We start from the raw sequence: 57,671 nt of genomic DNA, 5'->3' as shown, positions 1-57,671 counted from the left end.
GAGCGCCGAGGACTTCGAGCAGATCCAGCAGCATGTGGCGGACGACGTTCCGCTGATCCCGCTGTGGCAGCGCAAGGAGTACGTGGTCAGCAGCGAGGACGTCGGCGGAGGCCAGTACCTGTCGGACGGTACCGGCGTCTTCCGGCTCTGGCGGCTGACCTGGATCTGACGGACGCCGGGCGGGCGCTCACCGGTGGTCCCGGTCGTGCGCCCGCTCCGGCAGCGTGACCGTCACCGCCAGCCCCTCGCCCGGCGCCGTCCGCACCGCCACATCGCCGCCGTGCGCTGCCACCACCCCGTGCACGATCGCCATGCCGAGCCCGCTGCCCGCACCCTGACCCGCGCGGAAGAAGCGGTCGAAGACACGTGCCGCGTCCTCCTCCGCGAGGCCCGGACCCTCGTCCGCGACGCACAGCCGTACGACCTCGCCCTCGCGTTCGAGGCCGAGCAGCACCGGGGTGCCGGCGGGCGTGTGGACCCGGACGTTCGTCACGAGGTTGCCGAGTACCTGACGCAGACCCGACTCGTCGGCCCGTACGAGCAGCGCTCCGTCCGCGCGCACCGTCACGGGCCGTCCCGGCTGCTGGGCCCGCAGGTCCTCCGCCGCGTCCCGCACCAGCCGGCTCAGGTCCACGTTCCGGAAACGGAGTTCGGGCCGCTGGTCCAGGCGGGCGAGGACGAGGAGTTCGTCCACCAGGCGTCCCATCCGGTCCGCCTCGGCCATCATCCGCTCCCAGGACCGCTTGCGCTCGTCCGGATCGGTGAGCATCCCCTTGTCGTACAGCTGGAGGTAGCCGCGTATCGCCGACAGCGGCGTGCGCAGCTCGTGCGAGGCGTCCGCGACGAAGTGGCGGAGCTGGGCGGCGCTGCGCTCGCGTGTGCGATACGCGGACTCCACCTGGTGGAGCATCGAGTTGAGCGCGGTGCGCAGCTGCTCCACCTCCAGGGAGGTCTCCTTGCTGGAGGGCATCCGTCGGGTCAGATCGCCCTCGGCGATGGCCGACGACGTCTCCACCATGTCCTCCAGTGGCCGCATCCGCCGGCCCACACTGATCATCGTCAGCGCCGCGAGCAGGGCCAGCAGCAGGGTTCCGATGGTGAGATCGAGTCTGAGTGCCTTGGCCATGCCGGTGTGCAGCACCCTGGTCGAGCGGGCGAGCAGCACATAGGTGCCGTCCGCGAGTCGCGCCCCGGTCACGCGGTAGGGGTCGCCGCGCAGGTGGATGTCGCGCGGCTGGGGGGCCACGACGAGTGTGGCGGGGTCGTGGACGGCGGAGGCGAGCGCCTGCTGGGCGTCGGTCGGCTTCAGGCCGGCGACGGTGAGCACGGTGCCGTCCCGGTCGACGGCCGCGAACACGGAGTCCGGGTTCGGCGAGTCGCCGCCGCTGTGCGGCAGCAGCCGGTCGCGGACGACCGCAAGCGCGCTCAGCGAGTCGATCTCCCGCAGGGTCAGCTGTGAACGCACGAGCGAGTCACGGGATTTGGTCAGCTCGGTGTCGATCTGCCCGAGTACGTAGTGCCGCATGCCCATCAGGCTGATGGCGGTCGCCGCCACGATACCGAGCGCCAGCAGCCCCACGTTCGCCAGCGTCAACTTGCCGCGCAGGGAGTGGATGCCCCGTGGCCGCGGGAGCGGGGGGAGTCGCAGAAGCATCATGCCAGGCCGTATCCGACACCCCGCCGGGTGGTGATCACCGGCGGTCCGAGCGTGTCGAGCTTGCGGCGCAGATAACTGACGTACGTCTCGACGACCGTCGACTCGGGCGGTGTGTGCTCGTACTGCCACACATGGCGCAGCAGCTGCTCCTTGGGCACGATCCGGCCTCCGTTGCGCACCAGGAAGCGCAGCAGCGCGTACTCCGTGGGGGTCAGCTCGACCGTGCGGCCCGCACGGTGCACCGAGTAGGTCGTCTCGTCCAGCTCCAGATCGCCGTAGCGCAGCGGTGGACGCTGGGGCAGGACGTCCGCCGTTCGTGTGCGCCGCAGGACGGCCCGCAGCCGCGCGACCACCTCGTCTATGTTGAACGGCTTGGTGATGTAGTCGTCGCCGAAGCCGAGCGCCCCGACGATCTCGGCGGGCGCGTCGCGTGCGGTGACGAAGACCAGCGCCAGGTCCGGCCGGCGGGCGCGAAGTTCCCGGCCGAGCGCACGTCCGTCGCCGTCCGGCAGCATCACGTCCAGCAGCGCCGCGTCCGGCCGCGTACGTTCCGCGAGGGTGAGCGCCTCGCGCACGGTGCCCGCGATCATCACCTGGAAGCGGTGATAGCGCAGGGCGATGGCGAGGACGTCCGCGATGCTCTCCTCGTCCTCGACCACGAGAACCGTGGCCCCTTCGTGCGCTGCCTCGTTGGCCGTCATGTCCCCCAGTATCCGCGGCGGCACCGGCGGCCGGGGCGGTGGGCGCTTTGGAGTTCCTTGAGAGTCGGGCCGTGGCGAGCCCGTCCGGGCCCGCCGCCGCCGATCCTGGTGCTCCGGGACCTGGGGGACGCCGATGAAGGAGGGTGGAGAGTGACGACACTGGCGCGGTGGTGCTATCGGCACCGGTTGCTGGTCCTGTTGTTGTGGGTGGGAGCGCTGGTCGGGATGGGCGCGACGGCGTCCGCCAAGGGGGCCGACTACGCGAATGTCTTCTCCCTGCCGAACACGGACTCCAAGACCGCGTACGACCTGATGACGAAGGCCTTCCCGAAGGCCTCGGGCGACACCGACACGGTGGTCTGGAAGGTCGAGCGCGGATCGGTGCGCGACGCGGCGGTGCGGGCGCGGATCCAGCCCGCACTGGCGAAGATCGCGCGGATGCCGGGGATCGGCGCGGTCGGCAGCCCCTACACGGGCCCCCAGGGCGCGGCGCAGATCAGCCGGGACGGGACGATCGCGTACGCGCAGCTGACGTTCACCGAGCGGGCCAACGAGGTGCCCCAGGAACTGGTCCAGGACGTCGTCGACACGGCGCAGGACGCCGAGCGCGGCGGTCTCGAGGTCGAGTTGGGCGGTCAGGCGATCACCCGGATCCAGCAGCCGCCCACCGGACTGTCCGAGATGGTCGGCATCGTGGCGGCGGCGGTCGTGCTGTTCCTGGCCTTCGGCTCGCTCTTCGCGATGCTGCTGCCGATCGCCGTCGCGGTGTTCGGTGTCGGCATCGGGCTTTTCTCCACGCAGCTGATCAGCCATGTCACGGACGTGCCCGACATCGCGCCCCTGCTGGCCTCGTTGATCGGCCTCGGGGTCGGCATCGACTACGCCCTGTTCATCGTCACCCGGCACCGGCGCGGCATCCTGCGCGGCATGGAGCCGGAGGAGGCGGCGGTCACCGCCCTCAACACCTCCGGCCGGGCGGTGCTGTTCGCGGGCGGCACGGTGTGCATCGCGCTCGCCGGGATGCTGGTGACCAATCTGCGCTTCCTGGACGGTGTGGTCATCGGCACCTCGCTCACCGTCGTGCTGAGCGTGCTCGCGGCCGTCACCCTGCTGCCGGCGCTGCTCGGTCTGCTCGGCCCGCGGGTGCTCAGCCGCCGGCAGCGGCGGCGGCTCGCGGCCCACGGACCAGAGGCGGAGGGCGCGAGCGGCCTCGCTGCGAAGTGGTCGGCCACGGTGCAGAAGCGCCCCCGGACGATCGCCGTGCTCGCGGTGGTGGTCATGACCGTGCTCGCCCTTCCCGTGCTCTCCCTTCGCCTCGGGGCCGCCGACCAGGGCAACGACGACGCGTCGACGACGACCCGCAAGGCGTACGACCTGCTCGCCGAGGGCTTCGGACCCGGCTTCAACGGACCGCTGCAGGTGGTCTCGGTCAGCGGTGACACGGATGCGCTGGTCCAGGGCATCCGGGAGACCGACGGCGTGGCCCGGGCGGCCGCGCTGCCGCCCGCACAGGGCGTCACGGTCATCCAGGTCGTCCCGACCACCTCGCCGCAGTCCGAGCGGACGGACAGGCTCATCGACACCCTGCGCGACGAGGTGATCCCGAAGGCGGGCGCGCAGGCCCATGTCGGCGGCGTCACTGCGGTCTCCAAGGACTTCGCGTCCGTCACGGGCGACCGGCTGCCGTACTTCATCGGGACCATCATCGGGCTCGGCTTCCTGCTCCTGCTGATCGCGTTCCGCTCGCTCGTGGTGCCGCTGACGGCCGCCGTGATGAACCTGATCGCCGCGGCGTCGTCCTTCGGCGTCCTGGTGGCGGTCTTCCAGTGGGGCTGGGGCCTGGACCTGCTGGGCCTCGGCAAGGAGGGGCCGATCCAGGCCTTCCTGCCGATCATCATGCTGTCCCTGCTGTTCGGTCTGTCGATGGACTACCAGGTCTTCCTGGTGAGCCGGATGCACGAGGAGTGGGTGCACACCAGGGACAACGCCCGCGCCGTCCGGGTCGGCCTCGCGGAGACCAGCCGGGTCATCAACTCCGCGGCCCTGATCATGGTCTGCGTGTTCCTGGCGTTCGTGCTCAGCGGCAACTCGGGCGCCGCGATGGCGGGCGTCGGGCTCGCCGCGGCCGTGGCGCTGGACGCGTTCGTCCTGCGTACGGCGCTGGTGCCGGCGGTGATGCATCTGCTCGGTGGGGCGAACTGGTGGCTGCCCGGCTGGCTGGAGAAGCGCCTGCCGCATCTGGCGGTGGAGCCGGGCGAGGAGCCGCAGCAGGAGAGGACGCCGGCGGCCGGGGGTGCGACGGTGGTGTACGGGTTCGTACGGGACGCGGAGGGCGAGCCGGTCCAGGGAGCGGCCGCGACGCTGCTCTCGAAGGGCGGCCGTCAGCTGGACCGCGTCACATCACTGGCGGACGGCTCCTACATCCTCGCGGTCCCCTCGCCGGGCACCTACCTCGTGGCGATCACGGCCGCCGCGTACGGATCGAAGGCCCGGCACGTGGTCGTCGGCGAGGAACCGCTGGTGCACGACGTGGAGTTGACGGGCGACGAGGTGAACGCCGTCAACCGGTCCTCCACTGCCAGGCCTTGAGGCTCGCGCCCGCATCGAGGCCGATCCCGGCACCGATCGTGGGGGGCGGCGTGACGATCCCGCCGAGGGCATGGACGCGGTGGTTCCCGCACATGTCCCCGGCCGGATCGCTCCGTAGGTGAAGGCGCCGGTGCCCGCGGCCCGGACGTCGCACACCGGTATCCGTGCCTCGGCGCAGGGGGCGACCACGGTCTTCGGGTCCGGTGGTGTTCAGGCGGTGGTCGTCACTCGGCCCGCTGCCTGCTCCCGGGGTCCGGCAGCATCTTCGTCATGCCCGGCAGGAAGTCCGTGAACAGTTCGTGCACCTCGAGGACAAGGGGCCGCAGCACTCGGAAGCGGGCCAGGGCGACACCCCGTGCGGTGAGGCGGGCGCCGCGTTCGGCCAGCCGGTAGCTGCGCTCGCGGCCCTCGGTCCTGTCGAAGATCCAGTACAGCACGAGCCCCATCTGGGAGAGCCACATCAACTCGGGCAGGACGTCCCGCAGATCGGCGGAGACCTTGGTCTTCGCGCCGGCCAGCACCTCCTTGTGGACGGCGATGGCCTCCTGGCGCGCGTGCTCCGACTCGGGGGAGAAGGGGCTGAGCGGACTGTCCGGGTCGGCGGCGTTCTTGAAGAACTGCACCGCGAACTCGTGGTAGGGCGTGGCGATGTCCAGCCACGCCTCCAGGACCCCCGCCAGCCGTGCCTCGAGACCGGTCTCCCGCTCCAGGACCTCCCGGACCGCCAGCCGGTGCTCGGCGGCGATCCGGTCGTAGAAGCCCTGGATCAGATGTTCCTTGCCCTCGAAGTAGTAGTAGGCGTTCCCCACGGAGACGCCGGCCTCCTTGGCGATCGCCCGCATCGTCGTCTTGTCGTAGCCGCGCTCCTGGAACAGGCGCATCGCCGTCTCCAGGATGAGCGCACGGGTCTGCTCCGACTTGGTGGGCGTACCGGCCTCGTCGGCTCGGTCGTTCTTCGAGGGCACGAACAGAGAGCCTAACGAGTGGCGCAGGCGCCGCCGCCGCACCCGGGCCCCGTGTAGGTCCACCCCCGTGCCGGGTCGTAGCTCCAGCCGTCCCCCTGCCGGTAGGCGCGCCCGCCCCACTGCGCCCCGCGCCACTTGGCGGCCGCCAGCACCGCGCCCCTGGCGAGCCTGGCCCCCGTCGGCGTGCTGAGCCGGTGGGCGAGGGCACGGTGGCCGCGCAGCGCCCACAGCGTCACGACCCAGGCGCCGGGTCCGCGGTAGAGCTGGCCTGCGTCGCCGACGACGGTGATCTCGTCGAGGGTGGCGCGGTGGTCGAGTCCGGGAAAGCGCAGGCGCGCCTCCTGCGAGCCGGCCGGAACCAGGTCAAGCGGTACGAGCTGGGGCTGCCGTACCAGCCAGTCGCGCAGGAAGGTGCACAGGGAGCACTCGGCGTCGTACAGGACGGTGAGCCCGTGGACCGGGACGCGCGCGGCGTCCCGGACCTCCGGGGCCGGCACGGCTCAGGCCCCCGTCGAAGGCGTGACCCAGCCCTGCGGCCCGACGGGCGGGACCTGCTCCCGCTCCATCGCACCGCGCCGCCGGATCCTGTTGAGCACGTACACGTTGCCCAGGTGCATCGCACCGAGCACCAGCAGCACCACGCCGAGCTTGGTCGACAGTGCCTCGAAGATGCCGCGCGCGTCCTCGACGGTGCCGTGGCCGTTCAGATACAGCGCCACGAAGCCGAGGTTGACGAGGTAGAAGCCGACCACGAGGAGGTGGTTGACGGCGTCGGCGAGCTTCTCGTTCCCGTGCAGCACGTCCTCGAGGAAGACCCGCCCGTTGCGGCTGAGGGTGCGCGCCACCCAGACCGTCAGGGCGACGCTGATCAGCAGATAGATGACGTAGGCGATGACCGTGAGGTCCATGTCCCCACCCTTCTTGAACGCGTTCAAAAACGCTGACGGTGTTGACTGTAGACCTGTTTTTGAACGTGTTCAACTCAATCGGGGGAGGTGTGCCCCACGGTCCCTCCGCCACGTGAAGTGACGTCACGTCTCCGCCGCGATGGGTCCCTCCCACGCCCTGCCCATGGGCCGTGATCCCCGAGCGCCGATGCTGAGGGGCGCCGAGGGGCGTATGGGGAGGGCGGGGCTTCGTGCGACGGGTGCTGTCGGTGCACTTCGCGCCGTGTGCGCTGTTCGTCGCCGGGGTGCTCGCGCTCGTACGGGCAGGGAGTTTCTCGGGACGCAGCGACTGGAGTGCCGTATGGCCGCAGCGGCCGACGGCGCTGCTCGGAGCGATCGCGACGGTCGCCGTCTGCGCAGCAGTTCTCACCCTGTTGCTGCAACCGTTCCAGGTCCGTGCGGTACGCGTGCTCGAGGGCTACTGGGACCGCTGGCCGCTCACGGCCGCACTGGCCGGGATGCTGGCCCGGGTTCAGCGCAAACGGTGGCAGGCGCTGCGGCGACGGGCCGAGGCGGCGACGGGCGGGGACCGGGCGCGGCGTGTGCGGGCCGATGCGCGCCGTCGCCTCGCCGCCCACCCGCCGGCCGATCTTCTGCTGCCCACGGCACTGGGCAACGCCCTGCGGGCCGGGGAGTTGAGCGCCGGAGAACGCTACGGACTGACGACGCTGACCTCGTGGCCGCGGATCTACCTCCAGGTGTCCGACCGTATGGCCGAGGTGCTCCGTTCCACTCGTGACGCACTCGACACCGCGGTGAACCTCTGCTGGTCCTTCCTGCTGCTCACCGGCGCCGGATGCGCGGCCCTCCACGACGAGCCGTCAGCCTGGTGGCTGTGCGGTGCCGGCCTGGTGCTCGCGGCGTTGGCCTACAAGGGTGCGGTGACGGCGGCGCAGGCCTACTCGGGCCTGATGCACGTGGTGTACGACCTGCACCGCTTCGATCTCCTCGACGCGCTGCACCACCCACTGCCTTCGGACCGTACGAGCGAAGAGGCGATGTTTTCGGAACTCTCGGACCAGTTGGCCGGCATTCGGCGTCAGGGCACGCCGTATGACCACGCGGCGGCGCGTGGCCGCACCCGACGACATGGTCCATCGGCCGACGACCGCGACGGCCCGCCGCGGCCCTAGCAGTCCCCGAGTACGGCTCGGCCCTTGTGGTACTGGGCGCGGAGTTCGCTCTCCGGGCAGAGCGCGAGAACCGCCGGTGGCAGACACCTCAACGGGCACGTGGCCGTATGCAGCACCTCAAAGGCGCCGGACTGCTCGAGGTGGGCCCGGGCGAGGGATTCCCCCTGCTCGAGTGCCCTCTCCCAGTCGTCCACCTGATCGCGTGTGTAGTGGCCCCGGAACGGCCGGACGCATGAGGGGCACTGGTGCAGGTCCACCCCGTTGCCCGGCAGTGTCACGTCGTACAGCATCAGCCGTCTCCTCCGTTCAGCGACTTGGGTTTCTGCGGAGGTCCCCCCGGGTCTTCGTGGAAGAGGTGGTGGATCCACCAGGCCTCGACGAGAGCGCCGGCCAGAGCCAGGCCCGCAGCTGCCCAGCGCCATGCGGCCTGCTCGTCGTGAGGTGGAACAAGTGCCGTGGCCACGGAGAAGATCAGCAGCATCGTGCCGGTGTTGAAGGTGATGACGGCACGGCGGTTGCGCACCTGCCACTGGATGAAGTGGGCGCTCCGCCGCTCCAGGAGTTCGCTGTTGCGCTCCAGGTCCTCCGGTGCGTACCAGGCTTCGACCGTCTGCCGGTTGTACAGGTACTTGCGGGCATCGGCGCCGATTTGCATGGTCGCGATCAATGCAATGGCCGACGTGACGACAAGAAGCAGCGTCACGCCGGGCCACCGGAAATCGCCGCCGTCAACGATGATCACGCCGATCAGAGACAGGGACGCGCCCGCGAGCAGGGGCGCGGCCACCGTCTGCGCTGTTGCGGACGCTTCCGGATAGCCGAGGAAGTGCGGGGCCCTCGGCCCTATGTACGGTTCCTTGCTCTGCTCCACGAACCGTCCCCCTACCTACTGGGCATCGGGGTCGGAGTGTGACAGACGGAGCTGCTTATTCAGTAGAGGTGCAAACAGGCCAGAAACACACGAGAGCCCTGTTTCCGAAGTTGCGGAAACAGGGCCCTCGTACGGGATCCGGAGGATCAGAAGCGGCGCGTGATCAGCGCTCGCTTCACCTCCTGGATCGCCTTCGTCACCTCGATGCCGCGCGGGCAGGCGTCCGTGCAGTTGAACGTCGTGCGGCAGCGCCACACGCCGTCCTTGTCGTTCAGGATCTCCAGGCGCTGCTCGCCGGCCTCGTCACGCGAGTCGAAGATGAAGCGGTGCGCGTTGACGATGGCGGCCGGGCCGAAGTACTGGCCGTCGTTCCAGAACACCGGGCACGACGAGGTGCAGGCGGCGCACAGGATGCACTTCGTCGTGTCGTCGAAGCGTGCACGGTCCTCGGCGGACTGCAGGCGCTCGCGCGTCGGCTCGTTCGTGTCCTTCGTGACGAGGAAGGGCATCACGTCACGGTAGGCCTGGAAGAACGGCTCCATGTCGACGACCAGGTCCTTCAGGACCGTCAGGCCCTTGATGGGCTCGACCGTGATCGGCTTCTCGGGGTTGATGTCCTTGATCAGCGTCTTGCAGGCAAGGCGGTTCTTGCCGTTGATCCGCATGGCGTCCGAGCCGCAGATGCCGTGGGCGCAGGAGCGGCGGAAGGTGAGGGTGCCGTCGATGTCCCACTTGATCTTGTGGAGGCCGTCGAGCACGCGCTCCTTCGGGTCGATCTCCAGCTGGAAGTCTTCCCAGGTCGCCTCGGCCGAGACCTCCGGGTTGAAGCGGCGGACCCGGAAGGTGACGGTGATGTAGGGGGAGGCGGCGGACTCCGCCTCCACCTTGTCCAGAACGGGGGTTGCCATCAGTACTTACGCTCCATGGGCTGGTAGCGGGTCTGGACGACCGGCTTGTAGTCGAGACGGATGGACTCGGTGCCGTCGTCGCCCACCTCGCGGTACGCCATGGTGTGGCGCATGAAGTTGACGTCGTCGCGGTTCGGGTAGTCCTCGCGGTAGTGGCCGCCGCGGGACTCCTTGCGGGCGAGGGCGGACACCGCCATGACCTCGGCCAGGTCCAGCAGGTTGCCCAGCTCGATGGCCTCCAGCAGGTCCGTGTTGAACCGCTTGCCCTTGTCCTGGATCGCCACGTTCTTGTAGCGCTCCCGGAGTTCGGCGATCTTCTCGACGGCCGTCTTGATCGTCTGCTCGGTGCGGAACACCATGACGTTCGCGTCCATGGTCTCCTGCAGCTCGCGGCGCAGGTCGGCCACGCGCTCGCTGCCCGTGGAGGAGCGCAGGTTCTCGATCCGGGAGACCACCAGTTCGGCGGGGTTCTCCGGCAGTTCGACGAAGTCCGCCTTCTGCGAGTAGTCCGCCGCGGCGATACCCGCCCGGCGCCCGAAGACGTTGATGTCCAGCAGCGAGTTGGTGCCGAGGCGGTTCGCGCCGTGGACGGACACACAGGCGACCTCGCCGGCCGCGTACAGGCCCGGGACCACCGTGGTGTTGTCCGTGAGGACCTCACCCTCGACGTTCGTCGGGATGCCGCCCATGGCGTAGTGCGCGGTCGGCTGGATCGGGATCGGGTCCGTGTACGGCTCGATGCCGAGGTAGGTGCGGGCGAACTCGGTGATGTCCGGCAGCTTGGCGTCCAGCTGCTCCGGCGGCAGGTGGGTGAGGTCCAGATAGACGTGGTCGCCCTCGGGACCGCAGCCCCGCCCCTCGCGGATCTCCGTGTAGATGGAGCGGGACACGACGTCACGGGACGCCAGGTCCTTCATCACCGGCGCGTACTTCTCCATGAAGCGCTCGCCGTCCTTGTTGCGAAGGATGCCGCCCTCGCCGCGCGCACCCTCGGTGAGGAGGATGCCCATGCGCCAGATGCCGGTCGGGTGGAACTGGAAGAACTCCATGTCCTCCAGCGGCAGACCCCGGCGGTAGACCGCGGCCTGGCCGTCACCGGTCAGCGTGTGCGCGTTCGAGGTCACCTTGAAGAACTTGCCGCAGCCGCCGGAGGCGTAGATCACGGCCTTCGCCTGGAAGATGTGGATCTCGCCGGTCGCCAGTTCGTAGGCCACCACACCGGCCGACTTCTTGACGCCGTCGACCTCGGTGATCAGCTGGTCGAGGACGTAGAACTCGTTGAAGAACTCCACGCCCTCCTTCACGCAGTTCTGGTAGAGCGTCTGGAGGATCATGTGGCCGGTGCGGTCGGCCGCGTAGCAGGAGCGGCGGACCGGGGCCTCGCCGTGGTTGCGCGAGTGACCGCCGAACCGGCGCTGGTCGATCCTCCCCTCGGGCGTCCGGTTGAACGGCAGGCCCATCTTCTCCAGGTCGAGGACCGAGTCGATGGCCTCCTTCGCCAGGATCTCGGCGGCGTCCTGGTCGACCAGGTAGTCACCGCCCTTGACCGTGTCGAAGGTGTGCCACTCCCAGTTGTCCTCCTCCACGTTGGCCAGCGCGGCGGCCATGCCGCCCTGCGCGGCGCCCGTGTGGGAGCGGGTCGGGTAGAGCTTCGTCAGCACGGCGGTGCGGCTGCGCTTGGTGGCCTCGATGGCGGCGCGCATGCCGGCGCCGCCGGCGCCGACGATGACGGTGTCGTACTTGTGGATCTTCATATTTCTCGCAGCCCCGTGCCTAGCGGATGTTCGGGTCGAAGGTGAAGATCACCAGCGTGCCCAGCAGGATGGTGAACACCGTGGCGGTGTACAGCAGGCCCTTAAGCCACAGCCGCGTGTTCGCCCGCTCCGCGTAGTCGTTGATGACGGTACGCAGACCGTTGGCGCCGTGCAGCATGGCGAGCCAGAGCATGGCGAGGTCCCAGACCTGCCACCACGGGGAGGCCCAGCGGCCGGCCACGAAGGCGAAGCCGATCTTGGAGACGCCGCCGTCGAGGACCAGCTGGATCAGCAGGTGCCCGAGGACCAGGACGACCAGGACGATGCCGGACAGGCGCATGAACACCCAGCCGTACATCTCGAAGTTGCCGCGGGTCGACTTCGGGGTCTTCTTCGTCCGCTTGCGCGGCGGCTCGATGACCGGCGCCGGGTTGTCGACGTCGTACAGCGAGGCACCCTCGACGGGGCCGATGCCGGAGGCGGTGGTTTCAGTCGTGGACATGCGCGTCAGCTCCCGAACACTTCACGAGCGGCGTGGCCGAGGACGGGGTAGATGGCCCCGAGCATCAGCACGACCCAGACGCCGACGACGGTCCAGAGCATCTGCTTCTGGTAGCGCGGGCCCCGCGACCAGAAGTCGACGGCGATGACCCGAAGGCCGTTCAGCGCGTGGAAGAGGATGGCGGCGACCAGGCCGTACTCCAGCACGGCGACGATCGGCGTCTTGTACGTGGCCACGACCTTGTCGTAGGCCTCGGGGGAGACACGGACGAGTGCGGTGTCCAGCACGTGTACGAACAGGAAGAAGAAGATGAGGACGCCGGTGACTCGATGAGCCACCCAGGACCACATTCCTTCCCGGCCGCGGTACAGCGTTCCAGCCGGCACGGAAGAACCCTCCGGGAGCGGGGACTAGGGCCGCGCCGGCTTCTGTGTCGGTCGGGCCCGGCCGGGTACGGTCCACCGGCCCCCAGCATCGTAGCGACGTGCGGTCGGAACGCTTACGGCGGCCCTACCGATGTGATCAAACTGGCAATCAAACGAGCACGGACGGGCTATTGGCGGCCCCAGCGAGACAGAAGGGGGCGGTGGCTGCGGGCACGCGGCTTCCGCTCCTCTACCCGGCGCGTTGCGCGACGGGCGTGTCGGAGAAGTGCCGGACCAGGCGGATCAGCCTGCCTCTTGTCAGACGCCGCAGCTCCTCCGCGGCGAGGGGGCGCTCCTCCTCCGGATCGTGCGTCAATCGTGACCGGATGGCGGCCAGGACACGGTCGGCCGCCTCGCCGGGGGCCACGTCGTCCAGGCAGATGACGAACACGTGCCCGAACCGGCTCTCGTAGGCGGCGTGGGCCGCACTGAGGGCGGTGTGGGCGGCGGAGTACGCGCCGGCCGGGAGCAGGGTGAGCGATTCCCCGGCCAGCGCCTCGGCCAGGTCGGCGGGCGTCAGGTCGTAGGCGGCCTCGTCGGCGGCGGCGAGCAGGGAGTCCAGGTCCGGATAGGGGCGGTGGTCTGCGACGCGGTCGGCCCAGCGCGGGCTCCGGCAGCAGGTGAGAAGCGCGCGCCGGGCGTTCGCGGCGGGCGTGGAGTTGAACCGCTCGATACCCGTGGGGGCCTCGATGCGGTGCTGCGCCGGGAGGGCGGTGGGGCCGGGGAGGTCGGGGAGACGGTGCGCAGGCAGCGTGGGTCCTCGGCGAGTGGCGGGCGTGACGTCGTGGGCGTCACAGGGGGTCGGCAGGGGAGGGTGCGGGAAATGCGCCGTCACGTTATCCACGGTGATCGGGGGGTCGTCCATCGGCTGACCGAATTTCACCCGAATGGGAGAGTTCTATGGCGTCCGGTGGACGGGTGGGGCGGGCAGGGGTCATAGGTTCGGAAGGGGCAGGCGCAGGGAGAGGTGAGGGGCATGCGATCGGACGGCGGTCGGATACGTGCGGGTGCGGCGCCTTCGGTGCCGCGAGGGCGTACGGGCCTGGCGTGGCCGTACACGGGAGTGGAGCGGGGTGCGGAGCGGTGACCGACCGGATGCGGCAGGGTCCCGAGAACAAGACGCACCAAAGGCGCAACGGGTTGCTGCTGGGCGGGGGAATCGTCGTGGCGGGCGCGATCGCTGCGGCGCTGGTGTTGTGGCCGTCCGGCGGCGGCGAGCCGCCGCGGAGTTCCGTGAGCCCGTCGACTCCTCTCTCGTCGCCGACCGCCACCTATGCCCTGTCCCAGGCGCCCCGCACCATCCCCGCCGTCCGGGAGCACGTTCCCGCACGCGGTCCGGGCTGGCGGCCGGCGTCCGGTGCACGTGTGGTCGTCGACAATCCCTCCCTGGACGACGAAGGCCGGCTGCTGGCCGGAGAGCTGGGGATGGAGTACGGCGGGCGGACCGCCGCCCGCGACGGCGACGTCGAACTGGGCCTGGCAGGAAGCGGCGACCAGGAGTCGTACACGATGACCGTGCAGAACAGACGGGTGCGGATCACCGGCCCGGCCGACGCGGGGGTCTTCTACGGCACCCGCACCCTCAAACAGGAGGTGCACGGCGGCGGTACGGCTCCCGAGGGGGTCGTGCGGGACGCGCCCGCCAAGCCGCGGCGCGGTTTCATGCTCGACATGGCCCGTAAGTTCTACTCGGCCGGCTGGATCGAGGACCGTGTCCGGGAACTCGGCGACCTGAAGTACAACGAGCTCGGTCTGCACTTCTCCGACGACCAGGGCTTCCGCATCGAGTCCGGCTCGCACCCGGAGATCGTGTCCCCGCAGCACCTCAGCAAGGCGGAGGTCAGGCGGATCGTCGACCTCGCCGCGAGCCGCCACATCACGATCGTCCCCGAGATCGACTCGCCCGGGCACCTGGGCGCGGTCATCGCCGCGCATCCCGACCTGCAACTGCGCAGCGTCTCAGGTGCCGCACCGCGCGGCACGCTCGACATCTCGAAGCCGGAGGCCGCGAAGATCGTGGACGACCTCCTCAACGAGTTCGCGGGGGTGTTCCCCGGCGGCTACTGGCATTTGGGCGGCGACGAGTACCAGGCACTGACGGTGCCGGACCCCGCCGCGTCCTTTCCGCAACTGGCCGCCGCGGCGCGGGCGAAGTACGGGGCGAGCGCGAGCGTCGCCGACCTCGCGACCGGCTGGCTGAACGACCGCGCCGACGTGATGCGCGGGCACGGCCGGACGATGCGCGCGTGGAACGACGGTTTCTACCGCACCGGCGTGGTGCAGCCGGCCAAGGACCTCGAGGTCGCGTACTGGACGGGCAAGGAGCGCAGCGCCAGGCAGCCGGCGGAGTACCTGGCCGCGGGCCGCAAGGTGATCAACTACAACGACGAGTTCCTCTACTACGTGCTGGGGCAGCCGCACACCTTCGTCTACCCCACCGGTCAGCGGATCTACGAGCAGTGGAATCCGCGCATGCTGCGTGGGACGGCGGAGGTGCCGGCCGGGTACGACGGGCAGATCCTCGGCGGCGTGTTCGCGGTCTGGAGCGATCGCGCCGCCGCGCAGACGCAGGACCAGGTGGCGGCCGGGATCCGGATGCCCCTGCGGGCGACGGTCCAGAAGCTGTGGGACCCGGGGGCGCCCCCGCTGTCCTGGACGGAGTTCCGGCAACTGGCCGATCGGCTCGGCTGACACGGGTGCCGCACCGGGGCCCGATCGTGGGGCAGTTGGCCGAAAACAACTTCCACCAACTCCTTCACCGACGGGCGTGGTGCCGTTGTGACACTCCCGGTAGGTTGCACGCAGTAGGGGGAAGTGCGGGCTCCGTAGACATGTGGCGCCCAACGAGGCATGTCTAGGAGGCGTGATGAGCCTGGTGGACCAGATCGCACAGGCCGACGAACGTGCGCTCGCGGCGAGCGGGTTGGCTTGTTTGGATCGCTGTATACCGCTCCTCGGAGGCGACGACGACATCCTGCGCCCGTTGTGGGCGAGCCTTGTCGAGGGCCACGAGTGGGAGGAGCGGCTCGCCAAGGTGCGGGCCGAACTCGGTGCCGGGGTGCGGGCCGATGCAGACGCGGACGGCACCTTCGAGTCGGAGGCCGCAGGGCTCGTGCGCCGCATGCTGGAGGCGGTTCCCGCGCGGGCCTCGGCGGTTGCGCTGCGCCAGTGGGCCGACGCCTGCTCGGTCGCGGCGCTGCAGATACACCGGCTGCTCGATCCCGCCGACGACGAGACCTCGGTGGCGGCCCGCCGCGAGGGCCGCACGGACGGCATGCCGCCGCTCGTCGCCGCCGAACTGCGGCGCCAGATCACCATCCTGGAGCTGGTGACGGGCCACGGCGCGGCGGGACTGCGACAGGCCCGCGATGTGTCGACCGAGGGACGCCGGGTGCTGCAGGCCGTCGTGTCGAGGCGGGCCCGCGGCAGGGCGTGAGCGGGGGCCGGGCGCGGCGGCGGCCCGAGGGCTCGCGCGTGCCCGTTCCCGCCGTGGACGCAGCGGGCCCGGGCCGGCCGGTGGCCCGGGCACCTCAGTCCATGAACCACTTCACCACGGCGTCGCCGCACTCGGCCGTGCGCACGTAGAACGCCGTGAGGTCGCGGTGCGCCGCCGCGAAGGCGCCCCGCGTCCGGGGCTCCGCCGCGATCCCGCCGTGGCGCGCAAGCAGACGGCTCCGGGCGGGACGCCACAGTGCCTCGAAGTCGGCCGAGGTCAGAAACAGCGCGACCCGCGTGGCCTGGGCCGCCGTCAGCAGCAGGAACGGCGGCTTGTCCCGGTCCGGGAGGAACACCGGCCGGCCGCCGAGCACCACCTCGGTCCGCGGCGGGTCCTCCGTGCGCAGCGGGGGAGCGCCGGCGTAGAGGAGTTCCTGCTCCCGGTAGTCCTCGTCCAGCACCTCCTCGCGGTGACGGCAGACCCGCGCCCGGTCGCCGCTCCGGTCGTCCTCGAACAGTCGTTGCAGCCAATTCACGCTGTTGCGCAGCGCCGGCGGCGGTACCGCGCGCAGATGCAGATGGGTGCTCATCAAAGGAAGGAGCGCACCGGGGCACGGAAGCATCACCGTCCGGCCCGGCTCCCTCGTCACGGGAAGATCCTGTGGCCGTCGTGCGGGCGAGCTGGGGCGGTCCTGCGCCGGTTGCGGGAATCCCGCGGAATCGAGTGACGTATCGCACGCTGACCTCGCTCTTCCGTATGTGACGACTCAGCAGGAGACCAGACCCCAAGCGGCAGCGAAGCCCCTGCGATGGGCGGCGGACGCCGTGGCGACGATGCGGGAGGGGGCGCGGCTGCGCCTCGACTACTCGGCGCAGAGCCTGTGGCGCATCGACCGGATGATCGACGACCTGCGCCGCGAAGGGGCACCCCTCGCCGCCGTGCAGAGCGTTCTGCGCGGTTTCGGCGCCTATGCCGGCGAGGTGATCGTGCGGCAGACGGGTGCCGAGTGGTGGTCGACCGGCGGCGACCACTGGATCCGCACCCCGGACGGCGGTCTGTGGGACCCCATCGACGAGGCCCGCCGCTGCTTCGCCGGGCACGGATCGCTGCGGCTGCTGTGCCGGGACGCCACGGCGAGGGCGTCCGCCCACCGGGCCGGTTGACCCCGGCCCCGGTGCTCCACGAGTCCCCGACCGTTCCCGTGCCGCTGTGCGGGCACGGCTCGGCCGGGGACTCCGGCCGTGGGCGGGTCCCTGGCCGACCGGTCCCTCCCCGCGCCGCTCCCGGGGTGAGTGGGAGCGGGCGGGGGCCCGGGGAGGGGGAAATGCCGCCGGCGTCCGGTGTGCGCGGGTGGGAATCCGGCCGCAGTCGTGAAGGGCGCCCGCCCCGTTGTGACACTTCCGCGACGTCCGACGCAGTTTGTGAGGGGGGCGCCCGGCACCGGATCGTGCCGGACGCCGTGGAGCTGCTACGAACCCGGTACGAACGAGGACGGTTTTGGGCCAGGGACGGCACCCCCGACGCGTACAGGCGTACGACGGGGAATTGGGCGCGGCGGTCGCGCGGGCCCAGGACGGCGACGAGGCGGCCTTCGCGGTCGCCTACCGGCTGGTGCAGCCCGGGCTGCACGGCTATCTGCGCGGCCTCGTGGGGGACGACGCCGAGGACGTGGCGTCCGATGCCTGGCTGGAGATAGCCCGGGACCTCGGGCGGTTCAAGGGGGACGGAGCGGGCTTCCGCGGCTGGACGGCGACCATCGCCCGGCACCGGGCGCTCGACCATCTGCGCCGGCAGCGGACGCGGCCCCGGCCGACGGCGCTCGAACAGGACGTACTGGACCTGCCCGGTCCGAGCAGCACGCACGAGCAGGCCCTTGAGTCCCTCTCGACCGAGCGCGCCCTGCAACTGGTCGGCGAGCTGCCGCGGGACCAGGCCGAGGCCGTGCTGCTGCGTGTCGTCGTCGGTCTGGACGGCCCCTCCGCCGCGCGGGTGCTCGGCAAACGCCCCGGTGCGGTGCGCACCGCGGCACACCGGGGCCTGAAGCGCCTGGGCCGCCGGCTGGGTGTCGAGGACGCGGCGGACGAGGGTGTGACGGATGAGGCTTCCCGGACGCTGGGGGAGTCGAAGTGAACGACGACGGCGCTGCGTTCGTACGGACGACCGTGCGGGCCCGGCGGGCCGGTTGGATGTGACAGGTCGGACGGACCGGACAGGAACGGAAGCGGACATGGGTGAACAGCTGGGCGGCGACGGGTTTCCCGGTCGTCGGCGTGTGCACCCTGACGGCACCGTGGCCGGCCTCGGGGGAGCGCCGGACGACGCCGGTCTCGAGACGGCCCTGGCCGCGGCCGTGCGCGGCGGTGATGTCGACGCCGGGGCGGAGCAGCGTGCTGTCGCCGCGTTCCGGGCGGCCCGGGACGCGGGTGTCCACAGGGCCAGGACCCGGCGCCGGGACGACTGGCGGGTCCACGAGGAGCGCCGGGTCGGACGCCCGCTCAGGACGACGTTCGCCGTGATCCTCGCGAGCCTCACCCTGGGCGGTGTGGCGGTCGCCGCGATCGGCTCGGCCGGGTCGTCCTCGCACGGCGCCGGTCCGGGCCCGGGAGACACGCCGTCCACGGGTGCGTCCGCCCTGCCGGGCAAGGAGCCCTCGGCCGTGTCCCCCGCCCGCCCCGGGCGGGCGGACCGGCCGGACACCGCCAAGGACACCGCGGCCCACTGCCGCGCCTATGTGCAGGTGAAGGACCGCGGCAAGGCGCTGGACTCGACCGCCTGGCAGCGGCTCGTGACGGCGGCGGGCGGCGAGGAGAAGGTCACCGCCTACTGCGCCCGCGAACTGGCGGGGTCCAAGGCGGCCGACGGCCGGAGCAGCGGCAAGTCCGGCGCCGGGGCGGGCCAGGGGAACAAGGGCTCCGGCAACGGGACGGGCGGCTCCGGCAACGCGTCCGGCAACGGACGGGCGCACACCGACCAGGGCAACGGGAAGAACGAGTAGCGTCGTCCGGGGAGTCGCGGCCCCGAGCACCCGGTAACCCCTTTCGCCCCGCGGGACGTACGAGCATCCGAGTGTTCCCAGTGGTGTGCGGTCGACCCCCCCGGCCCCGCGAGTGCACCGCCTGGGCAACGGCCGGGGCCGCCACCCCCCACAGGAGAGGCCCCGGCCGTCGCGCGGCACGGGCCGCGCGGCGGCCCGTACTCCCTACAGCGTCGTGGATGCGTTTTCTGTCACACCCCACCGCGTCACGGGTTGGTTGCACGTTGTACGGACGTGGACGTAGAACGGTTTCAAGCCGTAACGTGCCCATCGCGCCGACCGCGGACGATCAGCAAAACGGGTGATGCAACCGCCGCAGACCACGAGCGGCCTCAAACCGCTTTCAACGACGGAATCACGACGGTGAGACCCGGCCCGCGGATGCGGCGTCGGCGCAGGCGGACAGAGGGGCAGTTCGAGGTGCTGGGGGACGACGCGGAGCTGACGGCCGCGGTGCTTGCGGCACAGTCGGGGGACGAGACCGCGTTCCGGACCGTGTACCGCGCCGTCCATCCGCGTCTGTTCGGATACGTGCGGACACTGGTCGGCGACCCGGACGCCGAGGACGTCACCTCGGAGGCATGGCTCCAGATCGCACGCGACCTCGAGCGGTTCAGCGGGGACGCCGACCGGTTCCGCGGCTGGACGGCCCGGATAGCCCGCAACCGCGCGCTCGATCACATACGCATGCGCGGTCGCCGGCCCGCGATCGGCGGCGACGAGACGGAACTGACCGGGAAGCCCTCGGAGTCGGACACGGCCGGTGAGGCCATGGAGGCGCTGGCCACCGGACACACCCTCTCCCTCATAGCCCAGCTCCCGCAGGACCAGGCGGAGGCCGTCGTACTGCGGGTGGTCGTGGGCCTCGACGCCAAGAGCGCCGCCGAGACGCTCGGAAAGCGTCCCGGGGCGGTCCGTACGGCAGCCCACCGCGGTCTCAAACGCCTTGCGGAACTGCTTGGTCAGGGTGCGGAGGCGGATCCGGAATCGGCGGGCGGACTCGGCGCCCTGCCTCCCCCACGAGAGGCGCACCGGCGCACGGTGGCGTCCGGCGGTGTGACGCATATGCGTTCGCGGACGCAGAAGGACATGTGATGGCCGACGAGCAGTACAGGTGGCTGGACAGTGACGCGGCGGAGCGTCTGCTGCGCGGAGAGCCGCTGGACGCCGTCGACGACGTTGCGCGTGCACACGCCGCGAGGATTGCCGAGACCCTCTCCGAACTCGCCGCCCCACCCCTGCCGACCAGCGACGAACTGCCCGGGGAGGCCTCGGCCGTGGCCGCTTTCAGAGCGGCTTGCACGGCCCGCCACGGTGAGCGCACGGGCGTCGGGGGGCCGGCTTCCGGGCGCTCCGCGGCCCCCTCCGGCGACGCCGGACTGGTGCGTCTCGGGCGGCCGGTCGCGGACGGGCGGCAGGCCCGGCGATGGCGCCCCGTGCGCTTCGCGCTGGCCGGGGTGGTGGCCGCCGGGATGATCGGCGGGGCCGCGGTGGCGGCCGGAACCGGAGCGCTGCCCACGCCGTTCCACGAACCGCGTCCCGCCGCGTCCGTGTCGGCGGCCGCGACCCCGCCGATGCCGCTGCTCACCCCCACGCCCGAGGGGACGCAGACCCGCGGTTCCACATCACCGACGCCCACGGAGACGAACGGCGCGCCCGCGCAGGGCACTTCGTCGCAGGACGAGGTGGACGCCGGTGCCGCCGCGACCGGGCGGCCGCGCTCTTCCGGCAACGGCGCCGCGGGGCGGGGCGGTGAGTGGTGGATCGGCGTGCGCTCCTCCTGCCGCGCCGTGGCCGACGGCAGGGAACTGGGCACCCGGCGGATGCGCAGTCTCGAGGACGCGGCCGGTGGCAGCGGCCGGGTGAAGACGTTCTGCAAGGGTGTGCTCGGCGCCGGGAGCGGCCGGGACGGCGACATCCGCGGCCCCGGCAGGGACGGCGACGGCCACGGCCACCACGGCGAAGGCGGTGGTGACCAGGGCGACGACCACGACGGTGACGGCGAGGGACACATAGGCCCGGACATCGGTCTGGCACCCTTCCCGCCGGCGACACCCCGCGTCCCGGCTCCTTCGGACGGGACGCCGTCGCCGAGCCCGACGCACAGCGCGCCGGCCACCGAAGCGTCACACTGACCCGTCGCACGGCGTCAGGGGGTGGTGCGGCCCCGCGCCCTCCTCGGCCCGCGGCGGGGCGGGCTCTCGAACCTCTCCCACGGCGGGTGTGACACTTTCGGCCGACCCGGCGCAGTACTGAGTGAGCCGACTGGTCATCGGCCGTCGCACAGAGCCGGGGTTCCCCCCGTACCCACGGCTCGGTGCACATCGGCGCGGGCGGGACACGTTCCCCCGGTCCCGCCCGCGCCCCGCACCCGCCTCGAGGCCGCTCTCACCAGTAGACGACGACCTTGTCCCCGGTCCTCGCCCCGGCGAACAGCGCCGAGATCGCCGCCTCGTCCCGTACGTTCACACAGCCGTGCGAACCTCCCGCGTATCCGCGCGCCGCGAAGTCGGCCGAGTAGTGCACCGCCTGGCCACCGCTGAAGAACATCGCGTACGGCATGGGCGAGTGGTAGAGCGTGGACACGTGGTACCGCGACTTCCAGTAGATGTGGAACACGCCCTCCCTGGTCGGCGTGTACTGCGCGCCGAACCGTACCGCCATGGTCGAGACCGTGCGTCCGTCGACCATCCAGCGCAACGTCCGGCTCGTCTTGCTGATGCACAGCACCCTGCCCGTCATGCAGCGCGCGTCCGGCGCGGCGGCCGGCTGTCCGCCCATCAGGTACAGCTCCCACTTGCCGGGCTCGTGCGTCATCTTCAGCAGCCGCTGCCAGGTGACCGAGTCCACGCGTCCGGTGCGCGGCAGTCCGCGCTTGCCCTGGAAGCCCCTGACGGCGTTCTCGGTGAGGTCGTCGTAGGTCCCCGTCGGACCGTCGAACAGCCAGGCGACCTGGCGCAGCCGTGCCTGGAGTTCACGCACACCCGGGCCGGTGGCGCCGGGTGCCCACAGGACCGCGGGGGAGGGCTTCGGGGTGGGCGCGGCGCTCGTCGCGCCCGTGCCCGAGGGGGTGTGCGAGATCTCGATGTGCACCGGAGAGCGGTGCCTGCCGCCGCCGTTCTTCGCGTCCACGGGCTGCGCGACGCACCCGGTGAGAGCGGCGAGCGCCACGCCCGTGGCGACTGCGATCAGCGTTCGGCCCATGCCCTTGGTACGCATCTGAACCCCCGTCGTCTCACCGGTCCTCATGGGCCGGTCGTGTCCCTTGAGATGTTCCCCGCGCGTGACCGCCGTCGAACTACGGGGCATGGTTGTGAGCAAGGTCCCAGCGTGCGGTACTCCACCGGTCGCACGCCCGCCGCTACAGTCCGTCGCGAGGTCGGCCGTACTGGCGAGTAACGAGGCCGGGCCATCACGCCGGGACAAGTAGCAACGCGGAGGCACACACCATGGCGCGCGAGTCGGAGTCGGGACTGCCCATCGAGCCGGTGTACGGGCCGGATGCCCTCGAGGACTGGGATCCCGCCGGGAAGCTGGGCGAGCCGGGGGCGTACCCGTTCACGCGCGGCGTGTACCCGAGCATGTACACGGGCCGTCCGTGGACGATGCGCCAGTACGCCGGCTTCGGTACGGCGACGGAGTCCAACGCGCGCTACAAGCAGCTGATCGCGAACGGCACGATGGGTCTGTCGGTCGCCTTCGACCTGCCCACCCAGATGGGTCATGACTCCGACGCGCCGATCGCGCACGGCGAGGTCGGCAAGGTGGGCGTCGCCATCGACTCGGTCGACGACATGCGGGTGCTGTTCGGCGGGATCCCGCTGGACAAGGTGTCCACATCGATGACGATCAACGCGCCCGCCGCCCTGCTGCTGCTTCTGTACCAACTGGTGGCGGAGGAGCAGGGCGTGCCGGCCGACAGGCTGACCGGCACGATCCAGAACGACGTCCTGAAGGAGTACATCGCGCGGGGGACGTACATCTTCCCGCCGAAGCCGTCCCTGCGCCTGATCGCGGACATCTTCAAGTACTGCAGGGCCGAGATCCCCAAGTGGAACACGATTTCGATCTCCGGATACCACATGGCCGAGGCCGGCGCCTCTCCTGCGCAGGAGATCGCGTTCACGCTGGCCGACGGCATCGAGTACGTGCGCACGGCCGTAGCGGCGGGCATGGACGTGGACGACTTCGCTCCCCGGCTGTCGTTCTTCTTCGTGGCCCGGACCACGATCTTGGAGGAGGTCGCCAAGTTCCGTGCGGCCCGCCGGATCTGGGCGCGGGTGATGAAGGACGAGTTCGGGGCGCAGAACCCCAAGTCGATGATGCTGCGCTTCCACACCCAGACGGCGGGTGTCCAACTGACGGCGCAGCAGCCGGAGGTGAACCTGGTCCGGGTCGCGGTCCAGGGGCTGGCCGCGGTGCTCGGCGGCACCCAGTCGCTGCACACGAACTCCTTCGACGAGGCGATCGCGCTGCCGACCGACAAGAGCGCGCGTCTGGCCCTGCGCACGCAGCAGGTGCTGGCCTACGAGACGGACGTGACGGCGACGGTCGACCCCTTCGCGGGCAGCTATGTCATCGAGAGGATGACGGACGAGGTCGAGGCCGCGACGCTGGAGCTGATGGAGAAGGTCCAGGACCTCGGCGGTGCGGTGTCGGCCATCGAACACGGCTTCCAGAAGAACGAGATCGAGCGCAGCGCCTACCGCATCGCCCAGGAGACGGACGCGGGCGAGCGGGTCGTGGTCGGCGTCAACCGCTTCAAGCTCGACGAGGAGGAGCCGTACGAGCCGCTCCGCGTCGACCCCGCGATCGAGGCGCAGCAGGCCGAACGCCTCGCCCGGCTCCGGGCGGAACGCGACCAGCCGGCGGTGGACACGGCCCTGGCGGACCTGAAGAAGGCGGCGGAGGGCACGGACAACGTCCTGTACCCGATGAAGGAGGCCCTCAAGGCCCGCGCCACGGTGGGCGAGGTGTGCAACGCGCTGCGGGAGGTGTGGGGGACGTACGTGCCCTCGGACGCCTTCTGAGCCGGGCGACCGGTCCGCAGCGCCGGCCGGGGGGACGGACGGCCCGAGCACGTCCGTCCCCCCGGCCGCAGGCGTCCTGCCGGGCGGCGACGACCGACCCGTCCGTCTCGTCCTGCGAAATCCGAAAGCCGAGTGTCGTACCCCCGTGCGACACTCCTTCCATGTTCGGCGTCATCGATCTCCCCACCTACCTGGCGGGACTCGTCCTCATCGTCCTGCTCCCCGGGCCCAACTCCCTGTACGTGCTCTCCGTCGCCGCCCGGCGCGGTGTGCGGGCCGGGTACACCGCGGCGGCCGGCGTCTGGTGCGGGGACACCGTGCTGATGACGCTGTCCGCGGCCGGAGTCGCCTCGCTGCTCCAGGCGAACGCCGTGCTGTTCGGGATCGTGAAGTACGCGGGCGCCGGCTATCTGACATGGCTCGCCTTCGGAATGCTCCGTACCGCCTGGGGGATGTGGCGGACGCGACGCGAGAGGGACGTGCCGGAACAGGCCGTGACGGCCACCGCCGCCGAGGAGCGGCCTTACCGCCGGGCGTTCGTCGTCAGCCTGTTCAACCCCAAGGCGATCCTGTTCTTCGTCGCCTTCTTCGTGCAGTTCGTCGATCCCGGGTACGCCTATCCGGCGCTCTCCTTCGTGGTGCTCGGCGCCTTTGCCCAGCTCGCCAGCTGCCTCTACCTCAGCGCCCTGATCTTCAGCGGCACACGACTCGCGGATGCCTTCCGTCGCCGCAAGCGGCTGTCGGCGGGGGCCACTTCCGCCGCGGGCGCCCTCTTCCTCGGCTTCGCGGTGAAGCTGTCGCTCGCGAGCGCGTAGCCGCCGGCTACCGCAGGCCGAACCGCGTGAGGTAGTCCGCGAGTCCGTCCGCCGAGTCGCCGCCCCAGCCGACGTGACCGTCGGGCCGGACCAGGAACAGGCCGGTCCCGTAGGACCCGTGGGCCGGGCCGTGGACCACCCGCACCCGTTCCGGGGTCGCCGGCGCCGGCGTACCGAGGGCCAGCAGCGTCCAGTGCGGGCCGCGGAAGGCGTCGAAGAGCCGCACGCCGTCCACCGTCGCGTCCGGTGCGCGGTCGCCCGCCCGGACCCGGCCCGGGGCCCTCCGGGTCTCCGCCGTGAGCGGCGAATCCCGGTACCCGATCCCGAGCTGCCGGGTCGCCTCGCCCCGCCTTGTCTCGCCGCGGTGCACGCGCGTGGACAGACCGAGGACGTCCGCCGCGACGGGCCGCCGTTCCTCCTCGTAGCTGTCCAGAAGCGACTGCGCCGCACCGTCCCGCAGCACGGCTCCCAGCTTCCAGCCCAGGTTGTAGGCGTCCTGGACGCTGGTGTTCAGACCCTGGCCGCCCGCCGGCGAGTGGATGTGGGCCGCGTCACCGGCGAGGAAGACCCGCCCCTCGCGGAACCGGTCCGCGAGGGCCGCCCGCGGCCGGAAGTCCGAGGCCCAGCGCACCTCGGTCACGTCCTCGGGGGCGAGATGGGATCGGGCGGCCACGACCTTGCGGATGCCGTCGAGGGACAGGTCGGGCGTCGTGGCCTCCGGGAACCGCGCGACGAGTTGGAAGTCCTCGGTGCGTGCCAGCGGACAGAGGGCGAGGAACCCCTCGCCGTCGGCACCGGGCGGGAAGATGTGCCAGTTGTCGCGGTCCAGGCCGCTTACGCGCACGTCCGCCACAAGGGTCGGGTTCGGGTCGACGGCCTCGCCGGTCATGCCGATGCCGAGCGCCCGGCGCACGGCCGACCGCCCGCCGTCGGCCGCGACGACGTATCGGGCGCGCACCGGGGCTCCGGAGGCGAGATGCGCGCTCACCCCGGCCGGGTGCTGTTCGAGGCCGACGACCTCCCGGCCGAAGGCGACCCGTCCGCCCAGCTCCTCCAGGCGGGCGTGCAGGATCTCCTGGGTCCGCCACTGCGGCACCATCCACGGCTCGTTGTACGGCGCGTCCTCGCTCGCCTCGGCCGGCTCGAACATCCGGTGCTCGCCCGTCCGGTGGCCGTCCTGCCAGATCATCCCGACCGGATAGGGGCCGCCCGCCGCACGGATCGCGTCGAGCACGCCGAGGTCGTCGAGGACCTCCATCGTGCGCGGCTGGATGCCCTTGCCCCGGGAACCGGGGAAGAGGGCTTCTGCGCGCTCGAGGACCACGGCGTCCACGCCACGCCGGGCGAGGTCGACCGCGAGCGCGAGCCCGGTGGGCCCGGCGCCGACGACGGCGACCTCGGTGCTCTCGGTGTCCATGGCTGCCTCCTTAACGTTGTTAAGTTGCGTTGTCCGCAAGCGTGTCCTTAACGGCGTTAAACTGTCAAGCGTGGCTGCGCAGAGAGGTCCGAAACTGGACAGAAGGCAGGTGGCGGAGGCGGCCCTGGGGCTGCTCAACGAGGTGGGGCTCGAGGGCCTGACGCTCCGCGCCATCGCCAAGGAGCTGAACGTGCAGGCGCCCGCCCTGTACTGGCACTTCAAGAACAAGCAGGCGCTGCTGGACGAGATGGCGACGGAGATGCTGCGGCGCATGTCCGACGGTTTCGCCGCGCAGCCGGACGCGCCGGACCTGGCGTGGCGGGATGTGTTCTTCCAGCGGATGAGCGCTCTGCGCGAGCATCTGCTGCGCTATCGGGACGGTGCCAAGGTCTACGCGGGCACGCGGTTCACGGACATGTCCTACGCCGAGCCGATGGAGGCGAATCTGCGCCTGCTCACCGGGGCCGGATTCACCCCGGGCGGCGCGGCGCGCGCCTGGTTCACGGCGTACAGCTACACGATCGGCTACGTCATCGAGGAGCAGGCCATGGGGCCCGACCCGGCCTCCGGTGCGGAGGGCTACGACCTCGACGCCCGCGCCGAGCGCCTGGCGGCCTACCCGCTGGCGGCGGAGGCGGGCCGCGAGATGTTCCAGGAGCACGGCCAGGGCTTCGAGGCCGGACTCAGGGCGGTGATCGAGGGCATCGGGCTCACCCTTCGGGGCGAGGCGGACGGCACCGGTCGCTGAACGACGTGAGGGGCACCCCGTGGCGGGGTGCCCCTCACGTCGGGCGGGGCGGGCGGCTACGCCAGCGGCTTCGACAACGCGGCGCGCAGCTTCGGCGTCAGCCAGTTCTCGATGTAGCGGTTCAGCAGCCACGCCAGCAGCAGCATCGAGGCGATCGTCAGCAGGAAGGTGGCGTACGACGGGATGTGCAGGCTCCGGTGCAGCGTCCTGACGACGACCCAGCCGAGGTGCTCGTGGACCAGGTAGAAGGGGTAGGTCAGTGCGCCGGCGACCGTCAGCCAGCGCCAGTTCGCCCAGTCCAGCCAGCCCAGCGCGATCGCCGCGACCGCCACGAAGCCGAAGGCGACGATCAGCGTGATGCCGAGGGAGGTGCGGTGGGCGAAGGCGTTCGGGTCCGAGGCGTTCCACAGGTCCCGCACCGCGTAGTGCTGCCCGATCAGGAAGTTCACGGCCACGATGCCCCAGGCGTAGGCGTCCTTGCGGTTGCGGTGCACCAGGTACAGGCCGACACCGCCGATGAAGAAGGGCGCGTACTCGGGCATCAGGATCACGTTCAGCAGTGCGTCCTTGGACGACTGGGTGATCGCGGCCGCCAGGGTCCAGCCGGCGCAGAAGAGGATCACGCGCCGGCGGCTGGCGCCCGGCAGCACGATGCACAGCGCGAACAGGGCGTAGAAGCGGACCTCCGCCCACAGCGTCCAGCACACACCGAGGACCCGGTCGACGCCGAGCGGCATCTGGAGCATCGTCAGGTTCACCAGCACGTCACTGGGCGACAGCGCCTTGTAGGCGACCGTCGGCAGGGCAAACGCGAACGTCACGAGGAGGACCGCCGCCCAGTAGGCGGGCAGCAGGCGTGACGCCCGGGAGGCGAAGAACGAGCGGAGGGGGCGTCCCCAGCCGCTCATGCATATGACGAAGCCGCTGATCACGAAAAAGACCTGGACGCCGAGGCAGCCATAGGAAAACCACGAGTGCAGCACGGGGAACTGCGTCTTCGGTGACGTGCCCCACGCGGCGGTGATCTCGCCGCCGCGTCCCCCGTAGTGATACAGAGCAACCATCAGCGCGGCCACCAGCCGCAGCCCGTCGAGGGCGCGCAGGCGGCCACCGGACCTCTTCGCCTTCGGCTGTGCGGGCGTGACGCGCCGCTCTTCGGGACGGGCGGCCACGGCGGATTGCTGTTTCGCTGTGCTGACGACCGTTTCGGTCACTGATACCCCTTGAAGATCCGCCGCGGGCTCCGTTCTGCTCACTTCTGACCGAATGCGCCCGGGTCAAATGAAAGTCGTCTATCGAGACTCTATGACCTCACCCTGAGCGAATCTGTTCGACGGGATCAGCATTTGCCCGCAAGACCCGAGGGGTTCATCTTCACGTCGTATTGGTTTCTTACTGTTCCCCAACCTTCCCCCCAGGGCTTGGCGATTTCGTACCTTTTTCACACCTTGCAGGAGAACCATGACGAGGGTTGGCAGTAGATGGACACGTCCCCGGCCCGGGGGGCCCGTGTCGGAGCCAGCGGGCTTCGGGGCGCCGACCGCTCAGCCCAAGCCGACCGAGCTGGACGACTGCCTGCGTGCCTGTGCCGTGCACAGCGGCAAACTGGTCGGCAGCCTGGACACCCGCCGAACAGCCCTCGCCGAAGCGCTGCGCCAGCTGCTCGCCCTGGTCGCCGCCGGTGAGGACCAGCCCTCGCCCGCGCCCTCGGGCGCGGGCAGCCTGCTGCGCCGTGGTGCCAAGGTCGTCGGCGGGGGCATGAGCAACAAGATGCTCGACGCGCTCCTCGCCGTCGGCAACAAGGCGCTCGACTGCGGCTACGACGACGAGCTGAACCTCACACTGCTGATCAGCGACACGGTTCTGACCCAGCGCAAGAACTCCCGCGCCGGCTGGCGGCTGCGCGGCCGTCTGCTGGAGGCCATCGGGCGTCCGGCCGCCGCGGCCGATGCCTTCGAGCGCTACCTGGAGCTGACCACCGAGGACGGTTACGGCGTCCGGGCGCGGCTCGCCGGCATCAAGGCGGCGAACACGGCCCGCGCCGAACTGCTGACCGTCCTCGCGGGCGCCGTCCCCGACTCCGCCCGGTTCGCCGGCGGCCCCGCCACCGACATGTGGGCCGAAGGTCTCGCCGCGCACGCCCTCGGCGACTGGGCCGGCGCCCAGGCACGCCTCGTCGGCGCACTGCTCGCCATGGACAGCGCCGAGGTCCCCGAGCAGGAGATCCAGGAAGCCATCGGGCAGTACCTGGACCTCAGCACCGAGCTGCACACCCGGCCCACCCCCGAACTCATCCAGGCCATCGCGCTGTACGCCGCCGCGCGCCGCAACCGTATGCGCGGCCCCGTCCCGGACCCCATGTTCGGGGGCGTGCAGTGGCTCAGCCTCGGCGAGTTCCGCAACCGGATCGCCGGCAAGTCCATCTGCCTCATCGCCAACTCCGGCAAGGTGGGCGAGTCCTCGATGGGCTCGCAGATCGACGACTACGACCTGGTCGTGCGCTTCAACTCGTACAGGATCGACCCGGCCCACACGGGCAAGCGGACCGACATCCACGTGACGATCCACAAGCACGCCTTCAACTGGGACAAGCCCGTCGACATCCGGCTCGTCTTCGGCGGCAACTCGCCCGACTGGAAGTACTCCGTGCGCAACAAGCTCGTCCCGGGCGCGCAGACGTACGTCGGTGACGAGTCGCTGCGCTGGCCCGTCCGCAACATCGGCGCCCTGACCACCGAGCAGTTCGCCGCGATCCCGACCTCCGGCTTCAACATGCTCTGGCTGCTCGACTACCTCGATGTCAGCCCCACGCTCGACCTGATCGGCTTCGACTTCTACGAGAGCGGCGCGTACCGCATCCCGGAGGCGATGAAGCTGGCCATCACCAACGTGCACGAATACGGCAGCGAGAAGGCGTGGGTCATGGAACGGGCCCAGAGCGTCTCCGGCATGAGGATTTCCCTGCGATGACCACGACACCGATATCCGCGGCGGCCGACTCCCGCCCCACCGCCGGCGACGACTCCGCCCGCGCGCTGACCGGCAAGCGCCGTGTCGCCTTCGCGAGCTTCGTCGACGAGAACTACCTGCCCGGCTTCCTTGTGCTGCTGCGCTCGCTCGCGCTGTCCAACCCGGACGTGTGCGAGGACTTCATCGTCCTGCACGACGATCTGCGCCCGGCATCCGTCGCCGCCATCCGCGCCCTGCACCCGCGGGTGCAGTTCCGCCGTGTCGACGCCGACCACTACGACAGCTACGTCAAGGGCGACCAGGACAACTACCTGGTCCGCAAGGCGTACTTCATCCTCGACGTCTTCCGCATCCGCGACTACGACACCGTGATCACCCTGGACACCGACATGGTGATCCTCAACCCGATCACCGAACTGCTCGCGCTGCGCGAGGGCCTGGCCGCCGTCCCGCAGTTCTTCTACGGCGACAAGACCCGCATGCTCAACAGCGGACTCCTCGTCATCCAGAAGGAGTACCTGAGCGACGAGTTCTGCGCGAAGCTCGACGAGATCGGCCGCAGCGGCCGCTACGAGCTCGACAAGCACGACCAGGGCATTCTCAACGCCCTGCTCGACGGCGACTTCGTCGACCTCGACCCCAAGTACAACTACGTCAAGCGGCGCCTGTCCGGCGACCTCCCGGTCCCCGACGAGACCGCGATCCTGCACTTCACCGGCCGCCACAAGCCCTGGCAGGGCGGCGAGTACGGGTACAGCCAGGCGCAGGCACGCTGGGCCGAGTTCGACATCACCGACGCCGAGCTGCACGCCGCCTTCATCGAGAAGGGCGACCCGGCCCACCCCGACCTGCTGATCCACTACGGCACCGCGCACGTCGGGCGCACCGGTGACGTCGACACCGCCCGCCGCGTCGGCCTCGCCCACATCGGCGCCGGCGACTACCAGGCCGCCGTCGACATCCTGGAGCAGGTCCACCTCCCCGTCGACGAGGCGTGGCCGCACGAGGTGTACGGCAACGCCCTGATGAGCGTCTCCCGCTACGAGGAGGCCCGCGCCCATCTGCTGCTGGCGACGGCCGCCCCCAACCGGGCCGCCACCGCCTTCTCCCGGCTGGCCCAGATCTCCTGGGTGCACGGCGACGACACCGGCGCGCAGAAGTACGCCCTCGCCGGGCTCGGTGTCGACCCCACGCACCGGGCGAGCCGCATCTGGCACCAGCGCACCGTCGGTGTCCCGGCCCAGTCCGCCGGCAGCCCCGAGGACCAGCTCGCGCACGTCGCGTTCTACATGGACCGCCAGGGCAACGCCGGGGACAAGCTGCTCCCGGAGAGCGTCCGCCTCGCCTTCGACCCGGACACCGGCGCCCGCCGCTGGCACTCCGTCCACGCGCACCGCCTGTTCGACGAGGCGGCTCTGGAGCGCGTGAACGCCCGCAGGGGCATGGTCATCGGCGGCGGTGGCCTGTTCATCCCGGACACCATGCCGAACGGCAACAGCGCCTGGCAGTGGAACGTCCCGGACGAGCTGCTCGACCGCATCGACGTGCCCATCGCGGTCTACGCCGTCGGCTTCAACGCCTTCGACGGCCAGTCCTACCGGGCGGAGCGGTTCCGCAGTTCGCTGCGGCTGCTGGTGGAGCGCTCGTCCTTCTTCGGCCTGCGCAACCACGGCTCCATCGCCAAGGTCCGTTCGATGCTGCCGGAGCACCTGCACGACAAGGTGCGCTTCCAGCCCTGCCCGACCACGGTCACCCGCCAACTCGTCGCGAACTGGCAGGACCCGGCGAGCCGTGAGGACACCATCCTCATCAACGCCGCCTACGACCGCGCGGGCCTGCGCTTCGGCCACGACTACGGCTACTTCCTCGCCCAGATGGCCAAGGCCGTCAAGGACCTGGGGAAGCTCGCCGAGGTCAAGTGCGTGGCGCACTCGCTCGACGACGAGAAGCTCGCCTTCGACCTGCGCCGCGAGCACGGCGTGTCGATGCCCGTCATCCCGATGTACGACTTCGAGAACGACGAGATCCGCGACCTGTACGCCCGCACCAAGCTGGTCATCGGCATGCGGGGCCACGCCGGCATGATCCCGTTCGGCTGCGGCACGCCCATCATCAGTCTGATCTCGCACCCGAAGATGACGTACTTCCTCCGCGACATCGACCGGCCCGAGTGGGGCGTCTCGGTGCACGACCGCCATCTCGCCGACCGGCTGGTGGAGCGCTCCCGCGACCTGCTCACGGACCACGCCAAGACCGTGGCCGACGTGCACGGACGCCAGCAGGAGCTGTGGAAGGTCACCGAGGCCAACGCCGCCGACCTGCGCACGATCCTGGGCGGCTGACCCATGGCGACCGTCCTCAGTGACGCGTCCGCCGCATCGGCACCCCGCGTCCGCCGCTCACCCCTGTGGTGGCCGGTGGTCGCGGTGCCGGCGGCGGCCGCCGTTGTGTACACGGTGCTGACCCGGCGCCCCACCGGTGACATCCGGTACGTTCTCGCCGCCCTGCGTACCGGTGGCGAGGCGGGCTACTCCCCGTCCGAGGTCTTCACCCACCGGCCGTTCTTCTACCGGTGGTTCATCGCGCTTCTCGACGACATCACGTTCGGTGGAGTCGTCGTCCGGGAGACCGTGATGTACGCGGCGGGCACCCTGCTCGCCGCTGCGGCGGCCTACGCCCTCTACCAGGCGCTGCTGCGCCGGCTGACGGGCCGCGAGGCCGCCCTGACCGCGGGTGCCACCGGCCTGCTGATGATCCTGACCCCGCGCACGGACTTCCTCCAGCCGGAGTGGGCCGCGGTCGTTCTCGCCGTGTTCGGTGTGGCGGCGGCGCTCGGCGTGGCCCGCCCCTGGCCGGCGGCACTGATCTCCGCGCTGCCGTTCGGGCTCGCGGTGATGATGAAGTACTCCACCGCCTCGACCGCCGCGTTCGGCATTCTCCTCGTCTACGTCGTCGACCGCGGCCGTGCGATCCGGGTCACGCTCGTCTCCGTGGTCGGTGCGCTGGTCCTGTTCGCTCTCAGTGTGCTCGCCGGGTCCCACGAGTGGCAGTGGACCCATGACATGCCGCTGATCAACCAGTCGGCGCTCAGCCGCACCGGTATCCACCCCGCACACCTCTTCGCACAGTCGGTGGACTTCCTCGCCGACCGGTCCGTGCTCAGCCCCGTGTTGCTGCTCCTGCCGGGTGCCCTGCTCCTCCTCCTCGCCCGGGTGAGCGGACGTGGACGCCGTGTCGAACTGCTCGTCGTCGCTCTGGCCATCGGGTGCGGCTCGCTGGCGGTCGTCATCGTGCAGGGCAACTGGTTCATGTACCACGCCTTCCAGCTGACCGTGGTCGCCGCCGCGATGTGGGGGCTTGCGGTGGGCGGCGCCCGCCGCTCGATCCCGCGCTGCTTCGGTGTCGTGTCGCTGCTGTTCGGGCTGCTGCCCGTGCTGTACGCGCAGGCCCCCAAGGGGGTGCAGCGCCCTGCCACGATCTGGGCACTGGGCCTGGTCGCACTCCTGGCGGCGGCTGTCGACGCGTGGCGCGAATCCCGCGGCGCGGACAGGGTTTCCCGGGGTGTGCTGCCCGCCGCGATCGCCGCTCTGGCGGGGGTGGTGTGCCTGTCCGGCAGTGTGTGGCCGGGTTCGCCGCACCTGGTGGCGCACGGCAAGGTGGGTTCGACCAACGCCTCGTTCCTGCGTGGGGTCGAGCGCAAGCAGGACCATGACCGCGAGCTGCGTGCGCAGATCCCCGACGGCGCGCGGGTGCTCTACCTGGCTTTCGGCGACGACGTGTACTTCATCGACCATCCGGCCCAGTGCCGGTATCCGATCTCCACGTTCCTGCAGCGCTCCCGCTTCCTGCCGGATGTCGCCGATCTCAAGTCCTTCAAGGAGAACGCCGACTGCGTCGACCACAACCCGGCGCCCTACGCGGTGCTCGACCGGGTCTGGTTCAAGCCCGGAAAGGTCGACCCGGAGCTCCGGAGGCGCATCAGCGCCACCTACGACTGCCCGCCGGCGAACGGCGATCTGAAGATCGTGGTGTGCAAGCGCAGGTCCGGCACCAGCTGACCCGCGCACAACGACTGCGGGGCCCCGGCCGGCACACCGAGGCCCCGTAGCACAAAGAAGACGGGGCCCCGCCAGGCACACGGGGCCCCGTTCTCGTGTCCGCGCGGTCAGCGCAGTCCGAGCGAGGCGGTCACCTTTCGCGACATCGCCACCGAGTAGCTCTGCCCGCGGTCCTGCGGGTAGATCTGCGCCATCGTCGCCAGCGTGACCTTGCTCATCGGCGTCTCGTGGCCGGGGATCAGTGCCCGGTACTCGGGCGTCACCACCGGCTGGGCGAACCCTGCCTTGGAGAAGTGCCACTTCTGGATCCAGGAGCGGTCGAACTCCGGGTTGATCCGCTGCAGGTACGGCACGAACCTGTCCAGCAGCTCGCCGGGCTCGGTGGTGAACCGCCAGTCCTCGCGCTCGACGTAGTTGCCGACGTAGAGGACGTGACGGCCGCCGTAGACGGACGGGTCGATCATCCGGGTGTGCTCGACGACCGCGAGGAAGGGGAAGTCCGGCTCGTTGATGTTGAGCCAGTAGTACGGGATCACGCTGCGGTCCAGCTCCAGCACGAAGCAGGTCGCTCCCAGGTACTGGTTCTTCCACACCGCGTCGTCGGCGGGCAGCCCGGCCGCCTTGGCGAAGGCCGGCTGCGGCGTGGTGACGATCAGGCGGTCGAAGGAGTAGCTGGAGCCGTCGGCGCAGTGCACCACCGCGGGGCCGTCGGCGCCCTCCTGCCGGATGCTCTCGACCGCCTTGCCGAACTCCACCTTGCCGCCGCGCTCGTCGATCCCGTCACGCAGGGCCGCGTAGACACGCTCGAAACCGCCGTCGACATAGCCGAGCTCGAAGGTACGGCAGTGGATGCGCGCCCACAGCCAGGCCATCGAGACCTGCTCGGCGCGATCGCCGAACTTGCCGCGCAGCAGCGGCTCCCAGACGGCCGCGGTCGCCTTCTTGCCGGCCCACTTGCGCAGCCAGGCCAGCGCCGTGAGGTCGTTGTAGCGCTCGCCGTTGCGGACGGCCTTCAGCACCGCGGACGAGCCCGCGAAGCGGACCGCGTCCACCGGGGAGAACTCCGGGAAACGCACCATGTCGAACGGCGACGTGAAGTCGATCAGCTTGCCGCCGCGGTAGATGCCGGTGGTCGGCTTGTGGAAGCGGAGCGCGTCGCCGAGCCCCAGCTCCTCGATGAGGCCGATCATGTCCCGGTCGCTGCGGAAGATGTGGTGGTAGTAGCGCTCCAGGGGGACGCCGCCCACGTCCAACGACGCGGCGAGACCGCCGAGTTCGCGGGCCGCCTCCAGGATGGTGACCTGGTGGCCGGCGCGTATGGCGTCCCAGCCGGCGGTGAGGCCGGTGGCACCCGCGCCGATGATGCCGAGGTTCATGCGAAGCTCCACTTTCTGTTGAGCACGAACTGGAGCGCCAGGACCAGCGGCAGCGAGCCCGCCTTGACGTAGTTGGCGTCGATACCCAGCGCGTCGGTGAAGACGAGGAAGAGCAGGTCCGTGAGGACGATCCCGGTCAGACCGACGGCGTAGAAGCGCAGGAAGCGCACCACGAGCCGGTCGCGCCGTTCGAAGGTGAACAGTGCGTTCAGGATGAAGTTGTTGGTGATGGCGAGCGTGGTGCTGAGCACGTTGGCGATCTGCTCGTTCATTCCCGCCCAGTTGTGCAGAAGCAGGAAGACGACCATGTCCAGCGCGACGCCGCTGCCACCGATCACCGTGTAACGGACCAGCTGGCGAAGCATCTGCGACCGGCTCTCGGTGACCGCGTCACCCGAGCCGGTCGCAGATGCTTCCTCGGCCGCGGTCTCAGACGCCACGACGACCGTCCCGCCCGTCCTCGTCGGCGCCGATGACCTCGCGCACCAGGTACAGCGGGCGCCTCTGGGCCTCGCTGTAGATGCGCCCGATGTAACTGCCGAGCACGCCCAGCGACAGCATCTGCGTGCCGCCCAGGAACAGCACCACGACCATCAGCATCGTCCAGCCGGAGACGGTGATGTCGGGCCGGAAGAACTTCATCCCGAGCGCGTACACGATGCCGGCCAGCGACAGCAGCAGCACCACGAAACCGAGCCGGGTGATCAGCTTCAGCGGAGTGGTGGAGAAGCTGGTCACGCCGTCGATCGCGAGGCGGGCCATCTTGCGCAGCGGGTATTTCGTCTCGCCCGCGAACCGCTCGTCGCGGTCGAAGGAGATCTCCTTCTGCCGGTAGCCCATCGAGGCGACGATGCCGCGCACGAACCGGCTGCGCTCGCGGTACCTGCGCAGCTCGTCGGCGACCCGGCGGTCCAGCAGCCGGAAGTCGCCGGTGTCCACCGGGATGTCCACATCGGTCCAGGACCGCAGAAGCCGGTAGAACATGTGCGCGGTGGTCCGCTTGAACGCGGTGTCCTGCCGGGAACGGCGGCGCGCGTGCACGATCTCGGCGCCGTCGCGCCAGGCGTCGACCAGCTCCAGGCTGACCCGGGGCGGGTCCTGCAGATCGGTGTCCATGACGATCACCGCGTCGCCCGTGGCGATGTCCAGGCCGGCCGTGATGGCGATCTGGTGCCCGAAGTTGCGGGCGAAGTCGATCACCCGGACGCGGTCGTCCTTCTGCGCCAGGCCTTGCAGGATGGCGAGCGAGCCGTCGGACGAGCCGTCGTTGACGTAGACCAGCTCGGCGGCGAGATCCGGGCGGGCGTCGAGCGCGGCCGTCAGCTCGGTGTGGAAGGCGGTGATGCCGTCCTGCTCGTTGTACACCGGAAGCACGTACGAGATGAGCGGCCGCCGGGCCGGCTCCGGCGTCGCGAGCGTGACGGGAGCCGAGGCCTGGGCGGGCGGGCGTATGTCCTGCTGGGTCATCTCAGCCCGCCCGCTGAGGACGGGGTGTTGGGGAAGGCTATTTGCAGCATTCAGGGAAACTATGGAGGCTTTGTTAAACGAAACCCAACACCTCGTGTCCTGGAGCTAACTTCCCCGTTGCTCTTCGGTTCTTCAGGTTTAACCCACGGACGCGGCGGTCATCGCCGGACCGCTCTGCGGACCAGCCGTCTCAGCCGCGATTCCGGGGCCGCCGGGGAGGCCGCGGGACGGTCCGCCTCGTACGCCTTGCGCAGCTGGGCGAAATGATCGGCGCGGGTCTCGGCGAGATAGGCGTCCGTGGTGAGCGGCTCGGCGATCTTCCAGGCCCGCTCGGACTGCCCGTCGTAATGGGCGACGTAGGCCTTGGCCAGCTCCAGTACGGGCCGGAAGGGGACCTTTCTGGTGTGGTCGAGGCCGACGCGCTCCTGCACGGCCGAGATCAGCTCCAGCTTCTCGTCCACCGTGTAGGCGTCCTCGGCGATCCGCCGCAGTACGTCCTCCGGCAGCGGGCGGGTCACCTCGAAGGCCAGCGTGGAGCGGATCGGGGGCCCGGCGATCTCGATGTACGGCAGCAGGGCGCCCGTGCTGTGGTGCAGCCACGGCAGCCGGGGGCTCGCGAAGTCCTGGTGCAGGACGACGGCCCCGGGCCGCAGCCGCGGCAGGAACCGCTCGGCGACGCACCGGAAGACACGGGCAGTCTTGGCGATGTCGATGTGCAGGAACTCGATGGGGGTGCGGTCGTCCGGGTCCGAGGTCCGCCAGATGTCCCCGGCGTGGATCTCCAGGAACGGCAGGAACGGCTCCAGCCGGGCCCGGAAGTCGTCCAGGAAGGAGTTGCCGTCCTCGGGCGCGGCCCCGGAGGTGAAGAACTTCTCCGAGGCGAAGGTGCCCTTGCCCACACGGAAGAAGTCGTAGGCGTGCAGCCGACCTGTCCCCTCGTCGAACCGGGGATTCTCCTGCAGGCCGAGCGCCAGGGCGTACGTCGATCCGCCCCCGCCGGAACCGAGCTCCACGAGCGCGTCCGCGCCGGTGAGGTGATGGCGGCCCAGCAGATACAGGAACTGCAGTTCCCATTCGCTCATCTGGGCGTACGGCAGGGCGTCCGGGAGCTGTACGTCGTCCAGGAGGGGAAACAGCCGGGCGAGGTTCGACATGGAAGCACCTCACAGGTCGGAGATGGGAACATCTGCACGGATGTGGCTGCGCGATGTTAGGCCGCCCTTCGGCGGGTCTCCGATTCTGTCCCCGGTTGTTCACCTGGAATTCGTGCGGACGGTGCGCCGGACGGCAGGACGCTGCACCCGGCGCACCGTTCGTCGCGTCAGCGGCGTACCGCCTTGCGCAGCGCCCTGGCCCGCCGTACGACCCGGCGCGCCGTGGAGCTGCGCGGCAGAAACGCCAGACGCTCGGGAATGCCGCCCGGCAGACCCAGTGAGGTCAGCCGGCGGCGCTTGAAGTAGCGCTGGGTCTTCGGGCCGAAGTGCTGGGCAAGGAAGCGTTCCGCCGCGGGGCGCTTGCCCGGGTAGATCTGCGGCTGCATGACGAAGCCGACCGCGGTGACCAATCCGGTCAGCGTCTCGGCGTCGAGGGTGTCGCGCTGCTGCTTGCCGTCCAGTTCCGGAAGCAGCGCGTCGGCCAGGGTGAGAGGGATCCGGTTGCTGTTCTGGAACGGTGCGAGGCGGTCCAGCAGGGGCGCGGTGCCGACCCGGGCGACCGGCAGGTCGTAGAACGCCGAGGCGGTGAACAGCGCGGTCGAGAAGCACCCGACCACCAGTGCGGGCCGGGCCTTCTCGAACAGCGTCTCGGCGAGGACGGGAACGTCGAGGACGGTGAGGTCCACCTCGAGCTTGTCGGCCTCGGCCTCCAGCGCACGGCTGAAGCGGGCGGGCGCGGTCGGGTGGGGCTTGAAGACGATCGAGCGATGGCCGCGGGCGACCGCCCCCCGCATCATCCGCACGTGCAGGTCCTCCTCCTCCTGCGGGGAGAGGATGTCCAGGGCCGACAGGTACTGGCCGAGCAGCAGGGCGGAGTTCTCGGGCAGCGGCGGAAGCTCCGCCACGGAGTCGCCGAGGCGGCCGAGTACCTTGAGGAAGGCGCTGGTCGGCAGGATCTGCGGGGTCACGTCGAACTCGGTCAGCAGCAGCGGTGTGAGGCCGGGGACCAGGTCGAGGTGGAGCAGCCGCCGTACGCGGGTGCCGACCAGCGGGTCGATCTTGTTCCGGGTGGGGCCGTAACTCATCAGCCCGTCGGCGTAGACGTCGATGGGCGCGTCCGTGAACAACTGGGCGATGGTCAGAGCAGGGTTGACCTGGATGGACTCCAGCACCAGCGACACGTGGTCGTCGCCCAGGTCCCACAGCATCCGCAGATAGCGCTCGAACAGCGGGAGGTCGTCGGGGCGTGGTGCCCAGGCTCCCGGGTGGAAGGGCCGGATCGCGTCGTTGTAGGACAGCACCGCGTCGAAGTGCTCACGCAGCGGCGCGAACCCCGGCATCTCGTCGACGGCGGGTGTGGTCTCCGGCATGGCGGAGTTGTTGCACACCAGCAGCAGGCGGCGGTCCGCCGCGGGGAAGCAGTCGGACTCGATGGCCGCGGCCAGCGTGGCGGCGCCGTACAGCGTCGACGCGCAGAAGATCTGGGTGGTTCGGGACATCAGGCGGCCGCCTTCGCTGTGGTGGCCCGCCGGCGCAGTCGCCGCAGCCGGGAGGAGCGGTGCAGGTCCATGGTGTCGAGGACGTCGGTGAGCAGTTCCTGGGGCATACGCTTGATCGCCGCGGCGCTCATCGTCCGCAACTGCTTCGCCACACTCGGTTCGAACTTGTCGATCTCCGACAGGTGATGGGCGATGATCGCGCAGTAGGTGCGCACCGCCTTCGGCAGCAGCCGGTCGGCCTGGGGGTCGGCCGCGGTCTCCTCGATCACCTGGTCGAAGGCGCGGATGAAGTCGAGCTGGCGTACGTCTCCGATCTGGGTGAGGGAGCCGGCCACTCCCCGGCGGTAGAAGACGCCCATCAGGCTCACCACGGCGAACGACTCCGCCTCACGGTGCAGCTTCCAGATCCACGGCCGGTCCTCGGCCGTGCGCAGTCCGTCGGTGAAGTGCAGCAGGCCCTTGTCGAGCAGCCGGCGGTGATAGGCGCCGGCCCAGGCGTAGGGGTAGTCGACCGAGGTCGAGCGGTCGGCGGGCAGGATCGCGTCCCGCGGGTTCATCACTTCCCAGCGCCGCCCGTGCGGCGCCCGGAACACGGCACGTGCGCGGGCGGTGGCCTGGATGTGGTCCGTGCGGACGAAGTCGCAGCCCAGCTCCTCGATGGCCGTGACGAGGTCGCCGAGGTAACCCGGAGCGAGCCAGTCGTCGCCGTCCAGGAACGTCAGGTATTCGCCCTGTGCCGCATCCAGGCCGGTGTTGCGGGCGGTGGCGAGACCTCCGTTCTCCTCTCGACGGATGAAACGCACGCTCGCGACGTCCGAGAGTTCTTCGACCGCCCGTTCGAGAATACGTGGCGTGTCGTCTCTCGAATGGTCGTCGACGAGGATGAACTCGAATTCGGGCCTGGCATTGCGGCGCAGGCTTCTGAGGGTGTCCGGGGCGTATTGCTGCACGTTGTAGAACGGCACGATCACGGAAAGCTTTGGCACCTGCGAAAGCGTAGGGCGCGGCCCGACTGGTGAACTTTCCGGTGTGGGTACAGGGGGTGAACTCCATGTGTCGGAACGGTGCATGCCGTGCGCTTTCCGGGCTTCGACGAGCCAGTTTGGCTCTCGGTGAGGTGCTGTTAACCTTTTGTTGAATCGCGGTTGGGGTGTACCTAGGAATTGCTTCCTAGCGTCTGGAGCGTGCCAGCAAGTACTACGAAGCTCCCGCGGATTGCCGTACTCGCGGACTCCGACACCCGGTGGAAATGGGGTGCGCTGACCGCGAGCCGCCTCACTGCGGGTCCGTCCATGGAAGCGGGGCAGCATGCCGACGCGCAAGCCGCGCCGGTCCTGGACGGTTTTCTGCTGCGTGGACGCGCCACTCCCACCGTCCGCCAGCTCCACGAGGTCGGCGTCCAGGCGGACTCCCTGCGCGAGGTCACCGGTGTCGAGTTCCTGCGCGAGATGGCGAAGGAGACCTACGACGTCCTCGTGCTCGCCCTCGTCGGCGGCGGCGTCCAGGCGATGCTGCACGGTCTCGCCCACGCCTGGCAGGGACGCGCACGGCGGCCCGTCGTCGTCACCGGCTACGTCGGTGTCGTCTACGAGAAGCTCGCCGACGGCCTGCTGCTGCGCCACGGCGCGGACCTCGTCCTCGCCAATTCCCGGCAGGACGCGGAGCGCTTCCGCGCGGTGTACGAGGGAGTGGGCGCCGACGTCTCGTCGGTGACCGAGGTCGCGCTGCCCTTCCTGGGCGGGGCGCCGTACGAGAAGAAGGACCCCTACACGGTCGTCTTCGCGGCGCAGCCCTCCGTGCCCGAGAGCCGCAAGGACCGTACGTACCTGCTGGACCGGCTGGTCGAGCACGCGCGTCGGCACCCCGAGCGCGAGGTGCTGCTCAAGCTGCGCTCCAAGCCGGGTGAACACACCACGCACATCGAGGAGCTGCCCTACCAGAAGCTGGCCCAGCGGCAGGACCTGCCGGCCAACTTCCGTCTGGTGTACGGGAACATGGGCGAGGTCCTCGACCACACGGACCTGCTGGTCACCATCAGCTCGACGGCCGCCCTGGAGTCCCTGCACCGCCGGATCCCCACCGTCGTCCTCACCGACCTCGGGGTGCGCGAGGGGCTCGGCAACCACCACTTCGTGGGCTCCGGGTGCCTCGCCTCCTGGGACCAGCTCGACGACGGGCACGAGCCGGCGCCGGATCCGGAGTGGGTCGCCCGGCAGGGTGTGGCTGCCGGGGATTCCGCCTCCGGGGCAGGGTCGTACGCCACCGCCTTCGACGAGGCGCGGCTGCGCATCGGCACGCTGCTCGCCGCCGATGAACTCCCGCCGTTGCGGCCCTACTACACCCCCGTCACCGCGCCCGGCTATCTGCCCGGCGTCCTCGCCCGCCACCACCTCGCCCCGGACGGCAGCCCGCTGCCCGGCGCACCCGCCGCCGACAAGCCGGCCGGCCCGGTACGCCAGATCGTCCGCCGCGCGGCCCGCGGTGCCTACCGCCACGGAGTCCAGCGCGTGGCCCCCGTGATCCGGCGAATGGGTGAGCTGTGAGCGAGCGCATCCCACGCCAAGGACCTCAAGGAGTACAGCCCATGTCCAACCCGGAAGCGGGACAGACGGCGTCGGTTCGCCGTGTGCTCGCGGTGATCCCCGCGCGCGGCGGCTCCAAGGGTGTGCCCGCGAAGAACCTGGCGCCGGTCGGCGGCGTGCCGCTGGTGGCCCGCGCGGTGCGCGAGTGCCTGGCCGCCCGTCTCGTGACCGATGTCGTGGTCTCCACCGACGACGAGGCGATCGCCACCGCCGCCCGTGAGGCCGGCGCCGAGGTCGTGCTGCGCCCGGCCGCGATCGCCGGTGACACCGCCACCTCCGAGGACGCCGTCCTGCACGCCATGGACGCGCACGAGGCGCGGCACGGCTCGCCGGTCGACGTGGTGCTGCTGGTCCAGTGTACGAGCCCGTTCCTCCTGCGCGAGGACGTCGACGGGGTGGCCGCCGCGGTGGTCGAGAACGGTGCGGACACGGCCCTGACCGTGGCCCCGTTCCACGGCTTCGTCTGGCGGGACGCGGAGGACGAGCCCGCGCCGGTGATCGGCGCGCAGCGCACCGGTGAGCTGGGTGGCGGCACCAAGGTCGCCGATTCCCGGGTCACCCGCGGCGGCTACGGCATCAACCACGACAAGTCCTTCCGGCCGCGTCGCCAGGACCGCCCGCAGGACCTGCTGGAGACCGGCGCCGCCTACGCCATGGACGCGGCCGGGCTGCGCGAGCACCGGCACCGCTTCTTCGGCCGCACCGATCTCGTGCGCACCGACCCGGCCCGCGTGCTGGAGATCGACGACCCGCACGAGTTGGCCCGCGCCCGGGCCCTCGCGCCGCTGTTCGACGCGTCCCGGCCCGGCGCCCTTCCGACCCGCACCGACATCGACGCGGTCGTACTCGACTTCGACGGCACCCAGACCGACGACAGGGTGCTGATCGACTCCGACGGACGCGAGTTCGTCTCCGTGCACCGCGGGGACGGGCTCGGCATCGCCGCACTGCGCAAGAGCGGCCTGACGATGCTCATCCTGTCCACGGAGCAGAACCCGGTCGTCGCCGCCAGGGCCCGGAAGCTGAAGATCCCGGTCCTGCACGGCATCGACCGGAAGGACCTCGCACTGAAGCAGTGGTGCGAGGAGCAGGGCATCGCGCCTGAGCGCGTGCTCTACGTCGGCAACGACGTCAACGACCTCCCGTGCTTCGGCCTCGTCGGCTGGCCCGTGGCGGTCGCGAGCGCCCACGACGTCGTGCGCGGCGCCGCACGCGCGGTCACCACCGTACCCGGCGGCGACGGCGCGATCCGAGAGATCGCCAGCTGGATCCTCGGCCCCTCTCTCGACTCCCTCGACAAGTAAGGAATCTCCCTGCCATGAGCACCAACTCCCGTCTGCGTCAGTTCGGTACGCGTACCGCCGGTCCCGGTCAGCCCGTGTACATCTGCGGCGAGATCGGCATCAACCACAACGGTGAGCTGGAGAACGCCTTCAAGCTGATCGACGTGGCCGCCGAGGCCGGCTGCGACGCCGTCAAGTTCCAGAAGCGCACCCCGGAGATCTGCACCCCGCGCGACCAGTGGGACATCGAGCGCGACACCCCCTGGGGCCGGATGACCTACATCGACTACCGCCACCGCGTGGAGTTCGGTGAGGACGAGTACCGTCAGATCGACGAGTACTGCAAGGAGAAGGGCATCGCCTGGTTCGCGTCCCCGTGGGACACCGAGGCCGTCGCCTTCCTGGAGAAGTTCGACGTCCCGGCGCACAAGGTGGCCTCCGCCTCCCTGACCGACGACGAGCTGCTCCGCGCCCTGCGCGCCACCGGCCGCACCGTCATCCTGTCCACCGGCATGTCGACCCCGAAGCAGATCCGCCACGCGGTCGAGGTCCTCGGCTCGGACAACATCCTGCTGTGCCACGCCACGTCCACCTACCCGGCGAAGGCCGAGGAGCTGAACCTGCGCGTGATCAACACGCTGCAGAGCGAGTACCCGAACGTCCCGATCGGCTACTCCGGCCACGAGACGGGTCTGCAGACCACCCTCGCCGCGGTCGCGCTCGGGGCGACCTTCGTCGAGCGTCACATCACCCTCGACCGCGCCATGTGGGGCTCCGACCAGGCCGCTTCCGTCGAGCCCCAGGGCCTGCAGCGCCTGGTCCGCGACATCCGCATCATCGAGTCGTCGCTGGGTGACGGTGTGAAGAAGGTCTACGACTCCGAGCTCGGCCCGATGAAGAAGCTGCGCCGTGTCGCGGGTGTGGTCGCGGAGGCGGAGATCGCCGCGGCCGCCGGTGAGCCGGTCCAGGTCTGAGCACATAAGGGGACGGTCGTACGCCGATGAGCCCTCGCGCCGGATCCGCCGGCCACCGCACGCTCGCCTTTGTCGAGAGCCCCGTACAGCTCCTCAACGTGCTGGAGTGGGCCCATGCGCACGCGCTCCGCAGCACGGAGAGCGGTGTGCCCGGACAGGCGGCGGCGATCCCCACACAGGGGGGCAGGCGGTCCATAGCGGGGCGTACGCCGGCGGACGGCCCGGGGACGGCGGGTACCACCGAGGGTGACGTGCTCACCCTCGTGGTGCTGTCCCCGAACGACCCGATGACGCGCGGCCAGCTGCGCCGTATGGCGGAGCTGGCCCGCGACGAGGGTTACGAGGTGCGCTGGGAGGAGGCGCGGGGCGGTGCGACCGCGCCCTTCCAGACGATCGGCGGCCTCCTCCCGCTGCTGCGCCGCGCACACCGGGTGGTGATGGGGGATCCCTTCTCCCGTTACGTCCAGCTCCTGCTGATGATGAGCCGGGCGCGTGACCTGGTGGTCGTGGACGACGGCACGGCGACGATGGAGTTCGTCACCCAACTCGCCCGCGGCGAGCGTCTGGTGCGCTGGCACCGCAAGGGCGGCAGACGGGGTGTGCGTGAGCTGATGCTCGCTCCGGTGTCGTCGTCGGCGCGCCGCCGTCTGACGCCGAGCGGGCGGCGCACGGTGGAGGTCTTCTCGTCGATGCCGATCGAGGAGACCCCGGACGGGGTCACCGTCACGGCGAACGAGTTCTCCTGGACCCGGGCGCGGTTCGGTCCGCCCCGCATCACCAAGGGCGCGGACCTGGTCGGCACCTCTCTCGTCGAGACGGGCGTGGTGGACAGCCGGCGCTACCTGGACGCGGTCCAGGCCCTGGCCAAGGCGCACGGCGCCCGGCGCTACTTCGCGCACCGCCGGGAGAGCACGGAGAAACTCCACACTCTGGCGGTCGAGACCGGTCTGGAGGTGGTGCGCCCGGACCTCCCCCTGGAGCTGATCGCCCGCCGCGGACCCATCGGCCGGACGGTCCTCAGCTTCCCCTCCACGGTCGTCCACACCCTGCCGCTGGCCCTGGTCGGCACGGAGGTGCGGGTGTCGGTGTGCGACATCGATCCGGCGTGGCTGACGCAGAACGCGTCACCGCGCGCACAGGGCTTTCTGTCGGGTGTCTCGGGGACGGCACGGGACGTGGACCGGCTGGACTCCGGGCCGGCGGACCAGGACGTGGCGGCGGCCGGGCAGGACGTGGCCGCGGGTTAGGACGCCCGACACCTCGAAATCCGCACAACTCGCGTACGGAACAGCCATATGGCATTCACAGGTTGTCCACATCCCACGCGTTGGACCGACATGATCCGGCCATTGAATCTCCCCGCGCGGTGCCATCCGGCCACGCGCGGGGAGTTTTGTTTCCACAGTGGGGGGACCACACGTGGCGGCCACGCACCATGAGTCCGACCGAACGGATTCGGACAGACCGGAGTCCGACGGATCGGAGTCCGACAGACCGGCGCCCCGCCGGCCGCGAGCCGCCCGGGGGCTGGGTGACCGGATCTTCCGCCTTCAGCTGACGGCCACGGGAGTCGTCGTCCTGGCGATCATGGCGGCGGTCGGACTCTTCCTGCTCCTCAGGGCCGCCCAGGCACTGCGCGCCACGGGATTCTCGTTCCTCACCACCGCCGAATGGCAGCCCGACGTCCACCACTTCGGCATCGCGGCGGTACTCAGCGGCACCGTGCTGATCGCGGCCGTCGCGGTGGCGCTCTCCGTGCCGCTGGCCGTCGGGACCGCGCTGTTCATCTCGGACGTGGCGCCGCGCCCGCTGCGCCGCACCCTCGTCACGATGGTCGACCTGATGGCCGCCGTCCCGTCGGTGGTGTACGGACTGTGGGGGCTGTTCTTCCTCCAGCAGCACGTGATCGGGCTGTCGCGCTGGCTGTCCGACTGGTTCGGCTGGATCCCCCTGTTCACGGTGGACGGCACCCAGCCGGGCGAACCGCTGGCCTCCGAGAGCGTCTACACCGCCTCCACCTTCGTCGCCGGGATCGTCGTCGCACTGATGGTGGCGCCGATCCAGTGCTCGGTGATGCGGGAGGTGTTCACCCAGGCGCCGGCGGGCGAGCGCGAGGGCGCGTACGCACTGGGCGCCACGCGCTGGGGGATGATCCGCTCGGTCGTCCTGCCGTACGGCAAGGGCGGCATCATCGGCGGCACGATGCTGGGGCTCGGCCGGGCGCTGGGCGAGACGATCGCGGTGTACCTGATCATCTCCCCGGTCTTCGTGATCCAGCCGCACATCCTGCAGACCGGCTCCAACTCGGTGTCCTCGCTGATCGCCCTGCACTACGGCGACGCCTCCACCTTCGGCATGTCGGCGCTGATGGCGGCGGGCCTGGCGCTGTTCCTGCTCACGCTGGCGGTCAACTTCACCGCCTCCTCCATCGTGGCCCGCTCCCGGTCCGGCGCGCAGAGCGAGGCATGAGATGACCGTCGTAGAAGAGACCACGACCGCACCGGTCGAGGCCCCGGCCGCTCCGGAAGCCGCCGAACTCCCGGACCGTCCCCGGCGCATCGGCGGCCCGACCCGCTCGGGTGTGCTGTCGCTGACGGGCGCCGCCGTCTCGGGGTTCTGCCTCACGGTGCTGCTGTTCGGGGAACTCGCCCCCTTCTCGGGAGTATTGGGCTTCACGGTCACCGCGTACCTCGCCTTCCTCGCCGTCTACGCCGTGCTCACCGGCCTGGAGGAGAACGGCCAGGCGGTCCGCGACCGGGTGATGACCGTGGTGCTGTGGACGGCGGCCACGCTGCTGTTCTCGGGGCTCGCCCTGGTCGTCGGCTTCACCGCCTGGCGCGGCCGAGAGGCGCTGCCGCACGGCAACTTCTTCACCCAGGACATGCAGGCGTCGGGTCCGCTCGACCCGCTCACCCACGGCGGCATCCTCCACGCGATGCTCGGCAGCCTCATCATGATCACCATCGCCCTGGCGATCACGGTCCCGCTCGGCCTGACCTGCGCGGTCTACCTCAACCAGATCCCGGGCCGCTTCTCCCGGTTCGTACGGACCATCGTCGAGGCGATGACCGCGCTGCCGTCGATCGTGGCCGGCCTGATGGTGTACGCCACCTGGATCCTCATCCTCGGCATGCAGAAGTCGGGCCTCGCGGCCGCCTTCGCGATCAGCGTGATGATGCTGCCGATCGTGATCCGCGCCGCGGACGTGGTGCTCCGGCTGGTACCGGGCAATCTGACCGAGGCCGCGGAGGCGCTCGGGGCGCCGCGCTGGCGGACCGTGTGGCACGTCGTCCTGCCGACGGCGCGCTCCGGACTCGCCACCGCCGTCATCCTCGGCACCGCGCGCGGCATCGGCGAGACCTCACCCGTGCTGCTCACCGCGGGCTTCACCGCGGCGCTGAACGCCGATCCGACGAGCGGGCCGATGATCTCGCTGCCGCTCGCCGTCTTCAACTTCGTCAAGTCGCCGCAACCCACCATGATCGCCCGTGGCTTCGGTGCGGCGGCCGTCCTGATGGCGCTGGTCCTGGTGCTCTTCGCGATCGCCCGGGTGATCGGCGGGCGCGGCCCCGGGCACCAGACCCGCCGACAGGCGCGGCGTACGGCCCGCGCCTCCCGCCGCGACACCGCCCGGTTCGCCGAACTGCACGCCCCCGGCCTCACGTTGTTCGAGGCCGATCCGCAAGTCGCCCCGTTCGACCGACCTACCGGGTCCGCCACCGACGAGGACCCCGGACAGAAGCCCGGAGAGACCCACTGATGCGCCGTCACCTGCCTCTTCTTCTGCGCCGCCTGCGCGCGCCGGGGATCCTCGGTGCACTGCTCGCCGTGATCGTCGGGCTGCTGGGCGGCCCGCTGACCGCGCCCGCGGCCGCCGCCGGCGGGGGCTACACCCCGATCGCCGGAGCCGGCTCCACCTGGGCCGAGAACGCCATCGACGAATGGCGCCGCGCCGTCAACCAGTACGGCATGCGAATCAGCTACGCCGGCAACGGCTCCTCCGACGGCCGGCGTCAGTTCCTCAGCGGCACGGTCGACTTCGCGGTCTCGGACATCCCGTTCCAGACCCACCCGACCGACGGCTCGGCGGCCGAACGGCCGGGCGCGGGCTCCTACGCCTACATGCCGATCGTGGCCGGTGGCACCGTCTTCATGTACCACCTGACCGCGGGCGGCAAGCGGATCACCAACCTGCGGCTCTCCGGCGACGTGGTCACCAAGATCTTCACCGGGGTCGTCAAGACCTGGGACGATCCGGTGATCAAGGCCGACAACCCGGGCCTGCGACTGCCGCACCGCGCCATCGTCCCCGTGGTCCGCTCCGACGGCTCGGGCTCCACGGCCCAGTTCACGATGTGGATGGCCGACCAGCACAAGGGCCTGTGGCAGGACTACTGCCGGCGGGTCGGCCGTGCCGGCGCCTGCGGGCAGACCTCGAACTACCCGACCGTCTCCGGAATGATCGCCCAGTCCGGCGACCTCGGTGTGGCCGGCTACGTGGCCCAGAACTACGGCGAGGGCGCGATCGGGTACGTCAACTACTCCTACGCGCTCAACGAGCACTATCCGGTCGCGAAGGTCCTCAACCACGCGGGCTACTACACCGAGCCGACCCCGCAGAACGTCGCGGTGTCGCTGCTCAAGGCCAAGATCAACACGAACAAGAGCTCGCCGGACTACCTCACCCAGCAGCTCGAGGGCGTCTACAACGACACCGACAAGCGCAACTACCCGCTGTCCAGCTACTCGTACATGATCCTGCCCCTCAAGGAGCAGGGCATCTTCACCAAGGCCAAGGGCAGGACGCTCGGCGCCTTCTCGTACTACTTCATGTGCCAGGGCCAGCAGCAGGCGCCCAAGCTCGGCTACTCGCCGCTGCCGATCAACCTGGTGCAGGCGGGCTTCGACCAGATCCGCCGCATCCCCGGAGTGCAGGCCCAGAACATCAACATCCGCGGCTGCAACAACCCGACCTTCACCACGAGCGGCCGCAACAAGCTGGCCGAGACCGCGCCCTACCCGGCCGCCTGCGACAAGAAGGGCGCTCCGCCCTGCACCACGGGCAGCGGGGGCGCCAAGGACGGCAGCGGGTCCGCGGGTTCGGGCGGCTCGAACGGCGGCGGCTCGAACGGCGGGCCGGCCACGGGCGGCGGCACCTCGGGCGGCGGCAGTGCCGCGGGCGGTGGTACGTCCGGCGGCTCCGGTGACAGCGCACAGCCGTCCGTCGACCCCGACACGGGGCAGACCATCGCGGCGGACGGAACGTCGGCGGTGGCCGGCGGCAGCACGGTCGCGGGCGGCACCGTCGCCCTCGCCCAGCCGGTCTCGGTGGCCGGGAGGCACGGCTGGACCGGCACCCAGACCTTGATGCTGCTCGCCGCGTTCCTGCTGCTCGGACTGGTTCTGCTGCCCTCCGTGGTCTCCCGCGCGATCGCCTCGCGCACCGGCACCCGGGACGGCCGCCTCACGGACGGGGACGGACGATGAGACGACTGCGCAACGCGCTCGTGCGCCTGGTCGCGGGAGCGGCCGTCGGCGCCCTCGCCGGATTCGCCGTGGCGCAGGCGGCCCCGCCCGCCACCGCCGCGGCCTCCAACGGCTCCGCCGTCACCGTCGCCGGGCGCGGCGAGTTCAAGGACATGAGGTTCACGGTCGACCAGACCACCCACCTCACCAGCCAGGCGGTCACCGTCTCCTGGTCCGGCGGCACCCCGACCACCTTCGCGGGCACGCGGTTCAACACCGACTTCGTGCAGATCATGCAGTGCTGGGGCGACGACGACGGCACCGTCCGGTCCAACCCCGGTCCGCCGCGCACCCAGTGCCAGTTCGGCGGCTCCCCGGTCACCGGGCGGGACAACTGGCCGGGCAACGACCGCGACGACACGCGCAAGATCACCTACAACGCCGACCCCACCAACTACGGCGACGACGACCGGTACGGGGCGGGCAACCCCTTCGGCCAGGGCGAGGTGCCCTTCAAGTCCGTCGACGGCACGGTCGTCACCAGCGACACCCAGAACAACCAGTTCTTCAACCGCAACACCACCAACGAGGTCGACTTCGCCCGCACCGGTGCCGACGGCAAGGGACACGAGTACGTCGAGGTGCAGACCGCCAACGAGGCCCCGCACCTGGGCTGCGGCATCCCGGTCACCCACAACGGCGTCACCAGGCCCCGCTCCTGCTGGCTGGTGATCGTCCCGCAGGGCCATCTGGACCTCGACGGCAAGCCGTACGCCGACCAGAGCCAGGTGAACGCGGGCTCCCCGGTCTCCTCGACCAACTGGCACAACCGCATCGCGATCCCGCTCCACTTCAACGCGGTCGGCACCAACTGCGCCCTCGGCTCCGAGGAGCGCCCCACCATCGGCAGCGAGCTCGCCGCCGACGCCATGACCAGCTGGCAGACGGCCCTGTGCCCGGCCGGCCGGGTGTACGGCTACACCCAGCTCGGTGAGCCCGACGCCCGTCAGCGGATCGGCACGGACGGGACCAACGGTCTCGCGTTCACCACCAGGGCCCTCGGGTCGGACGAAGGCACGACGGCGCCGCCCGGCACCACGACCTACGCACCGGTCGCGCTCTCGGGGGCCGTCATTGGCTTCACCATCGAACGCAGGCCCAAGGCGGGGGCGCCGGACAGCGTGCGCAAGCTCGCCGGCACGATGGTCGATTCCATCGACCTCACGCCCCGCCTGGTCGCCAAACTGCTGACCGAGTCCTACCGCAACTCCCCCTGGGGAGCGGTGCTCGGCGACAAGACGGCCGGCGGGTACGGCTGGGCGAAGAGCAACCCGGCGGGTCTGGCGAGCGACCCCGAGTTCATCGCGCTCAACCCGGAGTTCGCCGAACTGTCGGTCGCCGAGACCCCGGCCACCGACACCGATCTGCTCACCGCGGCCGGCCACTCGGACTCGGCCCGTGCGCTGTGGCAATGGGTCCTGTCCGACAAGGACGCCCGCCAGTTCCTCGCCGGTGTCTCCGACGACTGGGGCATGCGCGTCAACCCGTTCTACAGCACCAACGTGGACGTGAACCCGAGCGGCGCGGCCTTCGACCCGACCCGCACCGACAACTACCCGAGGAACGACCGCTGGTGCACGGTCCCCCCGGGCACGGGGGCGCCCAAGGAAGCCCTGCAGTGCATGACGGACTTCCACCCGTACGTGACGGACATGCACGACGCCGCGTTGCGTACCCGGCGTACCGACACGCTGTGGAAGTCCACCTGGGACGCCCTGGCCGACCCGCCCACCTACAAGAGCCCGGGGCCGCAGACTGTCGGCTCCCGGTTCGTGATCACGGTCACCGACGCGGCCTCCGCCACCCGCTTCGGGCTGCAGACCGCCAAGCTGCGCAACGCGGCGGGGGCGTTCGTCGCCCCCACCACCGCGTCGCTGTCCGCGGCCGCCTCCGGCGCCTCCGGCTCCGGAGTCGCGGAGATCGACCCGGACAAGGTCACCCAGAAGGGCGCCTACCCGCTCGCGCAGCTGGTCTACGCCGCGGTGCGCCCCAGCGAGATCGACGCGTCCGCCCGCAAGGACTACGCGGCCCTGCTGCGGTATGCGGCCGGAGCCGGGCAGATCAGCGGCGCCGACCCGGGCCGGCTGCCCCCGGGCTACGCCCCGCTGTCGCAGCGGCTGCGCGCCCGGACCGACCAGGCGGCCGACGCCCTGGTCCACTACACCGGGCCCTCCTCGCACGAGGGCGGCTCGGACGGCGGCGCCTCCGGCGGCACCGGTGACCTGGGCGGCTCGGACGAGACGGCGGGCGACGGCGCCACCACCGGCGGCACCGGGGACGGCACCGCGGCTCCGGCCGATGCCGACGCGAGTGCCACGCCCAGCGGCGCGCCCTCGTACGGCGGCGGCAAGGCTCTGCAGACCACGGCCCTCGGCACCACTCCCGCCGACCCGGCGAACGCGCTGCGTTACGCCGTCCCGGTGGGCGCCGCGCTCGGTGCCGCCGCGGCCGTCGGCGCCCCCTTCGCGGGCGGAAGCCGGCTGCGCCTGCCGCTGCGGGTGCCGCTCCCCGGCGGCCGCAACGTGACCGTCGTGCCCTCGGTCACCCTGCCCGAGCGGCTGCGGAAGCTGCTGCCACCGGGCCGGGACTGACACACCGGAGCGCCCGCCGGGCGCTCCCCACAGACGGCCGCCCGCCCCGAAAGGCAGTCGGGGCGGACGGCTCGCTCCACCCTGCCACATCCATTCGACGCATCCCGCTCACAACTGTCAGGAGACTCTCGATGCGCAGAACGCGCTCTACGGCGGCGCTTGTAGCCGCGGCCGTGGTGGCCGGCGGCCTGGCCCTCGCCGCCCCGGCGTCCGCCGACCCCGCCCCCGCCGGGACCTTCCGCAAGCTCGTCGGCGTGGGCTCCGACACCACGCAGGACGTGCTGAACGCCCTCGCCGGTGATGCCTCCGGCTACGCCCCGGTGAAGGCGCCGAGCGGTGCCGGCATCGCCTCCTACGACGCGGTCGAGCCCGGCACCGGCTCCACCACGTCCTCGATCCGGACCCGGTCGGGCGGCCCGTCCTTCCTGCGGCCCAACGGCTCCGGCAACGGCCGCATCGCGCTGACGATGGCGCTGACCGGCGACAAGTGGCCCAACAGCACCGGCACCACCATCAAGGGCCAGGTCGACTTCGCCCGCTCCTCCGGCGGCCCCAGCACCTCCGGTACCGCACTGACCTACATCCCGTTCGCCCGGGACGCGGTCGGCGTCGCGGTCAAGGGTTCGGCCCTGCACAAGCTGACGGTCGACCAGCTGCACGACATCTACGCCGGTACGCTCACGGTGGTGGAAGGCCAGACCGTCCACCCGAAGATCCCGCAGAGCGGGTCGGGCACCCGCAAGTTCTTCCTGTCGGCGATCGGCCTGAGCGACTCGACGATCGCGCCGACCATCCCGACCGTCCAGGAGAACCAGGCCGACGACGCCGTCACCGAGGACGGCGCCCTCGTCCCGTTCTCCGTGGGCAGCTGGATCGCCCAGAACAACGGCGTGGCCCCGGACCACAGCAAGGCCGCCGCCGCGGCCGGCGCCTACCTGGCCGCGGTGCGGCTGCCCGGCGACACCGGCGAGACCGAGCCGGTGAGCACGTCCAACGGCCACCTCGTCCCGCTCAACAGCTACTACGAGAACGCCACCTTCGGCCGCGACGTCTACAACGTCGTGCCCAGCCGGGCGATCGACCCGACCAGCATCTTCTTCGACAAGGACCTCTACGACGTCTTCGTCACGAACGGCAGCCACACCGCCGCGCTGGCGTCCGACGACGCAGAGAAGACCATCGCCGCCTTCGGCTTCGTGAACGAGTCCTACAACGGCTCGATCAACCCGACCAAGCACGCGAAGTTCGGCGGCCTCGAGGGGTCGACCTTCGACGCCAACACGCCCGGCAAGCCCGCGCTGAAGGCCACCCCCGGTGACGCGTCGGTCAAGCTGAGCTGGACCGCTCCGGCCCCCACCGGCCTGCCCGTCACCGACTACCGCGTGACGCTGACCGGTGCGGACGGCGCCGTCGTGGCCGTCAAGGACGTCCCGGCCACCGCCACCTCGTACACCTTCAGCGGTCTGGCCCTCGGCACCTACACCGCCTCGGTCAGCGCCGCGAACCTCAACGGCTCCGGCGTCCTCGCGACGTGGACCGGGGCCGTGAAGTACTCGAGCACCACCAAGGCGACCGCCGCCAAGACCGCGTACGGCAAGACGCCGAAGGTCGCCGTCACCGTCACCGGCACGCACGGCACCGTCGCGTCCGGCAAGGTGACGCTGAAGGACGGCAGCACCACCGTCGGGACCGGCACCCTGGACCGCTCCGGCAAGGTCACCATCGGCCTGTCGAACCACCTCAAGGTCGCCACGCACACCCTGACCGTCTCCTACGGCGGCAGCAGCAAGCTCAACACGTCCTCCACGACCGTCAAGCTGACGATCACCAAGGCGACCCCGTCGGTGAGCACCTCCGCGCCCAAGACGGTCAGCCACAACTCGCGTGCCAAGGTCACCGTGAAGGTCACCGCGACCGGCACCACCCCGACCGGCACCGTGCGCATCTACGCGGGTTCGCACGTCATCGCCACCGGCACGCTGAAGAGCGGCAAGGTGACCCTCACCCTGCCGAAGCTCAGCCGCGGCAACCACACCATGCACGCGTACTACACGGGCTCTTCGACCGTGAACTCCAGGAACGGCGTCAACTTCACCATCAAGTCCACCTGACGCCCGCTGCCGGGGAGACCGCGGCCACCGCGGTCTCCCCGGCCGTATCCGAACACCCTCATCACCATCGAAGGAGGCGGACCGCCGTGACCGTCGCCGTACCGACCACGTTCGCTCCGGCCGCACTGCGGGCGCGCGCCCGCAGCGTCACCGCCGTCCGCCACCTCGCCCGCGGCGCCCTGCTCAGCCTGGCCGCCCTGCTGCTCGGCATCACCGCCCAGCTGCTGGTGGTCAGCGGCATCCAGGAACGCTCCGCACAGCACACCGCGTTCGACGAGCTGCGCAACCAACTCGCCCTGGGCACCGCTCCGGTGGCCCAGACCGACCAGGACGGCCGGCTGCTGGCCCCCGGCACCCCGGTCGCGCTGATCGACATCCCCGCGCTCGACATGACCCAGGTCGTCCTCGAGGGCACCGACTCCACGGTCATGACGGACGGTCCCGGACACCGCAGGGACACCCCGATGCCCGGCCAGACGGGCACGAGCGTGCTGATGGGCCGGGCGGCCGCGTACGGCGGCCCGTTCGGAGGACTGGCCGGGCTCCGGGTGGGCACCAGATTCACGGTCGTCACCGGCCAGGGCAAGGCGACGTACCAGGTCCTCGGCGTGCGCCGGGCAGGCGATCCGGCACCCGCGCCCCTGTCCACGGGCAAGGGCAGGCTCGTGCTGGTCACGGCGACCGGCCCGGACTACATGCCGGGGGGCGTCCTGCGTGTCGACGCCGACCTGGTCTCCGCGCCCTTCCAGACACCGGCGGCCGTCATCCGCTCCGGCACGCTGCCGCAGTCCGAAGAGCCCCTTGCCCGCCCCGCCGGAGTGCCGTGGCCGCTGGTGATGTGGCTGCAGGCGCTGCTGCTCGTGTCCGTCGCCGCGGTGTGGGCATGGCACCGCTGGGGCCGCCACCAGACGTGGATCGTCTTCGCCCCCCTGGTCGCGGTGCTGGGCCTCCAGGTCGCCACGCGCACCACCGAACTGCTGCCCAACCTGCTGTGACCGCCGCACCGGCCCCGCCCCGAACCGAGGTACCCGACGTGACCGAGACCCTGATCGACACCGAAGCAATGCCGCCCCTGCCCACAGCCGCGGTCCCCGCTCCCGCCACCCTCGAAGCCCGCTCGGTGTCCGCCTGGTTCGGCAGCCACCAGGTGCTCAGCCGTGTCTCCCTGACGATGCCGGCCGGCCGGGTCACCGCGCTCATCGGCCCCTCCGGCTGCGGCAAGTCCACCTTCCTGCGCACCCTGAACCGGATGCACGAACTGATTCCGGCCGCGCAGCTCGCGGGTGAGGTGCTCTTCGACGGCGAGGACATCTACGCCCCCGAGCGACGGCTGACCGACGCCCGGCGCCGTATCGGCATGGTCTTCCAGAAGCCCAACCCGTTCCCCGCCATGTCGATCTACGACAACGTGGTGGCGGGCCTGCGGCTGACGGGAACGCGCGCGGCCCGCCGCACGAAGGACGAGCTCGTCGAGGAGTCGCTGACCCGCGCCGGCCTGTGGAAGGAGGTCAGGGACCGCCTGCGCCAGCCGGGTGGCGCGCTCTCCGGCGGCCAGCAGCAACGACTGTGCATCGCACGTGCGCTGGCCGTGCGGCCCCGGGTGCTGCTCATGGACGAACCGTGCTCGGCGCTCGACCCCACCTCCACCCGCCGAGTCGAGGAGACGATCCACGAACTCGCCGATCAGGTGACCGTCGTGATCGTCACCCACAACATGCAGCAGGCCGCCCGGGTCTCCCAGCAGTGCGCTTTCTTCCTCGCCGAACAGGGAACCCCCGGCGGGATCGTCGAGCACGGGCCCACGGAGGACATCTTCGGCACCCCGAAGGACCAGCGCACGGCGGACTACGTGGCAGGGCGGTTCGGCTGACGGGCCCGGCGGGCCGCCCGCCCGCCGTGTTCCGTGCCGGGCCGCGGGGCAGGACCCCGAATGGCGGAAGGGCCGGCCGGCGATTTCCGGCCGGTGGCCGACGCCGTCAGTCCAGGGGGCCCGGCTTGCGGGCAAGCAGGAACGCGCGCGGCCGGTGCTCGCCCGCGTCCGGCTCCAGGAGTATGCGTGCCCGCAGGGGCATACCCGCTTTCGCGAGGTGGTCCGCGACCGTCTGCGGCGCGTGCCAGTGGTGGTCGAGCGCCGTCTCCCGCCCGGAGCCTCCCGCGACCCGCCCGTGCTCGTCGTCACCCGTACGGAACGCCACGAGGGCGTGGCCGCCGGGGGTCAGGACCCGGTGGAACTCGTCGAACGCCGTCGTCAGGTGCTCCTGGGGCACGTGGTCGATCACATTGAGCGCCGCGATGGCGCCCAGGGTGTCCGGCGGCAGGTCCAGGGCCGTCATCGTGCCCACGTGGAACCGGACACCGGGGTGCGTGCGGCGGGCCAGATCCACCATCCGGGGGGAGAGGTCCACTCCGAAGACGGGGACGCCGAGGTCCTGCAGGCGGGCCGTGACGTGCCCGGGGCCGCAGCCGAGGTCGGCCAGCGGGGCCGGACCGTTCGCCCGTACCAGATCCGCGAGGGCGCCGACCAGGGCCGACTCCAGCGGGCGATTCCCCGGGGTGTCGGGGTGGTGTGCGTCGTAGTCCGGGGCCATGGCGTCGCATGCGAGTCGTGCGGTACGGATGAAGTCCGGTTCCTGGTGGTTCACGGTGGCGCACGCTACCGCCGGGGGCCGGGCCCCGGCGGCTGCTTTCCAGGGTTCACCGTCCAGCCATGTGAACGTCGGCCGTGGGTGCCGCAGGGCGAACCAGCGCGTGGACCGGGGCTTACGGGAGAGGAACCGGGCCATGACGTGGTATCCGTGGGGTACGGGAATCGCACGGACCCTCCGGGCGTTCCCGTCACGGGACGCTCGCACAGGGGAGCGGGCCCGTGCAGGGATCACCGGACGCCCCCGTGGCGCCGGACGGCTCCGCGGTCACCCCGGCGGACCCGGCCAGGACACCGTCAAGGTCCCGACGCCCGAAAGACGGGTGAGCATACCCATTCCGCCCGCCGACCATGCGGCGTGCGGCCGACTTTTCTTCGCCTGACGGGCTGAAGTTTTGTGATCGCGGGTAGGTCGGCCGCCCGATCGCCCTACCCTTCAAAGGGTGAACCACGTGATGTCCAGAGAGTCCGAGGCCGAAAATCCGGGGAACGCCGTGCTCCCCG

51 protein-coding genes (2 of these 51 only partly in view) are annotated in these 57,671 nt (G+C 70.8%); 28 read left to right on the top strand and 23 right to left on the bottom strand.

Annotation, left to right across the window (positions count from 1 at the left end; translation table 11 throughout):
* Positions 1-169, top strand: the end of a protein-coding gene (locus ADL25_RS16675; RefSeq protein ID WP_059128516.1) for an ABC transporter substrate-binding protein. 1,388 nt of this gene lie to the left of the window's left edge; 169 of the gene's 1,557 nt are visible here — the last part of the coding sequence; its start codon lies beyond the left edge, outside the window; the stop codon is at positions 167-169.
* A gap of 18 nt (positions 170-187) precedes the next feature.
* Here ADL25_RS16675 and ADL25_RS16670 read toward each other — a convergent pair whose 3' ends face one another.
* Together ADL25_RS16670 and ADL25_RS16665 are read right to left on the bottom strand one after the other, a co-directional pair.
* The gene (locus tag ADL25_RS16670; protein WP_059128557.1) at positions 188-1,654 is read right to left on the bottom strand and encodes a sensor histidine kinase; all 1,467 of its coding nucleotides are present in this window, start codon (positions 1,652-1,654) and stop codon (positions 188-190) included.
* Positions 1,654-2,358, bottom strand: coding sequence for a response regulator transcription factor (locus ADL25_RS16665; RefSeq protein WP_059128556.1), 705 nt, complete (start codon positions 2,356-2,358; stop codon positions 1,654-1,656). The genes ADL25_RS16670 and ADL25_RS16665 overlap by 1 nt, the downstream gene beginning before the upstream one ends.
* 159 nt (positions 2,359-2,517) lie before the next feature.
* On the opposite strand from ADL25_RS16665, the gene ADL25_RS16660 reads away from it, so the two are divergent.
* Entirely contained in the window at positions 2,518-4,947 is a 2,430-nt protein-coding gene (locus ADL25_RS16660) for an MMPL family transporter (protein WP_059128555.1), read from the top strand.
* Between the two features lie 224 nt (positions 4,948-5,171).
* On the opposite strand, the gene ADL25_RS16655 is transcribed toward ADL25_RS16660, so the two are convergent.
* From ADL25_RS16655 to ADL25_RS16645, 3 genes are read right to left on the bottom strand one after another with little or no spacing between them, the layout of a single operon-like run.
* A complete protein-coding gene (locus ADL25_RS16655) occupies positions 5,172-5,912 on the bottom strand; it encodes a TetR/AcrR family transcriptional regulator (protein WP_059128554.1) in 741 nt (246 codons plus the stop codon).
* Between the two features lie 11 nt (positions 5,913-5,923).
* Positions 5,924-6,409, bottom strand: coding sequence for a thiol-disulfide oxidoreductase DCC family protein (locus tag ADL25_RS16650; protein ID WP_059128515.1), 486 nt, complete (start codon positions 6,407-6,409; stop codon positions 5,924-5,926).
* Between the two features lie 3 nt (positions 6,410-6,412).
* On the bottom strand, positions 6,413-6,820 hold the full coding sequence (locus ADL25_RS16645; RefSeq protein ID WP_059128514.1) for a hypothetical protein: 408 nt from the start codon (positions 6,818-6,820) through the stop codon (positions 6,413-6,415).
* Positions 6,821-7,050: 230 nt separating this feature from the next.
* Between ADL25_RS16645 and ADL25_RS16640 the strand changes: the two genes are divergently transcribed.
* Entirely contained in the window at positions 7,051-7,992 is a 942-nt protein-coding gene (locus tag ADL25_RS16640; protein ID WP_059128513.1) for a hypothetical protein, read from the top strand.
* On the opposite strand, the gene ADL25_RS16635 is transcribed toward ADL25_RS16640, so the two are convergent.
* The 7 genes from ADL25_RS16635 to ADL25_RS16605 all read right to left on the bottom strand — a co-directional run bounded on the left by ADL25_RS16635 (position 7,989) and on the right by ADL25_RS16605 (position 13,317).
* Positions 7,989-8,282 (bottom strand): hypothetical protein, encoded by a 294-nt coding sequence (locus ADL25_RS16635; RefSeq protein ID WP_059128512.1) that lies wholly within the window; start codon positions 8,280-8,282, stop codon positions 7,989-7,991. The genes ADL25_RS16640 and ADL25_RS16635 overlap by 4 nt on opposite strands.
* Complete coding sequence (locus tag ADL25_RS16630; protein WP_059128511.1) at positions 8,282-8,779, bottom strand: hypothetical protein; 498 nt, start codon at positions 8,777-8,779, stop codon at positions 8,282-8,284. Before ADL25_RS16630 ends, ADL25_RS16635 begins: the two co-directional genes overlap by 1 nt.
* Before the next feature lie 230 nt (positions 8,780-9,009).
* A complete protein-coding gene (locus tag ADL25_RS16625; RefSeq protein ID WP_059128510.1) occupies positions 9,010-9,771 on the bottom strand; it encodes a succinate dehydrogenase iron-sulfur subunit in 762 nt (253 codons plus the stop codon).
* Positions 9,771-11,525, bottom strand: a complete 1,755-nt coding sequence (sdhA, locus tag ADL25_RS16620; protein WP_059128509.1) for a succinate dehydrogenase flavoprotein subunit — start codon at positions 11,523-11,525, stop codon at positions 9,771-9,773. The genes ADL25_RS16625 and sdhA overlap by 1 nt, the downstream gene beginning before the upstream one ends.
* A 19-nt stretch (positions 11,526-11,544) precedes the next feature.
* Positions 11,545-12,027 carry a succinate dehydrogenase hydrophobic membrane anchor subunit gene (locus tag ADL25_RS16615; RefSeq protein WP_059128508.1) on the bottom strand — a complete coding sequence of 161 codons (483 nt, stop codon included), beginning with the start codon at positions 12,025-12,027 and terminating at the stop codon, positions 11,545-11,547.
* Between the two features lie 5 nt (positions 12,028-12,032).
* Complete coding sequence (gene sdhC / locus ADL25_RS16610; protein ID WP_079050408.1) at positions 12,033-12,413, bottom strand: succinate dehydrogenase, cytochrome b556 subunit; 381 nt, start codon at positions 12,411-12,413, stop codon at positions 12,033-12,035.
* A gap of 229 nt (positions 12,414-12,642) precedes the next feature.
* Positions 12,643-13,317: a 2-oxo-4-hydroxy-4-carboxy-5-ureidoimidazoline decarboxylase gene (locus ADL25_RS16605; protein WP_079050407.1), complete on the bottom strand. Its 675-nt coding sequence runs from the start codon at positions 13,315-13,317 to the stop codon at positions 12,643-12,645.
* A gap of 230 nt (positions 13,318-13,547) precedes the next feature.
* Here ADL25_RS16605 and ADL25_RS16600 point away from each other — a divergent pair, with 230 nt between their 5' ends.
* Together ADL25_RS16600 and ADL25_RS16595 are read left to right on the top strand one after the other, a co-directional pair.
* Entirely contained in the window at positions 13,548-15,143 is a 1,596-nt protein-coding gene (locus ADL25_RS16600; RefSeq protein WP_059128552.1) for a beta-N-acetylhexosaminidase, read from the top strand.
* 175 nt (positions 15,144-15,318) lie between these two features.
* Positions 15,319-15,888: a hypothetical protein gene (locus ADL25_RS16595; protein WP_059128506.1), complete on the top strand. Its 570-nt coding sequence runs from the start codon at positions 15,319-15,321 to the stop codon at positions 15,886-15,888.
* A 94-nt stretch (positions 15,889-15,982) separates the two neighbouring features.
* On the opposite strand, the gene ADL25_RS16590 is transcribed toward ADL25_RS16595, so the two are convergent.
* Positions 15,983-16,477, bottom strand: coding sequence for a DUF1877 family protein (locus ADL25_RS16590; protein WP_059128551.1), 495 nt, complete (start codon positions 16,475-16,477; stop codon positions 15,983-15,985).
* A gap of 169 nt (positions 16,478-16,646) precedes the next feature.
* Between ADL25_RS16590 and ADL25_RS16585 the strand changes: the two genes are divergently transcribed.
* The 5 genes from ADL25_RS16585 to ADL25_RS48120 all read left to right on the top strand — a co-directional run bounded on the left by ADL25_RS16585 (position 16,647) and on the right by ADL25_RS48120 (position 21,057).
* On the top strand, positions 16,647-17,051 hold the full coding sequence (locus ADL25_RS16585) for a hypothetical protein (RefSeq protein WP_079050404.1): 405 nt from the start codon (positions 16,647-16,649) through the stop codon (positions 17,049-17,051).
* Between the two features lie 334 nt (positions 17,052-17,385).
* Entirely contained in the window at positions 17,386-18,018 is a 633-nt protein-coding gene (locus ADL25_RS16580) for an RNA polymerase sigma factor (protein WP_059128505.1), read from the top strand.
* Positions 18,019-18,115: 97 nt separating this feature from the next.
* Complete coding sequence (locus ADL25_RS16575) at positions 18,116-18,883, top strand: hypothetical protein (protein WP_059128504.1); 768 nt, start codon at positions 18,116-18,118, stop codon at positions 18,881-18,883.
* Positions 18,884-19,342: 459 nt separating this feature from the next.
* A complete protein-coding gene (locus ADL25_RS16570) occupies positions 19,343-20,017 on the top strand; it encodes an RNA polymerase sigma factor (RefSeq protein ID WP_059128549.1) in 675 nt (224 codons plus the stop codon).
* Positions 20,017-21,057 (top strand): hypothetical protein, encoded by a 1,041-nt coding sequence (locus ADL25_RS48120; protein WP_059128503.1) that lies wholly within the window; start codon positions 20,017-20,019, stop codon positions 21,055-21,057. Before ADL25_RS16570 ends, ADL25_RS48120 begins: the two co-directional genes overlap by 1 nt.
* Before the next feature lie 253 nt (positions 21,058-21,310).
* Here the strand turns inward: ADL25_RS48120 and ADL25_RS16560 are convergent, their stop codons facing one another.
* A complete protein-coding gene (locus ADL25_RS16560; protein ID WP_059128502.1) occupies positions 21,311-22,141 on the bottom strand; it encodes a L,D-transpeptidase family protein in 831 nt (276 codons plus the stop codon).
* Between the two features lie 230 nt (positions 22,142-22,371).
* Between ADL25_RS16560 and ADL25_RS16555 the strand changes: the two genes are divergently transcribed.
* On the top strand, positions 22,372-23,952 hold the full coding sequence (locus tag ADL25_RS16555) for an acyl-CoA mutase large subunit family protein (protein WP_059128501.1): 1,581 nt from the start codon (positions 22,372-22,374) through the stop codon (positions 23,950-23,952).
* 161 nt (positions 23,953-24,113) lie between these two features.
* A complete protein-coding gene (leuE, locus tag ADL25_RS16550; protein ID WP_059128500.1) occupies positions 24,114-24,767 on the top strand; it encodes a leucine efflux protein LeuE in 654 nt (217 codons plus the stop codon).
* Positions 24,768-24,774: 7 nt separating this feature from the next.
* Here leuE and ADL25_RS16545 read toward each other — a convergent pair whose 3' ends face one another.
* Positions 24,775-26,184, bottom strand: coding sequence for an FAD-dependent oxidoreductase (locus ADL25_RS16545; RefSeq protein WP_059128499.1), 1,410 nt, complete (start codon positions 26,182-26,184; stop codon positions 24,775-24,777).
* 70 nt (positions 26,185-26,254) lie between these two features.
* Between ADL25_RS16545 and ADL25_RS16540 the strand changes: the two genes are divergently transcribed.
* Entirely contained in the window at positions 26,255-26,932 is a 678-nt protein-coding gene (locus ADL25_RS16540; protein ID WP_059128498.1) for a TetR/AcrR family transcriptional regulator C-terminal domain-containing protein, read from the top strand.
* A 56-nt stretch (positions 26,933-26,988) separates the two neighbouring features.
* Here the strand turns inward: ADL25_RS16540 and ADL25_RS16535 are convergent, their stop codons facing one another.
* A complete protein-coding gene (locus ADL25_RS16535; protein ID WP_059128497.1) occupies positions 26,989-28,146 on the bottom strand; it encodes an acyltransferase family protein in 1,158 nt (385 codons plus the stop codon).
* A 295-nt stretch (positions 28,147-28,441) separates the two neighbouring features.
* Between ADL25_RS16535 and ADL25_RS16530 the strand changes: the two genes are divergently transcribed.
* From ADL25_RS16530 to ADL25_RS16520, 3 genes are read left to right on the top strand one after another with little or no spacing between them, the layout of a single operon-like run.
* Positions 28,442-29,902, top strand: coding sequence for a glycosyltransferase family 29 protein (locus tag ADL25_RS16530; RefSeq protein WP_059128496.1), 1,461 nt, complete (start codon positions 28,442-28,444; stop codon positions 29,900-29,902).
* The gene (locus tag ADL25_RS16525) at positions 29,899-32,244 is read left to right on the top strand and encodes a glycosyltransferase (RefSeq protein ID WP_059128495.1); all 2,346 of its coding nucleotides are present in this window, start codon (positions 29,899-29,901) and stop codon (positions 32,242-32,244) included. Before ADL25_RS16530 ends, ADL25_RS16525 begins: the two co-directional genes overlap by 4 nt.
* 3 nt (positions 32,245-32,247) lie before the next feature.
* Complete coding sequence (locus tag ADL25_RS16520; RefSeq protein WP_059128494.1) at positions 32,248-33,960, top strand: hypothetical protein; 1,713 nt, start codon at positions 32,248-32,250, stop codon at positions 33,958-33,960.
* Between the two features lie 107 nt (positions 33,961-34,067).
* On the opposite strand, the gene ADL25_RS16515 is transcribed toward ADL25_RS16520, so the two are convergent.
* The 6 genes from ADL25_RS16515 to ADL25_RS16490 form a co-directional block, all read right to left on the bottom strand.
* On the bottom strand, positions 34,068-35,336 hold the full coding sequence (locus ADL25_RS16515) for an NAD(P)/FAD-dependent oxidoreductase (RefSeq protein WP_059128493.1): 1,269 nt from the start codon (positions 35,334-35,336) through the stop codon (positions 34,068-34,070).
* Positions 35,333-35,776, bottom strand: a complete 444-nt coding sequence (locus ADL25_RS16510; RefSeq protein WP_234380942.1) for a GtrA family protein — start codon at positions 35,774-35,776, stop codon at positions 35,333-35,335. The genes ADL25_RS16515 and ADL25_RS16510 overlap by 4 nt, the downstream gene beginning before the upstream one ends.
* Positions 35,766-36,803, bottom strand: a complete 1,038-nt coding sequence (locus ADL25_RS16505; protein WP_079050401.1) for a glycosyltransferase family 2 protein — start codon at positions 36,801-36,803, stop codon at positions 35,766-35,768. The genes ADL25_RS16510 and ADL25_RS16505 overlap by 11 nt, the downstream gene beginning before the upstream one ends.
* A 158-nt stretch (positions 36,804-36,961) precedes the next feature.
* A complete protein-coding gene (locus ADL25_RS16500) occupies positions 36,962-37,957 on the bottom strand; it encodes a class I SAM-dependent methyltransferase (RefSeq protein ID WP_059128492.1) in 996 nt (331 codons plus the stop codon).
* A gap of 167 nt (positions 37,958-38,124) precedes the next feature.
* The gene (locus ADL25_RS16495) at positions 38,125-39,456 is read right to left on the bottom strand and encodes an alpha-2,8-polysialyltransferase family protein (protein WP_059128491.1); all 1,332 of its coding nucleotides are present in this window, start codon (positions 39,454-39,456) and stop codon (positions 38,125-38,127) included.
* Positions 39,456-40,442, bottom strand: coding sequence for a glycosyltransferase family 2 protein (locus tag ADL25_RS16490; RefSeq protein ID WP_059128490.1), 987 nt, complete (start codon positions 40,440-40,442; stop codon positions 39,456-39,458). The genes ADL25_RS16495 and ADL25_RS16490 overlap by 1 nt, the downstream gene beginning before the upstream one ends.
* 198 nt (positions 40,443-40,640) lie before the next feature.
* On the opposite strand from ADL25_RS16490, the gene ADL25_RS16485 reads away from it, so the two are divergent.
* From ADL25_RS16485 to pstB, 11 genes are all read left to right on the top strand, one after another.
* Entirely contained in the window at positions 40,641-41,999 is a 1,359-nt protein-coding gene (locus tag ADL25_RS16485) for a DUF6716 putative glycosyltransferase (RefSeq protein ID WP_079050400.1), read from the top strand.
* A gap of 41 nt (positions 42,000-42,040) precedes the next feature.
* The gene (locus ADL25_RS16480) at positions 42,041-43,342 is read left to right on the top strand and encodes an N-acylneuraminate cytidylyltransferase (RefSeq protein ID WP_059128488.1); all 1,302 of its coding nucleotides are present in this window, start codon (positions 42,041-42,043) and stop codon (positions 43,340-43,342) included.
* Between the two features lie 14 nt (positions 43,343-43,356).
* On the top strand, positions 43,357-44,295 hold the full coding sequence (locus tag ADL25_RS16475; RefSeq protein ID WP_059128487.1) for an N-acetylneuraminate synthase family protein: 939 nt from the start codon (positions 43,357-43,359) through the stop codon (positions 44,293-44,295).
* A gap of 26 nt (positions 44,296-44,321) precedes the next feature.
* Positions 44,322-45,542, top strand: a complete 1,221-nt coding sequence (locus ADL25_RS16470) for a hypothetical protein (protein ID WP_059128486.1) — start codon at positions 44,322-44,324, stop codon at positions 45,540-45,542.
* 157 nt (positions 45,543-45,699) lie between these two features.
* Positions 45,700-46,764 carry a phosphate ABC transporter permease subunit PstC gene (gene pstC, locus ADL25_RS16465; RefSeq protein WP_324614051.1) on the top strand — a complete coding sequence of 355 codons (1,065 nt, stop codon included), beginning with the start codon at positions 45,700-45,702 and terminating at the stop codon, positions 46,762-46,764.
* Position 46,765: 1 nt separating this feature from the next.
* A complete protein-coding gene (gene pstA, locus ADL25_RS16460) occupies positions 46,766-48,055 on the top strand; it encodes a phosphate ABC transporter permease PstA (RefSeq protein WP_063805656.1) in 1,290 nt (429 codons plus the stop codon).
* A complete protein-coding gene (gene pstS, locus ADL25_RS16455) occupies positions 48,055-49,782 on the top strand; it encodes a phosphate ABC transporter substrate-binding protein PstS (protein ID WP_079050399.1) in 1,728 nt (575 codons plus the stop codon). The genes pstA and pstS overlap by 1 nt, the downstream gene beginning before the upstream one ends.
* Entirely contained in the window at positions 49,779-52,412 is a 2,634-nt protein-coding gene (locus ADL25_RS16450; RefSeq protein ID WP_059128485.1) for a hypothetical protein, read from the top strand. The genes pstS and ADL25_RS16450 overlap by 4 nt, the downstream gene beginning before the upstream one ends.
* 131 nt (positions 52,413-52,543) lie before the next feature.
* The gene (locus tag ADL25_RS16445) at positions 52,544-54,523 is read left to right on the top strand and encodes an Ig-like domain repeat protein (RefSeq protein WP_079050398.1); all 1,980 of its coding nucleotides are present in this window, start codon (positions 52,544-52,546) and stop codon (positions 54,521-54,523) included.
* Positions 54,524-54,609: 86 nt separating this feature from the next.
* Positions 54,610-55,518 (top strand): sortase, encoded by a 909-nt coding sequence (locus tag ADL25_RS16440; RefSeq protein ID WP_059128483.1) that lies wholly within the window; start codon positions 54,610-54,612, stop codon positions 55,516-55,518.
* Between the two features lie 68 nt (positions 55,519-55,586).
* Entirely contained in the window at positions 55,587-56,393 is an 807-nt protein-coding gene (gene pstB / locus ADL25_RS16435; protein WP_059128544.1) for a phosphate ABC transporter ATP-binding protein PstB, read from the top strand.
* Between the two features lie 106 nt (positions 56,394-56,499).
* Here the strand turns inward: pstB and ADL25_RS16430 are convergent, their stop codons facing one another.
* Positions 56,500-57,165 carry a class I SAM-dependent DNA methyltransferase gene (locus ADL25_RS16430; protein WP_234380940.1) on the bottom strand — a complete coding sequence of 222 codons (666 nt, stop codon included), beginning with the start codon at positions 57,163-57,165 and terminating at the stop codon, positions 56,500-56,502.
* A 457-nt stretch (positions 57,166-57,622) separates the two neighbouring features.
* Between ADL25_RS16430 and ADL25_RS16425 the strand changes: the two genes are divergently transcribed.
* Positions 57,623-57,671: the 5' end (the start) of an amidohydrolase gene (locus ADL25_RS16425; RefSeq protein WP_059128482.1), read on the top strand. It continues 1,172 nt past the right edge of the window; only the first 49 of its 1,221 coding nucleotides appear in the window; its start codon is at positions 57,623-57,625; its stop codon lies off the right edge, out of view.

Origin of the sequence: Streptomyces sp. NRRL F-5122, assembly GCF_001507435.1 — a bacterium.
In the GTDB taxonomy this organism is placed as follows: Bacteria; Actinomycetota; Actinomycetes; order Streptomycetales; family Streptomycetaceae; genus Streptomyces; species Streptomyces lannensis.
The sequence above is the reverse complement of the archived record's forward strand: the minus strand, read 5'-3'. Positions and strand labels throughout refer to the sequence as shown.

What these genes read in the sequence shown, in the direction of transcription:
- ADL25_RS16595 (WP_059128506.1), top strand. Translation starts at nt 15,319, where the DNA reads ATGAGCCTGGTGGACCAGATCGCACAGGCCGACGAACGTGCGCTCGCG.
- ADL25_RS16665 (WP_059128556.1), bottom strand. Translation starts at nt 2,358, where the DNA reads ATGACGGCCAACGAGGCAGCGCACGAAGGGGCCACGGTTCTCGTGGTC.
- ADL25_RS16495 (WP_059128491.1), bottom strand. Translation starts at nt 39,456, where the DNA reads ATGTCCCGAACCACCCAGATCTTCTGCGCGTCGACGCTGTACGGCGCC.
- ADL25_RS16450 (WP_059128485.1), top strand. Translation starts at nt 49,779, where the DNA reads ATGAGACGACTGCGCAACGCGCTCGTGCGCCTGGTCGCGGGAGCGGCC.
- ADL25_RS16500 (WP_059128492.1), bottom strand. Translation starts at nt 37,957, where the DNA reads ATGTCGAACCTCGCCCGGCTGTTTCCCCTCCTGGACGACGTACAGCTC.
- ADL25_RS48120 (WP_059128503.1), top strand. Translation starts at nt 20,017, where the DNA reads ATGGCCGACGAGCAGTACAGGTGGCTGGACAGTGACGCGGCGGAGCGT.
- ADL25_RS16590 (WP_059128551.1), bottom strand. Translation starts at nt 16,477, where the DNA reads ATGAGCACCCATCTGCATCTGCGCGCGGTACCGCCGCCGGCGCTGCGC.
- ADL25_RS16475 (WP_059128487.1), top strand. Translation starts at nt 43,357, where the DNA reads ATGAGCACCAACTCCCGTCTGCGTCAGTTCGGTACGCGTACCGCCGGT.
- pstS (WP_079050399.1), top strand. Translation starts at nt 48,055, where the DNA reads ATGCGCCGTCACCTGCCTCTTCTTCTGCGCCGCCTGCGCGCGCCGGGG.
- ADL25_RS16505 (WP_079050401.1), bottom strand. Translation starts at nt 36,803, where the DNA reads ATGACCCAGCAGGACATACGCCCGCCCGCCCAGGCCTCGGCTCCCGTC.
- ADL25_RS16635 (WP_059128512.1), bottom strand. Translation starts at nt 8,282, where the DNA reads ATGCTGTACGACGTGACACTGCCGGGCAACGGGGTGGACCTGCACCAG.
- ADL25_RS16560 (WP_059128502.1), bottom strand. Translation starts at nt 22,141, where the DNA reads ATGCGTACCAAGGGCATGGGCCGAACGCTGATCGCAGTCGCCACGGGC.
- pstB (WP_059128544.1), top strand. Translation starts at nt 55,587, where the DNA reads ATGCCGCCCCTGCCCACAGCCGCGGTCCCCGCTCCCGCCACCCTCGAA.
- ADL25_RS16545 (WP_059128499.1), bottom strand. Translation starts at nt 26,184, where the DNA reads ATGGACACCGAGAGCACCGAGGTCGCCGTCGTCGGCGCCGGGCCCACC.
- ADL25_RS16605 (WP_079050407.1), bottom strand. Translation starts at nt 13,317, where the DNA reads ATGGACGACCCCCCGATCACCGTGGATAACGTGACGGCGCATTTCCCG.
- ADL25_RS16525 (WP_059128495.1), top strand. Translation starts at nt 29,899, where the DNA reads ATGACCACGACACCGATATCCGCGGCGGCCGACTCCCGCCCCACCGCC.
- ADL25_RS16575 (WP_059128504.1), top strand. Translation starts at nt 18,116, where the DNA reads ATGGGTGAACAGCTGGGCGGCGACGGGTTTCCCGGTCGTCGGCGTGTG.
- ADL25_RS16555 (WP_059128501.1), top strand. Translation starts at nt 22,372, where the DNA reads ATGGCGCGCGAGTCGGAGTCGGGACTGCCCATCGAGCCGGTGTACGGG.
- pstA (WP_063805656.1), top strand. Translation starts at nt 46,766, where the DNA reads ATGACCGTCGTAGAAGAGACCACGACCGCACCGGTCGAGGCCCCGGCC.
- ADL25_RS16480 (WP_059128488.1), top strand. Translation starts at nt 42,041, where the DNA reads ATGTCCAACCCGGAAGCGGGACAGACGGCGTCGGTTCGCCGTGTGCTC.
- ADL25_RS16670 (WP_059128557.1), bottom strand. Translation starts at nt 1,654, where the DNA reads ATGCTTCTGCGACTCCCCCCGCTCCCGCGGCCACGGGGCATCCACTCC.
- ADL25_RS16625 (WP_059128510.1), bottom strand. Translation starts at nt 9,771, where the DNA reads ATGGCAACCCCCGTTCTGGACAAGGTGGAGGCGGAGTCCGCCGCCTCC.
- leuE (WP_059128500.1), top strand. Translation starts at nt 24,114, where the DNA reads ATGTTCGGCGTCATCGATCTCCCCACCTACCTGGCGGGACTCGTCCTC.
- ADL25_RS16600 (WP_059128552.1), top strand. Translation starts at nt 13,548, where the DNA reads ATGCGGCAGGGTCCCGAGAACAAGACGCACCAAAGGCGCAACGGGTTG.
- ADL25_RS16520 (WP_059128494.1), top strand. Translation starts at nt 32,248, where the DNA reads ATGGCGACCGTCCTCAGTGACGCGTCCGCCGCATCGGCACCCCGCGTC.
- ADL25_RS16470 (WP_059128486.1), top strand. Translation starts at nt 44,322, where the DNA reads ATGAGCCCTCGCGCCGGATCCGCCGGCCACCGCACGCTCGCCTTTGTC.
- ADL25_RS16615 (WP_059128508.1), bottom strand. Translation starts at nt 12,027, where the DNA reads ATGTCCACGACTGAAACCACCGCCTCCGGCATCGGCCCCGTCGAGGGT.
- sdhA (WP_059128509.1), bottom strand. Translation starts at nt 11,525, where the DNA reads ATGAAGATCCACAAGTACGACACCGTCATCGTCGGCGCCGGCGGCGCC.
- ADL25_RS16515 (WP_059128493.1), bottom strand. Translation starts at nt 35,336, where the DNA reads ATGAACCTCGGCATCATCGGCGCGGGTGCCACCGGCCTCACCGCCGGC.
- ADL25_RS16645 (WP_059128514.1), bottom strand. Translation starts at nt 6,820, where the DNA reads ATGGACCTCACGGTCATCGCCTACGTCATCTATCTGCTGATCAGCGTC.
- ADL25_RS16445 (WP_079050398.1), top strand. Translation starts at nt 52,544, where the DNA reads ATGCGCAGAACGCGCTCTACGGCGGCGCTTGTAGCCGCGGCCGTGGTG.